A 50,693-nucleotide genomic window follows, 5' to 3' on the forward strand; every position below is an offset into this window, starting at 1 on the left:
GCGATGATGTCGCCCTCGATCAGCACATCGGCGCGAAACGCGCGGTCGGCGTTGACGACGGTACCGCCACGTATCAGTGTAGTCATCTTGTCTCCTTCAGTGATTACGACTGCGGCGCCTGCTGCACGTGCGCCACGGCCTTGCCCTTCATCATGGCGCCGTACACGACGGCGGCGATGGCCACGCCCACGAACCAGGCGTAGGTGTAGATGGTTTTGAAGCCTTCGGCCACGCCGGGAAACGCCGCGGGAAAGGCCGCATTCAAAAAGCCGGGGATGTTCGGCAGCACGGCGATGACAAAGGCAATCAGCGCCGCCATGTTCCAGCCATTGCCGTACGAGTAGACGCCGTCGTCGCGGTACAGCTGCTTCACATCAAGCTGCGTCTTGCGCACAAAATAATAGTCGACGATGAGGATGCCGGCGATGGGTCCCAGCAGAGCCGAGTAGCCGATCAGCCACGTGAAGATATAGCCCTGCGTCGACTCGAGCACCTTCCACGGCATCATGACGATGGCGATGAAGGCCGTGATGTAGCCACCCATCTTGTACGAAATCTGCTTCGGCGCCAGCGAGGAAAAGTCGTACGCCGGGCCCACCAGATTGGCCGCCAGGTTGACGCTGACCGTATCGATCAAAAGGATGATCAGGGCGATCAGCACGGCGGCGCCCGTCATGCGGCTGGCCAGGTCGACTGGATCCCAGATGGCCTTGCCGTACATGACGACGGAACCTGCCGTGACGATCACGGCCAGCATGGCCAGGAGACCCATGGGCACGGGCAAGCCGATCGACTGGCCGATCACCTGGTCGCGCTGCGTCTTGGCGAAGCGCGTGAAATCGGGGATGTTCAATGCCAGGGTGGCCCAGAAACCCACCATGGCCGTCAAGGATGGCCAGAAGACGCTCCAGAACTGGCCCGCCTTTTTGCCGCCGGGGATGAACTGCGATGGCTGGTCCAGCAGGCTGGCCACGCCGCCGGCCTTGCTGTGCACCCAGTACAGCAGCACGAAGCAGATGAGGATTTTCAGCGGCGCCGTATAGGTTTCGAGCTTGCGGATCGATTCCATGCCATGCAGGATGTAATAGAACTGGATGGCCCAGAAAGCCAAAAAGCACAGCAGCTGGCTGCCATTGATGCCCAGGCCCGCGATCTTTTCGCCGCCCAGTTCATGGCCCACCAGTACGCCCATCAGGGTGTAGATCATCTGCCCGCCGAACCAGGTCTGGATGCCGTACCAGCCGCAGGCGACGATGGCGCGCATCAGGGCCGGCAAGCGCGCGCCCATGGTGCCGAACGAGGCGCGCGCCAGCACGGCATACGGGATGCCGTACTTGGTGCCGGCATGGCCGATCAGCAGCATGGGCAGGAGCACGATGGCGTTGGCGAGAAATACCGTGAGCACGGCCTGGTAACCGGACATGCCGCTGTCGATCAAACTGGCCGACAGGGTGTAGGCGGGAATGCACATCACCATGCCCACCCACAGCGCGGCAAAGTGATACCAGCGCCAGGTGCGCTGCGCCGCCGTGGTGGGCGCCAGGTCTTCATTCCAGAGTTGCGTGTTGCCTGAATAGTCGTGGTTCACAGGTATGCTCCATCGGTTGGGAGGGGATCGGTTTTATAGAAACGGCGCGACCTTTAAGTCAATCTAGCTTACCGCAAAGGCCGGCCGCTGTTTACAAATAAAACGCACGCAATAAGCGTGCCCTATGCCGACTCCGCCAATGCCCGAGGGTTGCGCGGATCCTGCGTCCAGTTCATGTATGGCTTGCCCGTGATCTGCGGCACCATCGTGATGCAGCCCTGCACCGGACAGGTGATTTCGCACAGGTTGCAGCCCACGCATTCATCCTTGATCACCTCATAGGTGCGCGTGCCGGCGGCGTCGATCAGCTGCGCAATCGACTGGTGCGACGTGTCTTCGCAAGCCACGTAGCACTTGCCGCATTTGATGCAGTCGTCCTGGTTGATCTGCGCGATGACCTGGTAATTCATGTCCAGGTATTTCCAGTCCGTCGTGTTGGCCACGGCCTTGCCGGAAAAGTCGCTGATGCGTTCATAACCCTTTTCATCCATCCAGCGCGACAGGCCATCCTTCATCTCTTCGACGATGCGGAAACCATGCAGCATGGCGGCCGTGCACACCTGCACGCAGCCGGCGCCCAGGGCGATGAATTCGGCCGCGTCGCGCCAGTTGCCGATGCCGCCCATACCGGATATGGGCAAGCCGCGCGTCTGCGGATCGCGGGCGATTTCCGCCACCATGTTCAGTGCGATCGGTTTGACGGCAGAGCCGCAATAACCGCCGTGCGTGCTGGCGCCACCCACGATGGGCAGGGCCACCATGCGGTCCAGGTCCAGCGAGGTAATCGAGTTGATGGTGTTGATCAGCGAGACGGCATCCGCGCCGCCCGCCTTGGCCGCGCGCGCCGGCATGCGCACGTCCGTGATGTTGGGCGTGAGCTTGACGATGACGGGCAAGCGGCTGTGCTTTTTGCACCAGGCGGTGACCATCTGCACGTACTCGGGCACCTGGCCCACGGCCGCGCCCATGCCCCGCTCCGGCATGCCGTGTGGGCAGCCGAAATTGAGTTCGATGCCGTCCGCCCCCGTCGCCTCGACCTTGGGCAGGATGTCGGCCCAGTAGTGTTCTTCGCAAGGCAGCATCAGCGAGACGATCATGGCACGGTCGGGCCAGTCCTTTTTCACCTGCGTGATTTCGCGCAGGTTGATCTCCAGCGAGCGGTCGGTGATCAGCTCGATATTGTTGAAGCCGACCACTTCGCGGTTCTTGCCGTACAGGGCGGAATAACGCGACGAGACGTTGACGGCGGCCGGGTCTTCGCCCAGGGTTTTCCACACGACGCCGCCCCACCCTGCTTCGAACGCGCGCACCACGTTGTAGGCCTTGTCGGTCGGCGGTGCGGACGCCAGCCAGAAGGGATTCGGCGCCTTGATGCCGCAAAATTCGATGCTGAGATCAGCCATTATGCAGCCTCCACTTTATTGAACAAATCGGAATGGATGGCCAGTGCGGCCAGCTTGCCATGCTGGACGGCTTGCACCGTCAAGTCCTGCCCCGGCGCCACGCAATCGCCGCCCGCGTAAATCCCCGGCAGCACCGTGCGACAACCCGCATCAACGGCGATCTTGTCGCCTTCGCGTTTCAGCAGCGACGCCATCGGGTCATGCAGTACTTCCGTGTCGAGGCTCTGGCCGATGGCCTTGAAGATGGCGCCGGCCGCCACGTCGAACGTTTCCCCCGTTCCCGCCAGACGCGTGCCCTGCATGACCGTTTTTTCGAAACGCATGCCGGCCACCTTGCCGCCAGCGTCGAGCAGCACTTGCTGCGGCTGGGCCCACGTCAGCATGCGCACCTGGTTCGCCTTGGCGATTTCCTGTTCATGGTGGGTGGCCGTCATGGCGTCGAAACCGCGCCGGTAGACGAGCGTGACTTCCTCGGCGCCCAAGCGCTGGATCTGCACGGCCATGTCGATGGCCGTATTGCCGGCGCCGATCACAATCGCCCGTTTCGGCACGGGCAGCGCGGCCAGGTCGTCCGCCTGGCGCAGCGCGGCGATGTAATCGACGGCGGCCAGCAAGCCCGGCGCATCCTCGCCCGTCAGCCCCAGCTTGCGGCTGGCGCCCAGGCCCAGGCCCAGGAAGACGGCGTCGTACTGCGCGTGCAAATCGCGCAGCTGCACGTTCTCGCCCAGCGCCTGGCGACATCGGATCTCGATGCCCCCGATGTCGAGCAGGAAGTCGATTTCCTTTTGCGCAAAGTCGTCCGTCAGCTTGTACTTGGCGATGCCGTATTCATTGAGGCCACCTGCCTTGCCTTCCTTTTCAAAGATCACCACGTCGTGGCCCAGCATGGCCAGGCGGTGCGCACACGACAGGCCGGCAGGGCCCGCGCCGACAATGGCAACGGTCTTGCCCGTGGCGGCCGCCCGCTTGAAAGGGTGCTGTGCAAAATGCATGTGGTCGACGGCGTAGCGCTGCAAGAGGCCGATCTTGACGGGCTGGCCTTCCGCGTCGTGGTTGCGCACGCAGACGTCTTCGCAGAGGATTTCCGTCGGGCAGACCCTGGCGCAGCTGCCACCCAGGATGTTCTGTTTCAGGATGCCGGCGGCGGCGCCGTTGATGTTCTTGTCGTGGATATTGCGGATGAAGCTGGCCACGTCGATTTCCGACGGACAGATGCGGCTGCACGGCGCATCGTAGCAATACAGGCAGCGGGCGCTTTCGATGGCGGCCTGGCGTGCCGTGAGCGGCGGCGTCAGGTCCGTGAAATGGCCCGCCAGTTCCTCGTTGGACAGGGCGGGATGCGGCAAATAGTTCAAAGACTCGATCATCGCGTATTCCTCTTGTTATGTGCGGCCGGCTTGTGATTTGAAACCCTTACTTCATCTGGGGAAAAGCAAATTCCACACCAGCGCTTGCCGTGTTCGGCCAGCGCTGCATCACGGCCTTGTGGCGCGTGTAGAAACGCACGCCTTCGGGGCCATACGCGTGGTGGTCGCCGAACATGCTGCGCTTCCAGCCGCCGAAACTGTTGAAGGCCATCGGCACGGGCAAGGGAATGTTGACGCCCACCATGCCGACCTGGATCTGGCGCACGAATTCGCGCGCCACGCCGCCATCGCGCGTATAGATGGCCACGCCGTTGCCATACTCGTTGGCGTTGATCAGTTCCACCGCGTGCACCACGTCAGGACAGCGCAGCACGCACAGCACGGGGCCGAAAATTTCTTCCTTGTAGATGCTCATGTCGCGCGTGACGTGGTCGAACAAAGTACCGCCGACAAAGAAGCCGTTCTCGCGGCCCGGCACCACATGGTTGCGGCCATCGACGACCAGAGTCGCACCCTGCTCCACACCCGAGGCGATGAGTTTTTCGATGCGCTGCTTGGCGACCAGGGACACGACCGGTCCCATTTCCGCACCATCCTCCATGCCGTCGCGCACTTTCAGTGCGGCCGTGCGCGTTGCCAGTGCATCGATCAATTTGTCGCCCGCGTCGCCCACGGCCACCACCACGGAGATGGCCATGCAGCGCTCGCCCGCCGAACCGTAGGCCGCACCGATCAGCGCATCGACCGTCATGTCCATGTCCGCGTCGGGCATCACCACCATGTGATTCTTCGCGCCGCCCAACGCTTGTACGCGCTTGCCGCTGGCGCTGCCGCGCGCATAGATGTATTCGGCGATTGGCGTGGAGCCGACAAAGCTGATCGCCTGCACGACAGGGTGATCAAGCAGGGCGTCGACCGTCACTTTATCTCCCTGTACCACGTTGAAGACACCATCGGGCAAGCCCGCCTCTTTCAGCAGTTTCGCGTGCAGCAGGGACGCCGACGGATCGCGCTCCGACGGTTTCAAGACGAAGGTATTGCCGCAGGCGATAGCGACGGGGAACATCCACATCGGCACCATCACGGGGAAATTGAATGGCGTGATGCCGGCCACCACGCCGAGCGCCTGGCGCATGGACCAGGCGTCGATGCCGCGCGAAATCTGGTCCGTGAATTCGCCTTTCAGCAGCTGCGGAATACCGACGGCAAATTCCACCATCTCGATGCCGCGCGCCACTTCGCCCTGCGCATCGGCAAAGGTCTTGCCATGCTCGCGCGTGAGCATGGCGGCAAAGTCGTCCGTGTGCTGCTGGCACAGCTGCAGATAGCGGAACAGGACACGCGCACGCGTCAATGGCGGCGTGGCCGACCACGAGGGAAAGGCGGCGGCGGCCGCCTGCACTGCCGCGTCCACGTCTTCCACGGTGCCCAGCGCTACCCTGGCCACGGGTTCGCCGAGGGCGGGGTTGTAGACGTCGCCATAGCGGCCACTTTGGGTGTCGACTTTGGCGCCGTTGATGTAGTGGGTAATCGTGTCGAGATCGTTCATGGTGTTCCTTTTTAACCCCAAGGGCAGAGGCTGGGGTCAGACCCGGCGGGTCTGACCCCGGATGTTGTTTTGGGTTTGCCGTTCAATCGAGATTTTTGAGTACCTTGGCCAGCTTGCCAAACAGCTCATCGATATGCTGTTTTTCCATCACCAGCGGTGGCGACAGGGCGATGATGTCGCCTGTCGTGCGTATCAACACGCCGTCGGCGAAGGCCTGTTTGAAGGCGTTGAAGGCGCGCGTGCCGGGTTTGCCGGCGATGGGATCGAGCTCGATGCCGGCGATCAGGCCGATGCTGCGCAAGTCGATCACGTGCGGCAAGCCTTTCAGGGAATGCACGGCGTCGCTCCAATACGCCTGCATCGCTTTGGCGTGGCCGAGGATGTCCTGTTCCTCGAACACTTGCAGGGTCGCCAGCGAAGCGGCGCAGGCGAGCGGATGGCCCGAATACGTGTAGCCGTGGAATAGTTCGATGCCGGCTGGCGCGTCCATGAAGGCGTCGTGGATGTATTTTTTGCTGAACACGGCGCCCATCGGCACCATGCCGTTGGTCAGGCCCTTGGCCGTCGTCATCAGGTCCGGCTCGACGTCGAAATAATCAGCCGCGAACGGTGTCGTCATGCGGCCGAAGCCCGTGATGACTTCATCGAAGATGAGCAGGATGCCGTGCTTGGTGCATAGTTCGCGCAAGCGTTTCAGATAGCCTTTCGGCGGGATCAGCACGCCCGTGGAACCAGCCACCGGTTCGACGATGACGGCGGCGATCGTCGACGCGTCGTGCAGGGCGACGATGCGTTCCAGTTCATCAGCCAGGTGGGTGCCATATTCGGGCTCGCCCACCGTGTAGGCATTCTTGTCCAGGTTATGCGTGTGCGGCAGGTGGTCCACGCCGGGCAGCAGGGGGCCGAAGGTCTTGCGGTTGCCTGCGATGCCGCCCACGGAAATGCCGCCGAAACCCACGCCGTGATAACCGCGTTCGCGGCCGATCAATCGGGTGCGTGCACCCTCGCCGCGCGCCCTGTGGTAGGCCAGCGCGATCTTCAACGCCGTGTCGACGGCCTCGGAACCGGAGTTGGTGTAGAAGACGTGGCCAAATTTATGCCCCGTGTAATCCATCAGTTTTTCCGCCAGGTCGAAGGCGGCCGGATGGCCCATCTGGAAGGTGGGCGCGAAGTCCAGCTGGCCCACCATCTCGCGGATGGCGCCGACGATTTTCGGCTGCGCATGGCCGCACGGCACGCACCACAGGCCGGCCGTCCCATCGAGGATGGCGTTGCCATCGACGTCCTTGTAGTACATGCCTTCGGCCGACACGAGCAAGCGCGGGTTGGCCTTGAAATCACGGTTATTCGTAAACGGCATCCAGAATGCCGACATCGATTCCGGCCTTGTTTCATTCATGACCTTCTCCTTGGGATGGGCTGGCGCGGGGCCAGGATCGTTTTTGACGATGCGTAAAATAATTTACCAGTTGGCAAAAAGCTGATGTAATAATAGACAGGCCATCCTCAATGGCACAGATACACAAACGGCAAAGTATCCCAACCGTACAGGTCGAAAAACCACTACAGTTTTGTGCAAGGCAGCAAAGGAGCCACCGGTGACGCACAACGTGAAGCAGGACGAGGGCGAAGGTAACGCCAGTGGCTGGCCCGTGCTCGACATCGACCGCCAGAAGAAGGGCGGCCTGGTCGAGCAGATCGTCATCGCCATCAGCGTCATGGTGGGCAGCCGCGCCCTGCGCATCGGCACGCGCATGCCGTCCGTGCGCCAGTTCGCCCGCTGCAATGGCGTGTCGACGTTTACCGTCGTCGAATCGTACGACCGCCTGGTCAACCTCGGCTTGCTGTCGTCGCGCCGCGGTTCCGGCTATTTCGTCGCGCGCCACGATATCGCCGCCTCGCCGCAGGCCGCCGTGCACGCTAGCCCCACCGCCATCGACGCCCTCACGCCCGATCTGTATTCGGGCGTGTCCGATGCCCTGCCCGTGGGCGCGGGTTGGCTGCCGCCCGAAATGTATGGCGAGGCGACCGTGCTCGATGCCGTGCGCCAGGCCATGCGCATTCCAGCCAGCAGGCTGCGCGGCTATGGCCACCCGCTCGGTTTTCCCTCGCTGCGCCAGCACCTGGCCAGCAGCCTGTCGGAAGAGCTGTTCCAGGTGGAACCGGACCAGGTCTTGCTGACGCATGGCGCCACGCATGCCTTCGATCTGATCCTGCGCAGCCTGACCAAGCCGGGCGACACGGTGCTGGTGGAAGACCCCGGCTACAGCAATCTGCAGTCGCTGATACGCCACCACGGCTGCATCCCCGTGGGCATTGCACGCGGCGAGGCGGGCCTCGACCTCGATACGCTGGCCAGCGAGGCGGCGCGCACGCAGCCGAAACTCATGTTCGTCAACACGGTGCTGCAAAATCCGCTCGGCACTTCGCTCAGCCAGGCGCAGACGCACCGTCTGCTGGCACTGGCCGAGCAATTCGATTTCTGGCTGGTGGAAGATGATATCTACCGCGAACTGGCGGCACGCGGCGAAGCGTCGCTGGCGGCCATGGATGGCTTGCGCCGCGTGATCCGCGTGGGCAGTTTTTCCAAGACACTCTCGCCCGTGCTGCGCGTGGGATCGATTTGCGCCTCGCCGTCGCTGGTGGCGGAACTGGTGCGCGTGAAGATGCTGGCGGGGTTGACGACGTCGGAAATCAACGAGCGCGCCGTCTACCACGCCGTGTCCGCGCGGCCCTACAAGCGCATGGTGGAGCGGCTGGTGGCGCAGCTCGATGCGGCCCGCGAGCGCAGCATCGACTGCCTGGCGCAGGCGGGCATGGCGCCCGTGGCGCGTCCGCGCGGCGGCATGTTCGTCAGCGCCGGCTGGCCCGACGTGCAGACGCCGGAATGGAATGGCAAGATCATCGCCGACATGGCCTTGAAGGCGGGCATCCTGCTGTCGCCGAACGAATTTTTCATGCTGCGCGCGCCCGAGACGGTGTGGTTCCGCTTCAACGTGGCCTACACCGATACACCCGTGCTGCAGGCATTCCTGCAATCGATACGCCCACGCTAAAGAACCCGCCATGGCCAGCGACAAATCCCCTGCCCTTCTCGTGAAAAATGCCGGCGGCCGGCGCCTGCAAAACCGCGACCGCCTGGAAGCGGATATCCTCGAGCAAGCCGTGCGCGCGTTTGCGGAAAGCGGCTATGAAGGCGCGTCGATCGCCACGATCGCCGAGCGGGCCGGCCTGTCGAAGCAGAACCTCATGTATTACTTCCCGTCCAAGCAGCTGCTGTACCAGCGCGTGCTCGACGACGTGCTCGACGACTGGCTGGCGCGCATGGACATGCTGGCCAATGCACACGACGAACCGCGCGACGTGCTGCGCGCCTACATCGGCGCCAAGCTGCGTTTTTCGCGCGAACAGCCATGGGCTTCGCGCGTGTATGCGCTGGAAGTAATCAATGGCGCGCCCCTGTACGGCGCGCAGATACGCGACCGGGTCGTGCCCCTGCTGCGCAAGGATATCGCCGTCTTCGAAGCGTGGATCGCGGCCGGCAGGATCGCGCCCGTCAACGCCACGCACCTGATGTTCGCCATCTGGGCCATGACGCAATCGTATGCGGATTTTTCGGCGCAGATGGCCCTGGTGCTGGAACGCAGGCAGCTCACGCGCAAGGATTACGAGGATGCGGAAATCCTGATCGCGCACATGGTGCTGGCGGCCGTGTCCATGCCGCCGGCAGGCGAAAAAAAACCGCCTTGAAGGCGGTTTCCCGAACAGCGCGAACGTTACGCTGCCGTCTTGCTCTTGCGGCGGCGCGCCATGAAGCCAACCAGGCCCAGGCCTGCCAGCAGCATCGCATAGGTTTCCGGTTCCGGCACGGCCGAGACATAACCGGCCACGTTGGTGGCGTTGAAAGAGTGGCTGGCGTTGACCTGGATGTTCGAAGCCCAGTTACCCACGACCACGTCGCCGTTGATCTGGCCGTTACCACCGGCCATGGTCGCCAGCGGCGCCAGGACGCTGCCGTACAGGCCCACGCCGTTCAGGGTGATCGTCTGCGCTTCATAGAAGTTGTACAGCACATTGTATTTGCTGAAATCGCCGTAGCCGCCGGACAGGTTCACGTTCGTGCCGCTGATATTGAGGATCAGGGTGTCGTTCGTGTGCAGGTTGCTGAACTTGAAGTTGTTCACCGAGCCCAGCGCCGCGGAAGTCAGGTCGAACACTTGCACGCCGCCCGTGCCGCCCTTCAGGGTCATGCCGCCGTAGGCCACGGAGCTGCTGCCCGTGGATGCCACGTTCGCCAGCGAGGCCGAGGTATTTTTCAGCTGGGCCGAGGTCGATGCAAACGATACGGGCGACGCCATCGTCTTGGTCGCCGTGTTCAGGCCCACGCTGCTCGTCGTCGTGCTGCCGCCCACAAAGTAATTGCCGTTCTTGATAGAACCGGAGCTGTAGTTCAGGTTGCCGCCAACGACCAGCGCATAGCCGGTATTACCGTGCGTGACGTAGGCGTCCTTGTTCTTGTCATTGACGGAATAGTTCGATGCCGTCAGATTACCGGCCACCAGCACGCCGCCTTCGACATCGCTGCCGGACGCGCTGAAGTTGCTCAGGGAATATAAATTGGCGCCACCGATGCCCAAATCGACAACACCGGCTTGCGCGGCGCTGGCGGCAAACACGGTCGACAGAACGAGTACGAATGATGATTTAGGCATGATTGACATTTTATTTCCAAAAAGAAAATTAACTTGACGCCAGAATATCATATCCATTGACTTTGATATGTCGCAAACCAACAATTTTTGTAACAATAATGCAAACACAGTTGCACAATGAGAATCATTCTCCTATCGCTGCCCGGAGAACGCGTTAGCCGTCCCGATGACGCTTTGAACAGACGGGCAAACAGCCGCCTGTTCTGCACTTTCAATATTGCTTAGAAGCGCAGCCAACTTGGTGATACGATCGCGGCAGCGCCAGACCAGGCCGGCCCACAGAGTACGAAATCATAAGGATGAAGCACGCATGAAACGATTGTCCCTAGGCGCACTGATGCTGGCATATGCCTGCGGCGCGCACGCCGATGTGTTTAACATGATCGACAACCAGCCGCTCAGCGAAACCTGGCTCAACGCGGGCTTTTACTCATATCACTTTCAGCGCGACAAGAACCTGAACGACAGCAATCCGGGCCTGGGCGCCGAATACCGCTTTTCCACGGTCGCGTCGGTCACAGCTGGCCGCTTCTACAATAGCGACCGCGCCTACTCGAATTACCTGGGCGTGTACTACCAGCCGATCAAGGTGGGCCCGCTGCGCATCGGCGCCGTCGTTGGCGGCTTCAGCGGCTATCCGAAGATGCGCGATGGCGGCTGGTTCCCCGCCCTCGTCCCCACCATCAGCTATGAATACCAGCGCGTGGGCGTGAATATCGCCATCGTGCCGTCCTACAAGGACCGCCTGTATGGCGCGCTCAGTTTCCAGCTGAAACTCAAGGTATTCGAATAGCCGTTTGTCCCTGCCTGTCGCCGTTCGCTCCGCCATTCCTGCCATTCGTCGCATACGCGATGCTCGGCAGCAAGGTTTTGCCTATAGTGGATTCATTGCCAGCATGCATACGGCAGCGGCACCCACACGACAGGAGAACGGCATGAAAGACATCAATTCGGCACCGGGCAGCACTTCCTTCAGCGCTTTCTGGAACGAGCTGTGCGCTTACACGCGCCAGGGCATGGCAGCCTTGCGCGCCATGCCCTGGCCCATGCTGCTGGTATGCTGCCTGGGCCTGGCGTTCCTGATCACCATCTTGCCGCTGGCCATCATGCTGTTTGCCCTCGTCATGCTGCTGAAATGGGCAAGCAACAGCGACGATGCCGGCGCAGACGAAAAAGTACCGGGCTCGCAGCAGTCGCCGCAATAAAAATTTGTGTCGTGGCAAGAGGACAATGATTGTTCTATGGCACTATGGATGGGCGCAGCACTGACGGGCGTCAAGCCCATCCCCATGGATGGCAGGGATATGGAACGCCACGCAGGATCCATGATCGAAGCTACTCCCCCACAGCCATAGGAGTTTTCTGATGACCACGACAGCAAAAGCGACAGCAGCGACGACCATTCCCTGCCTGCGCTACCGCGATGCGCCCGCCGCCATCGAATGGCTGTGCAAGGCGCTCGGCTTTGAAAAACAATTGATCGTGCCTGACGGCAACGGTGGCGTCGCCCATGCGCAACTGAGCTTTGGCAATGGCATGGTCATGGTGGCGCCCGCCATCGACAGCGACTATGGCCGCCTGATGAAACTGCCCGGCGACATCGGCGGCGCCAACACGCAAAGCTGCTACCTGGTCGTCAGCGATGCCGACGCCGTCTACCGCAGCGCGCGCGAAGCGGGCGCCGAAATCGTGCTCGACATCAAGGATGAAGATTACGGCGGACGGGGCTTTACCTGCCGCGACCCGGAAGGCCACATCTGGAGCCTGGGCACCTACGATCCATGGTAAAACGGAGAACAATGATTATCAGTAGCCTCACCGCCGCCAGCCTTGCGCTGATCGGCGGTTTCCTGTCCGCTCCCGTCCTCGTCGACGAACATCTCAACCGCGTCCATCCCCCGTCCGGCAAGGCGCCATCGGCAGCCACTGTAACCCTGCACGAGAGCCTGTGGATCGCCGATCTGCACGCCGACAGCCTGCTGTGGCAACGCAATCTGAACCGCGACAGCCAGCGCGGGCATGTCGACTTCCCCCGCCTGCAGCGCGCCAACGTAGCGCTGCAAGCGTTTTCCGTCGTCACCAAGACGCCGCGCAAGATGAATATCGAACGCAATGGCAGCGACACGGACAACATCACGGCGCTCGTGGTGGCGCAAGGCTTGCCGCCCGCCACCTGGAACAGCCTGCTGGCGCGCGCCACTTACCAGGCCGATGAGCTGCGCCAGCAAGCGGCCAAGAGCGATGGCAAGGTCCGGGTCATCGGCAGCCGCGCCCAGTTGCGCAGCTTCATCGCCGCGCGCGAAAAAGACCCCGCCCTGCTGGCCGGCTGGCTGACCCTGGAAGGCGCGCATGCGCTGGAAGGCAAGCTGGACAACCTCGACACCCTGTACCGGGCCGGCTACCGCATGGCCGCGCCCACGCATTTCTTCGATACGGAACTGTCCGGCTCCCAGCATGGTTTGAAGAAAGACGGCCTGACGCCGCTGGGCAAGCAATGGCTGCGCGCCATGGAGCAGCGCAAGATGATCGTCGACCTGGCGCACGCCTCGCCGGCCACCATCGACGACGTGTTGACGATGGCGAAACGCCCCGTGATGGTGTCGCACACGGGCGTGCGCGGCACTTGCGCCAACGGCCGCAACCTCAGCGACGCACAGTTGAAACGCATCGCCGCCCAGGGTGGCCTGGTGGGTATCGGCTTCTGGAATACGGCCGTCTGCGGCAAGGACGTGGCGTCCATCGCGCGCGCCATCAAGTACACGGTAAAACTGATCGGCGCCGAACATGTGGCCTATGGCTCGGACTTCGACGGCGCCGTCACTACGGCCATCGATGCGACGGGCTTGCCGCGCTTGACGCAGGCGCTGCTCGACGCAGGCCTGTCGGAAGCGCAAGTGCGCCGCGTGGCCGGTGAAAACGTGCGCGACTTCTTGCTGAAAAACCTGCCGGACGATGACACCTAGGCCAGTGCGCTGATCAAGTCCTCGCTCGCCACCTGGCGCGGCCGGATGCGTATCAGCTTGCGGTACAGCGGCGGCATCGACTCGCACAGCGCCAGCAGCGCGTCCTCCCCCATGGCCGGGCGCACGTACTGGAATTGCGCGGGATTATTCTCCGGCAGCGCCCCTTCCATGGTGGAGCCGTAGGCGCCCAGGGTCATGAAACTGGCGGCGCTGTCGTCCGGGCCGATGGCCAGCACGAAGGTGCCGTGCTTGGGGTGGCCCAGGTAGCTTTTGATGTCTTCCTGCAGCGCAGGATCCGCGCTTGCCATCAACTCAAAGCGCAGCTGGGCGTACTGGCGCGTGCATTCCATGAACGGCGTGCGGATGACCGATTGCGACAATTTTCCCGGCATGCATAGCAGCAGGTTGCCGAAGGAGTCGAGCAAGGCGGCAGCGTCGCCCTGCCCGCCATCGCGCACATCCTGCTCCATGGCCGCCTGCAGGAAGGGCGCCAGGCCCGCATCGGGCGCATGCGGTTCACAACGGTAAGTCAGGGCGTCCGGATAGCGGCGGCGCAAGGCGCGCACCACGGCATGCTCGGATGGCAAGGTGGCCGGATCGCGCAGGGACACGTCGTCGCCCGCGTTCAGCAGCTGCATCACCTGCGCCGATGTCGACTCGAACACGAGCGAGCACAGTGCCTGCGTCGCCTCGTGGATGCTCTTGCCGATGAAAAAAGATTTGGGCGCGGCGCCGGACGGCGCGCGGGCGTATTCGGTGGCGCCGCGCACGGCCGGATAGCAAAAGCTGCGTCCCGCCTGCGCCTGCAGCGGCGCCGGCAAGGCCGTGAACATGGCGCTGCCATCGTAATTGATGCCCGCCTTGACGTCGGGCGCGGCTACCACCACGTTGAAACCGGCCGCCAGAATCGCCCCCGTACACATGCAGCACGGGTCGAGCGAGGTGACGATGGTCAGTTCCCCCGGCGGCGGCAAGGTCACGCCCTTGGCCCGCTCGGCGAAATACCAATCGACCAGCTGGCGCTCGCCATGCGCCGTGGGGTCAAATACCAGCCCCTGGCGCACGACGTTGTTGTGCATCGATTGCAGCACGTTGCCGGCGCCGTCGAGCAGCACGCCACCCACGCCGAACGTGCCCTGCGTCTTCGCTGCCATGGCTTCGGCCGCGGCAATCGCCACGGCGGCCTGGATGTCTATCGTCTTGTTCAAGCGGATCCTGTTACTTCATGTCCAGGTCGGAATTGCCGAAGCCGTGCGGCAGCAGCCAGCCGGCCGTCACTTCCATGACATCGTTTTTCAGGTTCGTCAGGATCACCGGCAAGTCGGCGCCGCCCATCTCGAAGATCACCTGGCGGCAGGCGCCGCATGGCGAGATCGGTTCGGCCGTGTCACCCGTGACGGCCAGCTTGGCAAAGTCGCCCGGCTTGCAGCCATGCGCGATGGCGCTGAAAAACGCCGTGCGCTCGGCGCAGTTGCACAAGCCATAGGCGGCGTTTTCCACATTACAGCCACGGAAGACGCGGCCATCCTTGCACAGCAGAGCCGCGCCTACCTTGAAACGCGAGTATGGCGCGTAGGCCAGTTCACGGCCGGCATTGGCTTCGGCGATCAGTTCTTGGTTGTTCATTTGATTATCTATCTGTAAAACCCGCGAAAGGCCGGGGTCAGACCCTCAGGGTCTGACCCCAGATTTTGCCTCTAGGGTTAAGTTATGGTCGAATGGTACGGTAAATCACGGGATTGCCCGTCAACGCCACCGCGCTGATGGCATACGCTTCCTGGATTTCCCTGACGGCTTGCTGCGCCGCCGCTGCCGTGCGCGCGTGCACCATGGCCAGCGGCTGGCCCACGGACACTGGCTCGCCCAGGCCCACGAGGTCCGTCAGGCCGACGGCGAAATCGATGCTGTCCGTCGGGCGGCGGCGGCCACCACCGAGGGCCACGACGGCCAGGCCGATGGCGCGGCAATCGCGCACGTTGGCAAAGCCGGCCGACAGCGCCGGTGCCGGCACGATGAACGGCGCCTGTTCCAGGTGCTTGTCCGGATGTTCGACCAGATCGGCCGGGCCGCCCAGGGCCGACACCATGCGCGCGAAGCGCTCGGCCGCTTCACCCGAATCGAGTGCCGCCATCAATTTCACGCGCGCCTCCTCTTCGGTGGCGGCAAGGCCGCCCAGCACCAGCATCTCGGCGCACAGCGCCAATGTCACTTCGTGCAGGCGCGCGGGACGCGAACGGCCCGTCAGGTAATCCATGGCGCCGCGCACTTCCAGCGCATTGCCCGCGTACGGCGCCAGCGACTCGTTCATGTCCGTCAGAATGGCCGACGTCTGCATGCCCGCGCCATTGCCGACGGCGACAATGCTCTCGGCCAGCTCCACCGACTTGTCGTACGTCGGCATGAAGGCGCCCGAACCCACTTTCACGTCCATCACCAGCGCGTCCAGGCCGGCCGAGAGTTTCTTCGACAGGATGGAGCCGGTGATCATGGCCACCGATTCCACCGTGGCGGTGACGTCGCGGATGCTGTAGAAGCGCTTGTCGGCCGGCGCCAGCTGCGCCGTCTGGCCGATGATGGCCACGCCGATATCCTGCACCACCTTGCGGAACAGTGCATTGTCCGGCACCGTGCAATAGCCTGGAATGGCGTCGAACTTGTCCAAGGTACCGCCCGTGTGGCCCAGGCCGCGGCCCGAGATCATCGGCACGTAGCCGCCGCATGCAGCGACCATGGGACCCAGCAGCAGCGAGACCACATCGCCCACGCCGCCCGTCGAATGCTTGTCGACGATGGGGCCAGGCAGGTTCAGCGAACGCCAGTCCAGCACGTGGCCGGAATCGCGCATGGCCAGGGTGAACGCCACGCGCTCGTCCATGTTCATGTCGTTGAAATAGACAGCCATGCCCAGCGCCGCGATCTGCCCTTCGCTGACGCTGCCGTCAGTGATGCCGCGCACGAAAAACTGGATTTCCTCGGCGCTCAATACGCCCTTGTCGCGCTTCTTGCGAATAATTTCCTGAGTTAGAAACATGATAGCTCCCGATGTCCTATTCAAATGCTGATGTCGATCCAGCGGCCTTGTCGGATTACGCCCTGCGGGCTAATCCGACCTACACGCCTTGCTGGCGAAAGCAACTTGGGGCCGGCGCCCCGGCGCATCGCTGCGCGGAAGAACCGGCCCCACTATCCTGCTTTACAAACTTAGACGCCGTAAGGAATCCACACGTTTTTCACTTGCGACGCATGCGCCAGCACGGCGCGGCCGCCGCTTTGGGCAGCGCTGTACCAGTCGCGGCCCTTGGCGCCGCCGACCCAGGTGCGTTTCAGGGTGCCGGCCGACAGGCGCTCGACTTCAGCGCAACCGTCAGCGGATCCGTCATGGCGCCAGACGGCGTCGATGTCGGCGTGCGTGGCCAGGGTGCGCGCCAGTTCATCGGCGTTGCCGCTGATGATGTTGACGACGCCGCCCGGCAGGTCGGACGTATCGAAGACCTGGTACAGGTCCAGCGCGGAGAGCGGATGCGCTTCCGACGGCACCACCACCACGCGGTTGCCCAGCGCGATGGCCGGCGCCACCAGCGAAATGAAGCCGAGTAACGGCGCTTCATTCGGGCAGACGATGCCGATCACGCCAACCGCTTCGTTCAGCGCCACGGTGATGCCCTTGGTTGGCGGCTGGTGCGCCAGGCCGTCGTACTTGTCGGCCCAGGCGGCGTAGTAGAACAGGCGTTCGATCGATGCCTGCACTTCCTTCTCGGGATTTTTACTGCCCGTCATGGCGGCGATGCGGACGGCGAATTCGTCGGCGCGCGCTGCCAGGTTTTCGGCGATGTAGTACAGCACTTGCGCGCGGTTGTGCGCCGTGGCGCTGGTCCAGCCGGACGCTTTATGGGCCGCTTCGACGGCGTTGCGGATATCCTTGCGGCTGCCCACGCCCACTTCGGCCAGCAGGGCGCCGTTTGCGCCGAAGACGGGTGCGCTGTAGGCGCTGTCAGGGCGCGCCTGCTTGCCGCCGATGTACATCTTGGCCGTGCGGTCGATGGCAAACGGATCGGCTGCCGCCGGCTTCACGTTGGCCTTGGCTTTCGCCTCCACCACCGGCAAGGCCGGACGCGCATCTTCGGCCAGGGCCGTCATGTATTCCAGCATGCCTTCGCGGCCGCCTTCACGGCCGAAGCCCGATTCGCGGTAGCCGCCGAAGCCGCACGCCGCATCGAACTGGTTGGCGCTGTTGATCCACACCACGCCAGCCTTGATGGCGGGAGCGATATCGAGGGCCAGGCTGATCGACTCGGTCCACACGCTGGCGGCCAGGCCGTACACCGTGTTGTTCGCCAGCTGCACCGCTTCGGGCGGCGTGCGGAAGCTCATGGCCACCAGCACGGGGCCGAAGATTTCAGCCTGCGCCACGGCGGCCGAGGTCGACGCGCCCGTGATCAGGGTCGGCGGGAACCACGAACCGTCAGCCGGCAGTTCGCACGCCGGTTGCCACACGTCGCAGCCTTCGGCGCGGGCCGAATCGACCAGCGCGGCGATGCGCTGGCGCTGCACCGGATCGACCAGCGCGCCCACGTCCATCGATTTGTCCAGGGGCGAGCCGAGGCGCAGGTTTTCCATGCGGGCGCGTACCTTGTTCAGGAAGCGTTCCTGGACCGATTCCTGCACCAGCAGGCGCGAACCGGCGCAGCACACTTGTCCCTGGTTGAACCAGATCGAATCGACCAGGCCTTCCACGGCGCCATCGAGGTCCGCGTCTTCAAAGACGATGAACGGCGACTTGCCGCCAAGTTCCAGCGACAGCTTCTTGCCGCTGCCGGCCGTCGCCTCGCGAATGAGGCGGCCCACTTCCGTGGAACCCGTAAACGCGATCTTGTCGACGCCAGGATGGTTGACGATGGCCGAGCCCACGCGGCCGTCGCCGGTGACGATGTTGACGACGCCGGCCGGCACGCCCGCCTGCAAACACAGTTCGGCGAACAGCATGGCGGTCAGCGACGTGAATTCCGCCGGCTTGAAGACGACCGTGTTACCGGCCGCCAGGGCCGGAGCGATTTTCCACGACAGCATCAGCAGGGGGAAATTCCACGGCACGATCTGACCTACCACGCCCACGGCGCGGTAGTCGGCGAACTCTTCCGACTGCAGCTGCGCCCAGCCGGCGTGATGGTAGAAATGGCGCGCGGCCAGCGGCAGATCGATATCGCGCGTTTCGCGGATGGTCTTGCCGTTGTCCAGGGTTTCCAGCACGGCGAACAGGCGCGAATGCTTTTGCAGCAAACGGGCCAGTGCGTACATGACTTTCGCGCGGCCGTGGCCGCCCATGCCCTGCCATACGGGCAGCGCGCGGCGCGCCGCGTCGACGGCGCGTTCCACGTCGGCGTCGGTCGCTTGCGTCAGTTCGGCCAGCTGCGTGCCGTCGGCAGGATTGGTCGAGGCGAACAGTTCCGCCGGCGCGCTCCAGGCATTGTCGATGAACAAACCGAATGTGCGCTGGTGGCCATCGAGCCACGCCTGCGCTTCTTTTTGACTTTCGGGAGCAGGGCCGTAGTCCATAGTATTGAGAATCTCGTTAATTGTTGGCATGACGATTGTTCTTTAAGGTTGTGCGTGACGATGATTGGCCGAGTAGCTGCCGGTGACGTAGTGCTCGAGCTGGCGCTCGATGTCGGTCAGCAGGCTGGAAGCGCCGATGCGGAACAGGTGCGGCTGCAGCCATTCGTTGCCCAGCTCTTCCTTCATCAGGGTCAGGTATTGCAGCGCACTCTTGGCCGAGCTGACGCCGCCGGCCGGCTTGAAGCCCACCTGGAAGCCCGTCTGCTCGTGGTATTCGCGGATCGTGCGCACCATCGTCAGGGCCACGGGAATGGTGGCGTTCACGCCCTCTTTACCGGTGGAAGTCTTGATGAAATCGGCGCCGGCCATCATGCAGACCCACGACGCCTTGGCCACGTTTTCCATGGTCAGCAAGTCGCCCGTGGCGAGAATCGCCTTCACGTGCGCTTCGCCGCACGCCTGGCGGTAAGCGAGCATTTCGTCGTACAGCACTTGCCAGTTGCCGTTCAGGACGTGCTGGCGCGTGATGACGATATCGATCTCGGAAGCGCCTGCGGCGACCGACAGCTCGATCTCGCGCAGCTTCGTTTCCATGCTCGTCAGGCCGGCCGGGAAACCCGTCGATACGGCGGCGATGGGCAAGCGGCCCTGGATGACTTTCACGGCCGGCTGGATCATCTCGTGGTACACGCACACGGCGCCGGTACTCAAGTCGGTCAGGCCCAGCGCGTCCATCAGGTCGGCGCGCAGCGGGCGCATGGCCTTCATGCACAGGCGTTCCACTCGGCCCGGCGTATCGTCGCCGCCCAGGGTGGTCAGGTCGATCATCTGGATGGCTTTCACCAGCCAGGCGGCCTGGTATTCCTTTTTCACGGTACGGCGGTTTGCCAGGCTGGCCGCGCGGCGGTCTGTCGCGGCGCGGTTGACGCGGATCTGGTTGATCCAGCCCAGGTCGAGACCAACGGCCTCGTTACGCTTGAATTCGGGATGCATGAGTGTCATAACAAGCTGGTTCCATTAGCAAGTGGTGGTACGCCAAGGTGTTTGGCGAGGGTTTGGCCAATATCGGAGAAGGTCTCGGAAATGCCCAGTGCGCGCGGGGCGACGCCGGGGCCGAAGAAGATCATCGGTATGTGTTCGCGGGTGTGGTCGGAGCCGTGCCAGGTGGGGTCGCAGCCATGGTCGGCGGTGATCACGACCAGGTCGCCTTTCTTGAGCTTGGCCATGAATTCCGGCAGGCGCGCATCCATTTCGCGCAGCGCGTCGGCATAGCCCTCGACGTTGCGGCGGTGGCCGAACGCCTGGTCGAAATCGACGAAGTTCACAAAGGTGAGCGACTTGTCCTGCACTTCATCGGCCGTCTTCAACAGCGCTTCGAACAGCGCCATATTGTCGACGCCCTTGACGACTCTGGAGATGCCCTGGGTAGCGAAAATGTCGCTGATCTTGCCCAGGCCGACGACTTCGCCTCCCGCATTCTTGACGTGGTCGAGCAGGGTCGGCGCGGGTGGCGCGACGGCGTAGTCGTGACGGTTGGAGGTGCGCGTGTAGTTGCCATTGCTGCCCGTGAACGGACGGGCGATGACGCGGCCGATGTTGTACGGCTCGACCAGTTTGAAGGCCATTTCGCACACTGCGTACAGGCGCTCGAGGCCGAACGATTCTTCGTGCGCGGCGATCTGCATCACCGAGTCGCCCGACGTATAGATAATCAGCTTGCCGGTGGCGACGTGCTCGTCGCCATGCTTGTTGATGATGTCCGTGCCCGAGGCATGGCAGTCGCCGAGGAAGCCGGGAACGCCGGACAAGGCCTTCAGCTTGTCGGTCAGGTCGGCCGGGAACGATGGCGTGGTACGGGGAAAATATCCCCAGTCGAATTCGACGGGCACGCCGGCGATTTCCCAGTGGCCGCTCTGCGTGTCCTTGCCGGTGGAGCGCTCGCGCGCCGCGCCGTAGGCACCGGTAAAACCGTCGCGCTGGTCGAAGCCCATGGCCCATTCGCCGCTGGCCAGGTGCGCCGCAGCGCCCAGGCCCAGGCGTTCCATGTTCGGGAGTTTCAAGGTCTTGCCGCTTTTGGCGACAGTGCTGGCAATGTGGCCAAAGGTATTGGCACCTGCGTCGCCATACTTGGCGGCGTCTGGCGTCGCGCCAAGGCCGAAGGAATCAAGCAGGAGGATAAATGCGCGTGACATGATAAGGCTCGCTTTATGGAGTGATGCGAAGATGATGCAAACAGTGTAGGCCGGATTTTCCCGGCCTGCCGCGCGGCAGCGCCGCTAAGTGGCGCGCCGCTACTGCGTCAAGAAAAGTGCTTAGGCTTGCGGTTTGGCGGCCACGGTGGCCAGGAAAGCCAGGATCAGCTTGACCAGGTCTTTCGCGCCGATGGCCGCGTATTTCAGGGTCTGCTCGTGCGACAGGGCGAATGGCGACATGCCTTCGGCCAGGTTGGTAATCACCGATACGCCCACCACTTTCAGGTCGCAATGACGGGCCGACACCACTTCCGGCACCACCGACATGCCGACCGTGTCGGCGCCCAGGCGGGCCATCATGCGGATTTCGGCGGCCGTCTCGAAGTTCGGGCCAGGGTAGGCGACGAACACGCCTTCGTGCAGGGTGATGCCGTTCGCGGCAGCCGTGTCCTTGACCAGATTGCGCAGGTCCGCATCGTAGGCGTTGGCCATGCTGAAGAAGCGCGGGCCGAAGCGGTCGTCGTTCGGGCCGACCATCGGCGTGCCTGGCAGCAGGTTGATGTGGTCGCTGATGGCCACCAGGCTGCCGGCGTCCACTTCAGGGCGCAGGGAACCGGCCGCGTTGGTGACGAACAGCATTTCGCAGCCCAGCAGTTTCAGGGTGCGGATGGCGCTCGTCATCACGCCCATGCCATAACCTTCGTAGAAGTGGCCACGGCCCTTCATGCAGACGACGGCGACGCCCGACAGGGTGCCGATCACCAGTTCGCCGGCATGGCCGTGCACGGTGCTGATCGGGAAGCCCGGCAATTCGTCAAAGCTGATGCTGACGGCGTCCGTCATCTGCTCGGCCAACACACCCAGGCCGGAGCCGAGGATCATCGCCACGCGCGGCTTGAAATTTTCAGGAGCGCGGGCACGGATGATTTCGGCGGCGTGGAAAGGGGTGTTGTTCGACATGGTTATCCTCTGATTGACTATTGATGATGGGTTGCTGCCTGCGCGACGGTATAGGCAAAATATCGCGCCCAGGTATCGGGTATGTATGGGTGTTACTGGACTATCCAGATGCGTATTGCCACTATTTGCCGCCACTATGCATCAAACGGAATATGTATGGCAAATACCATTTTTCTTGCCCATTTATACAATTCAAATATAAATGGCCGACATTATAGTCGAGGCTAGCCCCTGCCTGCCATCCCCGGAAAATGCATGCATACAAGCTCCATACGAAGGTTTTTCATGCACACTTGACACGAGCTTGACACTGACAGGACAAATGTTTACAGTTCCAGACAAATGTTTAAACCCCAGCGAAAACCCCTGTGACCGATACCAATAAAAAAGACCAGCTGTACACGCTGATCCGTAACAACCCCTTCATCTCGCAGCAAGACCTGGCGAGCGAACTGGGCTTGTCGCGCTCGGCCGTCGCCGGCCACATCGCCGGATTGATCCGCGAGCGGCGCCTGCTGGGACGCGCCTATGTACTGCCCGACAGCCGTCCCGTGCTGTGCATCGGCGCCGCCAACCTCGACCGCAAGATGCGCACCCTGGCGACCCTGCAGATGGGCACCTCGAATCCCGTGCGCTCGGAAGAAGTGTTTGGCGGCGTGGGCCGCAACATCGCGGAAAACCTGGCCCGCTTGTCGATCCCCGTGGCCCTGCTGACGGCGCTGGGCGACGATGCGGCCGGCCACGCCCTGCAGACGCACGCGGAAGACGCGGGCATCGACATGCGCGGCAGCTTGCATCTGAGCAATACCAGCAGCGGCACCTACACGGCCGTGCTCGACGAACATGGCGAAATGCTGCTGGCGATGGCCAACATGCAACTGTATGAACAGCTGACGCCCGCCTTTTTGCATAGCCGCCAGCCGCAGCGCGCCGCCGCCGCCCTCACCGTCTGCGACCTGAACCTGGGCCACGACAGCGTGCAGGCCCTGCTGGCCGATGCCCGCCAGGATGGGGCTCACGCGACGCCGCTCGTCATCGTCGCCGTCTCGAAGCCGAAGATGGCGCACTTGCCGCAAGACCTGTCGGGCTTGCACTTGCTGATACTCAACCGTGGCGAACTGGAAACGCGCGTGGCGCGGGCCTTGCCCACGGCAACCGATCTGCGCGCCGCCTGCCGCGAAGTGCAGCGCCAGGGCGCGCGCCAGGTGATCGTCACCTGCGGCAGCGAAGGCGTGTATTTCACGGATGGCGACAGCCTGGACGCGCCTATCGTCCACCTGGCCGCGCGCGAAGTGGACGCCGTCGACGTGACGGGCGCCGGCGACGCGTTTTCCGCCGCCGTCTGCTGGTCGCTGTACCACGACAGCAGCGATTTGAAACTGGCCTGCCGGCGCGGCCTGAAGCTGGCCGCCATGACCCTGGAATCGGCCGCCACCGTCTCGCCCCAGATTTCCGCTGGCGCACTCGACAACATTGACGACGCCGATCTGGCGCCGCCCCCACCTACCCTCTTTCAACAGGACTGACATGACCCAATTACAGAATTTCCTCTTGTTCTCGCAAGAAGTGCTCGACGCGCGCGCCGCCGGCAAGGCCATCGTGGCGCTGGAATCGACCATCATTTCGCACGGCATGCCGTATCCGCAAAACGTGGAAATGGCGCGCGAAGTGGAGCAGATCATCCGTGATGGCGGCGCAGTGCCGGCCACCATCGCCATCATCGGCGGCAAGATCTGCGTGGGCCTGTCGCCCGACCAGCTGGAATTGCTGGGCACCTCGCCCGACGCCATGAAGGTCAGCCGCCGCGACCTGCCGTTCGTCCTGTCGCAAGGCAAGCTGGGCGCCACCACCGTTGCCGCCACCATGATCTGCGCGGAACTGGCCGGTATTTCCGTGTTCGTCACGGGTGGCATCGGCGGCGTGCACCGCGGCGCGGAAACGAGCTTCGATATTTCCGCCGACTTGCAGGAACTGGCACAAACGTCGGTGGCCGTCGTCTGCGCGGGCGTCAAATCCATCCTCGACATCGGCCTGACCCTGGAATACCTGGAAACGCATGGCGTGCCCGTCATCAGCGTGGGCCAGGAAGGTTTTCCTGCCTTCTTTACGCGCGAAAGCGGCTTCAAGGCCGATTTCCGCCTCGATACGGCCGCCGAACAAGCCGCGTTCATCGGCACCAAGTGGCAGCTGGGCTTGACAGGCGGCGTGGTCGTCAGCAACCCCGTGCCGGCCGCGCAAGCGATGCCCAAGGAAGAGATCGATGCCATCACCGCGCAAGCGCTGCAGGAAGCGGATGCAGGCGGCGTAAAGGGCAAGCAAGTCACGCCATTCCTGCTCTCGCGCATCAAGCAGCTGACGGATGGCCGCAGCCTGGCGACGAATATCGCGCTGGTCAAGCACAATGCGCAAGTCGGCACGGCACTGGCCATTGCCATGCAGGCGGTCGTGGCACGATAATAGGACTGCTGTAAAGAAAGCGCGCGCACCTTCACGGGTCCGCGCGCCGTTCCATCGCCTAGCAACACGCAACGCCAAGGAAAGCATGTCCATCGATCTGAAACAGTTAAAGTATTTTCTTGCCGTTGCCGAGGAGAAAAGCTTCAGCCGCGCCGCCGAGCGCCTGCATATCTCGCAGCCGCCCCTGAGCCAGCAGATCATGAAACTGGAAAGCGAACTGGGCGTACGCCTGTTTGCGCGCACCACGCGCACCTTCGAGCTGACCGTGGCGGGCAAGGCGCTGATGAACGAAGCGGCCGACCTGCTGGCCAAGATGCGCATGACCATCGACACGATCCGCCAGATCGACCGCGGCGAAGTGGGCCGCTTGCGCGTGGGCATCGTCGGCTCGGCCATGTGGGGCCCTATCCCCAGCCTGCTGGAAGAATTCCAGACCAAATTTCCCCGCGTCACCTGGACCATCCATGAGTTTGGTCCCACAGTGCAATACGAAGCCTTGCGCGCCAAGCAGATCGACGTGGGTTTCTGGCGCGAACCCAAACTCAATGACGACGATTTGCGTCACGACAATCTGCGCCAGGAACTGTGCTTCCGCGAAAACGTCTGCGTGGCCGTCAATGAACACCATCCGCTGGCGAAAAACACGTCCATCGAGCTGATCGACATCGCCGAAGAACCGATGCTGACCCTGAACCTCGACAAATCCGCGTTTCCCCGCTACCTGGTGCAATGCTGCATCAATGCCGGTTTTGAACCCGTGATTTTCCAGGAAGCGAGCGAACCGCAAACCCTGCTGGCCATGGTGGGCGCGGGCCTGGGCGTGACCCTGGTGCCGGAAACGACAAGCCGCATCGGCTGGCCCGGCGTCGTGTTTCTGCCGATCAAGACGAATCCGCCCTCAGCGAATCTGTACATCAGCTACACGACACTCGACGACGCTCCCGTCGTGCGGGCCTTCCTGAATATCCTCAATCCCCCGGCTGCCTGAGAACGCGAACAAAACCTACTGCGCGTCGCGATTTGCGGCCTCCGATGCTCACTGTGCATTCGCACAGCTCCGCTTCTCGACCACAACTCACTGCCGCTCGCTACGGTTTTGTTATGCGTTCTTAAAACCTATTTATACGCAGTGCATATAAATACATAAACAAAAACGTATTTGTCATACATATCTGGCATGATGCATAGTGATTCGGACGCCCATCGCGGCGCCGGTCTCGTGCTTGCCCTGCCCGTCATCTGACGGCGCATCCCAGCCCGCTCCGGCAGCCCCATTCGATGTTGTACCTATAAAAGAGACGGGGCGCGACTGTTGCATGAGCATCACACTGACGACATGAAAGCAGACGAGGTCAGCAATGATCTTGTGCAATACAGTGCAATGTTGATAAGGAATTATCACCTCGTGCATCAAAAACAGGCTAAATCGGCCCCAAATTATATGTTTCACCTATAAAAAATATACAATATCGATCTTCCAGGAGCCAATTCATGAAACTTACACAATTTAGTTTGACGATCGCAGCCGTATTTCTGACTGCTCAAGCGTCCGCGGCTACCCCAAAACTGGGTGTCGTGTATGACGCGGGCGGCAAGTTCGACAAGTCGTTCAACCAATCCGCTTTCGAAGGCGCATCGCGCTTCAAAAAAGACACGGGCATTTCCTTCATCGAAGTGCAGGCATCGAGCGATACGCAAGCCGAGCAAGTCATGCGTGGCCTGGCCCGCAAGAAACTCGACATGATCGCCGCCATCGGCTTTGCGCAAACGCAAGCCGTGCAAAAGGTCGCCAAGGAATTTCCGAACGTAAAATTCGTGCTGATCGATGGCCAGGCCGCCGGCAGCAACGTCAATTCCGTCGTCTTCAAGGAAGAAGAAGGCTCCTACCTGGTGGGTGTGGCGGCAGCCATGGCCAGCAAGAGCAAGAAAGTCGGCTTCATCGGCGGCATCGATATTCCATTGATCCGCAACTTCGCCTGCGGCTACGCGCAAGGCGCGAAGGCCGTCAATCCGAAGATGGAAATCACGCAAAACATGGTCGGCACCACGTCCGGCGCCTGGAATGACCCGGCCAAGGGTGGCGAACTGGCCCGCTCGCAATTCGAGCGCGGCGTCGATGTCGTCTTCGCCGTCGCTGGCGGCAGCGGCATGGGTACCCTGCAAATGGCCAAGGAAAAAGGCAAGCTGGCCATCGGCGTTGATTCGAACCAGAATCATCTGTATCCAGGCAGTATCCTGACCTCGATGGTCAAGCGCGTCGACAACACGGTCTACGACAGCTTCATGCAAGTCAAGAACGGCACCTGGAAGGGCGGCGTCAGCTATAAAGGCTTGAAAGAAGGCGGCGTGGATTGGGCGCTCGACGCAAACAACCGCAAGCTGATTACGCCGGAAATCGAAAAGCGCGTGTTGGGTGCGCGTAAGGACATTATCGATGGCAAGATCAAAGTGATCGATTACCGCGTCGGCAGCAGCTGCCCGGTTTAATTTTTCTCCGTATCTTTTAGCGCGCCGCCGGGGCCAGTCTCCGCGCGGCGCGTTTCCATGAAACTATCCAGTTATGAACCTATGCAGCCAGCAGTAGAATTTCGCAGCATTTCCAAGCATTTTGGACATGTGAAGGCGAACGCCGACGTCAGCTTCTCCATCGCCAAGGGCAGTATCCATGGCCTGGTGGGGGAAAATGGCGCCGGCAAATCGACCTTGATGAGCATCCTGTACGGGTATTACCGTGCCGACGGCGGGGAAATCCTGCTCGACGGAAAAGTACAGCCTATCCGCAACAGCCAGGAAGCGATCAACCTCGGCATCGGCATGGTGCACCAGCACTTCATGCTGGTCGAGAACTTCACCGTCCTCGACAATATCATGCTGGGCACGGAAGGCGGCTTTCGCCTGGCCAGCCACCGCACGGAAGCGGAAGCGAAATTGCGCGAGATCTGCGCGCGCTACCGCCTCGACGTCGACCCGCTGGCGAAGATCGAAGACTTGTCCGTCGGCGCGCAGCAGCGCGTGGAAATCCTCAAGCAGATTTACCGCAGCGCCAATATCCTGATCCTCGACGAGCCGACGGCTGTGCTGACGGCCCAGGAAACGGCGTCGCTGTTTGAAATCCTGCGCCTGTTCAAGGAGCAGGGCAAGACCATCATCCTGATCACGCACAAGCTGCAAGAGATCCTGGAAATCACCGACAACGTCACCGTCATGCGCGGCGGCACGGTGGTGGGCGCCGTGGCGACCGCCGGCACCTCGAAAGAGGAACTGGCCAACATGATGGTGGGCCGCCCCATCCAGAGCCACTTGCCCCGTGCACCGTACAATCCGGGCGCCACGGTGCTGGAAGTGGACGGTCTGCAACTGACCGACGATCAGCAAGTCAAATTGCTGGCCGACATAGGCTTCAACTTGCGCGCCGGCGAAATCGTCGCCATCGCGGGGGTCTCTGGCAATGGCCAGAGCGAGTTGCTGGAAATTCTGTCCGGCATGCGTTTGCCGACGTCGGGCAAGCTGCGTTTTCTCGACAAGGACTTGCCGTTTGCCAAGCGCCACGATGCCGACGGCTTGCCGCTGGCCTTCCGCGACCTGGGCATCGCCCACATTCCGGAAGACCGCTTGCGCGACGGCGTGGTAAAGAATTTCTCCGTCATGCAAAACACCATCCTCGGTTACCAGGACCACCTGAAAAACCGCTGGGGCCTGTTCAACTTCAAGGCCATCGGCGCCCGCTGCGCGGAACTGCTGAAGACGTTCGACGTGCGTCCGGCCAATCCGGACCTGCGCATCGGCTTGCTGTCGGGCGGTAACCAGCAAAAGGTGGTGATCGCGCGCGAAGTGCTGGCCAAGCCGAAACTGATGCTGGTGGGCCAGCCCACGCGCGGCGTCGACATCGGCACCATCGAAAGCATCCATACGCAATTGCTGGCCCTGCGCGACGCAGGCGTGGCGATCCTGCTGGTGTCCGTCGAACTGGAAGAAGTGCGGGCGCTGGCCGACCGTATCCTCGTCATGTGCGGCGGACGCATCACCGGCGAACTGAAAATTGAAGAATTCGATACCACCCGCATCGGCCTGTTGATGGGGGGAATGCATAAATCATGAATAACGACTTGCCACGCTGGGCGACAGCCTTTGTCATGCCCATGTTAAACCTGCTGTCGGCCTTGCTGGTCGCAGCCCTGGTGATTTATATGCTGGGCGAGGATCCGGCCGAATCGCTGTCCATCCTCGTCCACAGCGCCATCCTCAATCCGGAAGGCTTGAGCTACACCCTGTTCTACGCCAGCACCTTCATTTTCACGGGCCTGTCCGTGTCCGTGGCGATGCAGGCCGGGCTGTTCAATATCGGTTCCGAAGGCCAGATGTATATCGGCGGCCTGGGCCTTACTGTCGCCATGCTGGCCTTCGACCAGACCCTGCCCGCCTGGCTATTGATACCGGCCGCCATGATCGGTGCGGCCCTGTTCGGCGCGCTGTGGGGTTTCCTGCCCGGCTACCTGCAAGCCAAGCGCGGCAGCCACATCGTCGTGACCACCATCATGTTCAACTTCATCGCCGCCAGCCTGATGAACTTCATTATCGTGAAGTATCTGATTCCGCCAGGCGAGCAGAACACGGCCAGCCGCGTGTTTGCGGAAAGTGGCGAAATGCCGCGCCTCTCCACCTGGTTCCCATCCTTGGGCGACACGCCGCTGAACATCAGTTTTATTTTGGCGATCGCCGCGCTGGTGATCTATGGCGTGATGGTGTGGCGCTCGTCGTGGGGCTTCAAGCTGCGCGCCACGGGCTTGAACAAGCATGCGGCCCACTATGCGGGCGTGTCGATCAGCAAGATGATCATCATCGTCATGCTGATTTCGGGCGCGCTGGCGGGCCTCGGTTCCGTCAATTCCATCATGGGTTCGACGCATTATCTGTCGCTCAATTTCGTCGGCGGCGCCGGTTTCATCGGCATCGCCATCGCCCTGATGGGCCGCCAGCATCCGGTCGGCATCTTCCTGTCGGCCGTGCTGTTCGGCGCGCTGATCCAGGGTGGTTTCGACCTGTCGCTGGAAAAACCGAATATTCCGACCGAAACCTTCATTTTCATCCAGGGCTTGATCATCCTGTTCTGCGGCGCCATGGAAAATTTCTACGCACCGGCCATTTCCGCCCTGCTCAAGCGCACCAAAGGCTAACACCATGACACTCGACGACTTTCAATTCGCCAGCATCCTGGTATCGACCGTGCGCAATGCGCCCGTCCTGATCTTTGCCGCCATGGCCGGCCTGTTTGCCGAACGCAGCGGCATGATCGACATCGGCCTGGAAGGCAAGATCCTGGCCAGCGCCTTCGCTTCCGCCGCCGTGGCCTACACGACGCAAAATCCGTATTACGGCATGGCTGCCGGCATGCTCGTCTGCGTCGCCCTGGCCCTGCTGCAGGCCTACGTCAGCATCACGCAAAAGGGCAACCAGCTGGTGGCCGGCATGGCGATCAATATCGCCATGAGCGGACTGACGTTTGTGCTGGCGCAGTTCTTCTTCCAGCAAGGCGGTCGCACGCCCGACCTCGGTTCGGCGCGTCTGTTCGACGTCGTCTTGCCGGGCACGCAGTACGTGGAGCACATCCCGTTCATCGGCTGGGTCTACGCCCACCTGATCGGCGGCCATTCCATCCTCGTCTACGTGGCGTTCCTGTTGATCCCGCTCGTGCACTGGCTGCTGTACCACACGCGCTTCGGCCTGCGCTTGCGCGCCTGCGGCGAAAACCCGCATGCGGCCGACTCGGCCGGCGTGAGCGTGGAAGCGACGCGCTACCTGGCCATGCTGGTGGCCGGCATCCTGTGCTCGTTCTCGGGCGCGTACCTGGCCATCGTGCAAAGCGGCTTCTTCCTGCGCGACATGTCGGCCGGTGCCGGCTACCTGGCCCTGACGGCCATGGTGTTCGGCAACTGGCGTCCCGTCTACACCTTCCTCGGCTGCCTGATGTTCGGCTTCTTCGCCGCCATCCAGATCCAGATCGAAGGCGTGGACTTGCCGGTCGTGGGCCGCATCCCGGGCTCCTTGATCCAGATGGTGCCGTACGTCGTCACCGTGATCGTGCTGGCGGGCTTGATGGCGAAATCCATCGCACCAAAAGCAATTGGTATCCCGTTCGTGAAATCGCGCTAAGTTTCAGCCTGCGCCAACGAAAAGCGAAGCCTCAGGGCTTCGCTTTTTTTACGCCTGAGCAATCTCGTCCAGCGAGAAAAACACGGACAGACCCTGGCTGCGTGCCACCGCCACCATCTGGTCGGCGCCCTGGGACGCCCCGCCAATGCGCAGCACGGCATCGCAATGGCTCAATAAGCGCGTCGCATGCGCGTGGAACAGCTGCTCATACACGGCGTCACCCACCCGGCTTGAGCCGGCCAGCGCCAGCATGGGCAAGGCCAGCCATTCACCGAGCACGGGTATGTGTCCCTTGGCATACAAGGGCAGGCAGACGGCTTCCATGGCCGCCACATTCGCCGCCATCAGGGCGGGATCGTCGCCCGTGCCGGAGCGATACGGGCCGGCAACGAGGATCTGCATACCTTGTTTGACCGGCATCAGTTGCAGCTGCGCATGCTGCAGCAACATGATGGTCTTGCCGTCGCAGATGCGGCCGTCGGCCACCATCCGCATCGCCTGCGCCAGGGCCAGTTCCAGAACTTCAATATCTTCGCCTTCGTGCGCCAGGCCGCCGCCGTCGCCGATACGGCTGGCCGGGTCGTATTCGGCGACAAAGAAATGCAGGCGCTCCGTCACGGAGCCGGGACTCATGAAGGCCTGGAATATCTTGTGCACCTGCCCCACCCGGTAGCCGGTTTCCTCTTCCACCTCGGAGCGGATGCGCTGCTCCGCGCTGGCCTCCTCCAGCAAGCCGGCCGCTGATTCGATCAGGAAACCATCGTGGCCTTCGCGGTAGGTGGGAAAACGGAACTGGCGGATCAGGATCACCGTGCGCTTGATTTTGTTGTAGAGCAGGATGGTGGCGCCATCGCCGCGGTCATAGGTTTCCCGCGTCTGCGTCTGCCATTGGCCATCGCGGCGCAGATAGTCGAACGTGGTCTTTTGCAGCAGATACCAGTCGTGCGACAGGGTTTGCACGCCCTGGATACGGACCCGTTCCTGCTTGCTATTTTCTTCGCGCATAGTGTCTCCTTGTGCTTGCACGGATCGACTTTATCATGCAAACTCGTGCAATATCAAGAAAATACAAGAAAAATCATGCTCACACATCAACGCAAACAATATCTGCTGGACTTGCTCCAGCGCGAAGGTCAGATCGTCGCCAAGGCCGTCAGCGATAGCCTGGGCTTGTCGGAAGACACGATACGGCGCGACCTGCGCGAGCTGGCAAAGGAAGGGTTATTGGAGCGCGTGCACGGCGGCGCCCTGCCCTTGCTGCCAAGTTCGCCCGCGCTGGCGCCGTTTGCGGCCCGCGAACAGATTTCACCGGAAGCCAAGCCCGCCATCGGCCGCGCGGCGGGCGCCATGATACAAACGGGACAAGTGGTGTTTCTCGACGGCGGCACGACCGCCGTGCAACTGGCGCGCCAGCTGCCGCGCGACTTGCGCGCCACCATCGTCACGCACAGTCCGTCGGTTGCCGTCGAACTGGTGAATCATCCTGGCATCGAAGTGCTGATGCTGGGCGGGCGCCTGTACAAGCACTCGATCGTGGGCGTCGGCGCGGCTACCGTGGAAGCCATCGGCCGCATCCGCGCCGACCTGTACTTCATGGGCGTGTCCAGCCTGCATCCGCAAGCGGGCATCACCACCGGGGATTATGAAGAAGCGTGCGTGAAGCGTGCCCTGAGCGACGCGTCTGCCCGCACCGTCGTGCTGGCCTCGCCGGAAAAATTCAATACGGCTTCGCCGTTCCAAATCGCGCCCTTGAGCCAGGTCAACGATATCATCGTGCACCGCGACGTGGCAGACGCCCTGGTCGCGCCCTACCGCGAGATGGGCATCGCCATCACCCTGGCGTAAAAAAAGCGGCCCGCAGGCCGCTTTCGAATGACGTCTTTACCGCGGCCAGATCGCCTGCAGCACGGCCGCCAGGTGATAGCCGCTCTCGATCAGCTGCTGCTTGGCCAGCGCCGAGCTGGGCACGGGATAATTGTCCGGCACCGTCAAGCTCCAGACGTTGTAGACCTCGCCCTTGCGGCTGGTCTGCTGCGTGGCCGGGCCAGCCACCACATCCGTGAAAGCAATCTTCGACGCCGCCAGCGAGGCATCGGCCCATTGATACGGCCAGGTGGCAGGGTCGCCGGTGTTGCTGCTCACTTGTGGCGCGCTGGCGATCACGGAGCGCGCAAACTGCGGCGGCGTGCGCGTGCTCAGGCGGCGCATGGCGTAATCGACCACGGTCGTGTCCCAGTAGGAATGCAAGGGCTTGGTGGGCGACTTCGGATAGCTGCTTGCCGGCTTGGCCGCCCCATCGTCGGCCGGCAGCGGCGCGGGAATCACGGCGTCCGACAGCGCCGTCATCTTCGCATCGTCGAGCAGCAAGTCATTGCCGCCGCGTGCATTGAAAATGGCGACGTCATCGATCTGTGCCTGCGTGGCGGGCACGAAAAACTGGCCATCCTTGCCGAGAAACGCATTGCCCACATGCAAAGGCTGGTGGATATCGCCTACCAGATGCGTGATCAGGATCAGGGCTTCGCGCTGGCTGAAGCCGTGCGGATTGCTGGCCGCATCAGCCTTGCCTTGCAATACCAGGATCGCCTGCTTGAGCGTCTGCACGATATCGTCGTCGGCCGTGCCCACGCCATGGTCGTGGTAGTGCGCGCTCTGGAACGGCACGTTCGTGTAGTGGTATTCGCCATGCTTGGGGTTGGCCGCTACATAGGTCAGCATTTCCGGCGATTGCGGACCGCAATACGTGCCTTTCACGCAATCGGGCCAGTTGGCGATCTTTTCCAGGCTTTCGCCAGGCAACAGCAACTTGGCCACTTGCGCCTGGGCAGCGCTACCCTTGAGCAATTGATCGGCGATGGCGCCCACGGCGCGGTGGCCGTCGTTGCCCCACGCCAGCACATTACCGGAAGCAAAAGCGGCGCCAAGCGCCAGCACACTCAGCAGTTTTTGCATGTTCACCATTACTCCTTGCCTTGCGGCGTGGCCTTGGCCGGCTTCGGATACTGCTTGTTGATGTCGATCGGCTGCGCATACGCCGAGCTCCACGTCTGCTCATGCAGCGCGGCAATGCGTTGCGCCATCTGTTCATTGCGCAGCACCACTTCCAGGTTGCGCGACAAGTCGAAATAGCCGCCCGCCCAGTTGCTGGTGCCGACCCAGGCCAGCTTGCCGTCGATGGTCATGGTCTTGCTATGAATCACGCGTGCGAACGGAATGAAACCGGTCGACGCCGCAGGAATCGTCACGATGCGGATGTCTACGTTCGGCACCAGGGCCAGGCTTTTCAGGTAGGCGATGGCCGGTGCTTCCGTGTTCCAGCTTGATACCATCAGCTTGATCTTCACGCCGCGCTGGGCGGCCGCGCGCACGGCGTTGTCGATCACGGCGTAGTACGGCCGCGTGCGGTTCGGGCCGTAGGACAGCGGTGCGTAATCGAGCAGCTGGATGCGCACTTCGCTTTGCGCTTGCGCCAGCAAGGCGGGCAAGCCAGTTTCCGAGTCGCCCACGCCAGCCGGGTTGTAGGCGTTCGGGCTGGCCAGCAGGAAAGCGTTTTGCGCGTAGTTGGCGGGTACTACCTTGCTGTTGAGCACTGTGACGCGGCTGCCTTGCGACGTCAATGCCTGGGCTTGCCAATCCTGTTCGAAGATGGCTTGCACCTGGCTCACCATGGCGGGCTCCGTGATTCTCAAGCCCGTTTCATGGATGTGCTCGAACGAACGCCAGTCGAAATTCTGGCTGCCGATGTACGCCACCTGGCCATCGACGGCCAGGTATTTTGCATGCACGATGCCGTTGCCCGTGATTTTATTGAAGTCGATCAGGCGCAAGTCCAGGTTCGGAATCGCCTTGATCTGGGCGATGGTGGCCGCTTCCGACAAGCCCACGCCCTTCTGGTCCAGCAGGAAGCGGATTTTTATACCGCGCTGGCCGGCAGCCGTCAGGCTGGCCAACACCTTTTCAAAGGCCGTGCCCGGTTTGCTGACGGCGTAGAACTGGGCGATGACGATCTCTTTTTTTGCCGAATCGAACAATTCGGTCCACACGGCGACGGGCTCGCGCAGGTCGGGATTCGTCAAGCTCGTTTCCACGGGCGACGTGTGCACGAGCTCAAAGCCGGGAATGGTGAAGTCCGCGTGGGCCGTGCCCGCGAACAGACTGGAAATAACGACAGAAACAAATAAGCGACGCATGGTTTTTTCCTGGTAAAGATTATTTGACGCGCACGATGCGGCCGGCCGCCGTGGCGCTGCCAGCGGGCTTGCCGGCGCGCGCGCGGGCGGTCAGGTAATTGCTGAAGGCGTCGATGTCGCGCACGCCCGTGTCGAGCCGGCGCGTGCCGGCCGCCAGCACGGTGAAGCGGTCGCCGCCGCCGGCAAGGAAACTGTTGGCGGCGACACGGTATTGTTGATTGTCTTCAAGAGGAATGCCATTGAGCATGATGCTGCCCGACAGCACGCGCTGGCCTTGCGGCTGCGTGCTGTCCCAACGGTAGCTAAACCCTTCGGACACTTGCAGCAGGTTGCCCTCTTCCGCCTCGGCACCCGGCCATTGCTGCTCGAGCAAAGTGCGGATTTGCGCGCCGGACAGGCTGACGACGATCAAGGTATTGCCGAACGGGACCACAGCCTGATTCTGGCCCACGTTCGTCATCAGGTCGGCGCCCGCTTCCAGGTCCTTGCGGATGCCGCCATTGTTCATCAGGCCGATTTGTGCCCCAGCAGCGCGTGCGCCGAACAGGGTGCTGTCGGCCACCAGGTCGCCCAGCGCGGAAGCGCCACCGCCCTTGGTGCTGCGGCCCACGGTGGGCACGGCGATGGCGGCCACGGGACGCGACAACTCGGCCGCGCTGCGCTGCTTGACCGATGCCAGATAGGCTGCCACGGCCGGGTCCGGCTCATACATGCCTGGCAACATGACGACGTTTTGTGCGCTGGCATCGATCAGCGCATTCTTGACGGGATCGACCTGGAGCTTGATGCGCGTGAGCATATGCCCGCCCATCTGCGCCTGCGTCACCAGCCGGCCATCGACACGGCACAGGTAACCCTGGTGCGAATGACCGCTGATGACCAGCTGGATCGCGGGGTCGAGGCGCTTCACCACGTCGACCACTTCGCCCTTCAGGTGGCTGCAATCGGGCTGGTCGACGGCTTCCTTCGTCTCGCCGCCCTGATGCAGCAGCACGACGAACACGCCCACGCCCTGCGCGCGCAGTTGCGGCAAGGTGGCGTTGATGGCATCCGCCTCATCGCCGAACTGCAGGCCGGCAATGCCGGCGGCCGTTACCACGGACGGCGTATCTTTCAGCACGGCGCCGATCAGGCCCACCTTGACGCCATGCGCCTCTTCGATCCGGTAGGCGGGCAGCAGGGACTTGCCCGTTTGCGTGTCGATCACATTGGCCGCCATATAGGTATAACTGGCGCCCTTGAAGTCGGGCGTGAACTTGCAGGCCTTGTCGGCGCGCGACGACTCGCAGCCGCCGCGCTGCTGGCGCAGCAATTCCGCCTTGCCCTGGTCAAATTCATGGTTACCGACGGAACTGGCCCTCATGCCCAGCATGTTCATGGCGACGATGCTCGGTTCGTCCGCCCACAGCGCCGACATGGCGGGGCTGGCGCCGACCAGGTCGCCATTGCCGACAAAAATCAGTTGCGCATCTTCTCGCCGCCACGCCGTCAGGGCGCCGGACAAGGTATCGATGCCGCCGGCCTGCACCGTCTTGCGCTCGGCGTCGGCGACGCTCGTGTAGCTGAATTTGCTGCGGTCGAGGTTGCCGTGAAAATCGTTGAGGGCGACCAGGCTCACTTCAATCGGGCCGCTCGGAGCAGGCGCCAAGTTGCTGCAGCCAGACAGGATGAGGATCAGGGCCGCGGCAGCGACCGGAGTGCGTAAGAAGTGAGCCATGGAATGATATTTATTGAAAAAGGGAAAGAGTAAACCATCTTGTGTATAAAAAAAAACGGCTGGTGTCGCCACCAGCCGTTTTTTAATTTGCCAAGCTACGGGGCAAGCACGAGATTAGAATTCGTACTTGACCGTTGCTTGCAGCGCCCATTGCGATTCGCCTTTGACTTGACGCGTTTCCAGGCTTTCCACCACAGGACGGGTGTTGTACACATACTTGCCGTTTTGCATACCGGCATAGTCAACGAAGCTGCGCACCTGGCCACCGGCGCCCTGGAAGCCCACTTCATTGATGCGGCCCCATTTGCGGTTCAGCAGGTTACCGACGTTCAGGATATCGAAGGTAATGATACCTTTGTTACCCTTGAAGAAGCCCGGTACTTCCTGGCTCATGCGCACGTCGAAGCTGTTGGTCCATGGAGAAAAGCTCTCGTTACGGCCGATTACGCCACCTTTGGCTTTACGCAGATCACCATTGGCGTTGACCACTTTCCAGAACGCTGCCTCGTTGGCGGCGCGCGCTGCTGGCGTCGCACCGGAGAACACCACTTCGCCCGAACCTGGCGCGCTAGGGATGTACATCAGGTCGTTGCCAGCCAGGCCGTCACCGTTCAAGTCATTGTTGACGGTCCAGCTGTATGGCTTGCCGCTACGGCCCTCATAGAACAGACCGAACGTGGTCTTGTATTCGCCGAAGAAACGTTTTTGCCAATTGACGTTGGCGGTAAAGCGATCCTTGACCAGATAGTTCGAGTTCGACGCAACATTCTCGTTCGGATTGAAGACGGCACGACCGCCCCAGTTCGAGCTCGAGGTCGACGACGTCAGCGGCGATACTTCAGTGCCATCGGTATAGGTGTACGACGAGCCCCACGACAGGCCATCACGAGTCGGGCTGCGCACCGACAGGGTCAGCACGTTCGACTCGCCCTTGTCGGTATTTTTAGCCATCAGCACCTGGCCGAAGGCGGCATTGCTGCCAGCCTTGGTCAAGGCGCTGCAATTGGCGCCGCCGATCAGGGCGCCATTTGCATTCCAGCAAGCCGTATTGTAGGCGTTAGGACCATAGTACATTGGACGGCCATCGCTACCGGTTGCCGTTGGCGCGCCCATGTTCAGCTCTTCGTAGTAAATCGCGCTCTTGGTCTGGAAACGCAGGTATTCCGCGCTGACAATCAGGCCCATCCATGGCAGCTCATGTTCGATGGCCAGGTTGGCTTTCCATACCGATGGTTGCGCCAGGTTCGGGCTCAGGGCATCGACCTTCATTGCCGGGATAACCGCTGGCACGCTCGTTGGCTGCTTGGTTGGATCGGGATTGAAGAAGCCATCGGTGGTCGGGCAAGTGCCGGCCGACGAGGCGCAGGTAATGTTCTGGGTTGCCATACCGGTGTTCTGGTATGGATTGCCCAGCCAGACGCTCATCGCCGCGCCCTGGAACAAGCCGAAGCCGCCGCGAATTTGCGTCGGACGCGCCGATTCCAGCTTGTAGTTGAAGCCAAAACGTGGCTGATACAGGTTTTCGCCGTCGATGGTATGCGAGTTATCGATACCGAAACCGCCGGTCTGACGACCGTTAGGCGTAGTACGAGCGACAGTTGCCTGTGCTGCACGCGCATTGTAGATCGGCTTTTCGCCGATGCGGGTGCCGTCGATGCGCAGGCCGGCAGTCAACGTCAGCTGCTTGTTGACTTCCCAGGTATCTTGCAGGAACAGGCCGATGTTTTTCAGCGAGAACGTCGCCACGGCATCGTCCAGCGTACGGCCTGCTTGTGGCACCTGATAGGTGTACGAGCTAGGACGGCCACGGCTGAAGTTTTCCAGCACGGCTGCCTGCAATTGCGCTGCCGTGGCAGAACCGCAGTTGATGGCGCCGAACGAATAGGCAAACGTGGCACTGCTGTTAATACAGCCGAAGGTGTAGTTACCGTTGACGTTTTGCAGGAACGCATTATAGATGTCGTTCTTGCTGTAGTCGGAGCCGAACTTGACTTCATGGTCGCCCAGCGACCACGTACCGGCTGCGTAGAAATCCTTGGTTTTGGTGCCAAGAATGTTACGCTGACGGCTCAGTTCAGTACCAAAGTTCAGGAAGCGGTTGCCGGTAGCCAGGTTCGAAGGTGCGCCAGCTGGCAGCGCGCCGCTGAACTGCAGGCCGATTGCCGGCAGATAAGCGTTGTTGCGCGGTACGCTGTCGTAGTCGCGCGACGACACTTTGACTTCGGTCGAGAAGGTCGGGGTCCACTCGGCGGTCCATTGAGCAACCAGGGTTTCCAGGCTCTTGTTCTGGTCATACCAGTACGAGCTCAGCGACAGGCCGGTGCCGGAAAAACCGGTATAAATCGGCTCGGACTGTTCGGTCTTGGTGTAGCGCAGCATCATGCGCTGGGTGTCGGTCAGGTTCCAGTCCAGCTTGAGCAACTTTTCCGTCGCCGTGAATTCGGAACCCGCAGGAACTGCCGAAGTACCAGCATCGATACCATATTTATCCTTGGCAATAGCAATCGCGCTATCGATGGCGCCTTGGGTAATGGCAACGTTGGTCTGTGCGCTGCCGACAGGACCGAATGCTGGCGCGCCGCGCGAGCTGGTGGTTTTTTCGTAGTTGGCAAACAGGAACAGCTTGTCTTCGATCAGCGGGCCACCGAGGGTAATACCCTTGGTGGTGTCTTTCGATTTTGGCGGTGCGTAGTAAGTATCGTCGGTGCTGTTGTAACGGTCGCCCGACATGGTGTCGTTACGGAAAGCGTAGTAGACACTACCCTTGACCTTGTTGGTGCCCGATTTGGTCACGGCGTTGACGTTCGCGCCGGTGTAGCCTTTTTGAGTGACGTCATAGTTGGCAACGTTAACCTGCACCGACTGGATCGCTTCGATCGAGATCGGCTGCTTGCCGGTCGCGGTACCAGACGCTTCCAGGCCGAACGTGTCGTTCACGGCCACGCCGTCAATCGTCATCGAGTTGTAACGCGAGTTTTGACCGGCAACGGAGATTTCACCGCGCTCTTTGTCGGTTTGCGACAGGCGTGGGTCGGCGCGGGCATAGTCTTGCAGGCTGCGCGAGATCGATGCCTGGGTAGCCAGTTCGGTCGGGCCGATATTGGTGCCGGCGCCCATGTTGTTGCGGTTGAAAACCTGATTACGAATGGCATTGGTGCTGACTTTCACCACTTGCATGTCGGCGCCCAGCGTGGCGTCGACGTTGGCCGTTTCGGCCAGGGCGATATACACGCCTTCGCGTTTTTCAACCACGCCATTCTTGGTAATGGTGATCGTGTAAGGACCACCTGCGCGCAGGCCGCGTGCGACATAACGGCCTTCTGCATCGGTGGTCACGTTGCTGGCCGAACCGGACTCAACGTGAACGATATTGACTTGCGCGCCAGCTGCCGGCTTGCCGTCAGTGGCCGAGATACGGCCGCCAATGGAAGACGTAGTGTTCTGTGCGAACGATGGTGCCGCTGCCAGTGCAATAGACAGGCTTAACGCGATTTGCGTCAGCCGAAGTCGCTTGTGATTGATCATCTTTAACCCCAGAAAAGACTATTATTTTTTGAAAATCCTGGATTGCCCCACCGTCCGGCTGCGCCGCACAGCAACACAAACACAACATTTCCTCTTTACGATGCTGCAACTGTTACGCCGGCGGGACTGGCTGCGGTCCTGACAAGACCATCACAAAACGCCGCTCCACACATCACAACTATTCATATCCAGACAATAACGGCGGAAGAAAACTGCGACCGATCCGTACGACCCAGGGCGCTAGCACCTGTGTCATTCATCCCACATGCTTACCCGGCTAACATGGCAAGCCGCGAGTGTAATTGTTAAATATTTCAAGACTGTGACACGGAGGCAAAATACAGAAGAATGTCGTCATTTAGCTGTGCGACTGTTTGTTTCACTCTGCATCTCACCTTTATTTACTGCAAATACCCATCTTCATACGATATCGCCCAGATGAATTGTGACTTTTTAATATCATCTTCATCTCACTATGCATCATCAAAAAATGGATGACAAATACGATTTTTTTTACATATTTATATATTTAAAATATAAATAGCATGGGGTAACTAGCTGGATTGATATCGTGCTGACAGCGTCCGGGCTTATGGCGCGTGATTATAAATGAGCAATATGTACTTGAAATTGATTCATCCATGAAATCAGATAAAGTCGTGTATCTACTGTTAATTGTGTCGCATGGCCGCCACAAAATTAACAAAATAACAGCGCGACATTTAAGATGAGGAATAAAAAATGGCCGGAAGATCCGGCCATTTGAGAGTATCAGTTCTGAACGTCGCGCAACTTACGGTTTTCCACCCTTGCCTGCCTTGTCGGCTGCGGCAATTTGCGCTTCAAAACGGGTGAAACGGGCATCGAGCGCTTTCAGCAAACGCTGCTTGTCCGCTTCCGCCAGGAAGGAATAGCGCAGGCTGTTGTACGACAGCTTTTTGATTTCCGCATAATCGGTCTTGTACTGGCTGGCAAACAGTACGTATTCATTCGACAGGGTATTGCGCGACACGCCAGCATCGTCCGTCGAGATCACGAACGGCACACCATACTTGCGGTACAGGGTAATCGGATGGGCCTGCCCCTTGATACCGAGTATGTAATCGTTGCTGGTCAGATTCACTTCCACGGGGATGCCCCGTTCGCGCATCTTTTGCATGGTTGCCAGCGCGTTGTTTTCGTACGCGATATCCATGCCGTGGCCGATACGGTCGGCGCCCGCCACATCGACGGCTTCGGCGATATGGAAGGCCATGCCTTCCGGCGGCACCATGCCCAGCGCCAGCTCGCCCGCGTGCAGGGCGATCTTCACGTTCGGATATTTGGCCTTGAGGAACTTGAACATTTCCATGTGCAGGCTGTAGTCGCGCATGGACACGTTCACGCTTTCCTGGCCCACGATGTTCACGCCGACCAGCAGCGGATTCACGCTCGCCGCCTTGAACGCGGCCACCATGGACGAGAACACTTGCGATGGCGACAGGAAACGCAATACATACGCCTGGTAGCGCATGGTGAAGTTCGCGTCATCGATGCCGGCGCTGCTGGCGTTGACGTTGTCGTTGTAGGCGGTGATGCTTTTCTGGAAGCCGGCATCCTGCTCCAGGTTCTGCGACCAGTTGGCCAGCACGGCTTGCAACGCTGCCGGCTGCAAGCCCGGCGCCAGCACCTGCTGGTCGAACTGCGCGTTTTGCACGAATGGCGACAGCTCGAAAATCGTCTCGATGTAGCTGAGGTTTTCCGCGATGGCGCGCTGCTTCAGGGTTTTCAGGCCATCGGCCGTGTTGCTCGACGCGACGGGACCGAAGTAGCCGAAGGTATCAAAAAAGGTGCGGTCCGGTGGCGTCTGGATGGCACCGTGGTTATAAAAATCCTTGGTCGACCAGCGCTGCAGCAATTCCGCATACAAGCCCGCATCGGCAAACACTTCCGTGGACGACAGGCAGGCACGCTGCGCGGCCGGCTTGGCGCGCTCGGCCGCCACAACGTCCTTATTGCTTTCGATGCGGTAAGTTGTCTTGTTGACGCAATAGTTTTCCTTGTCTACCCAGTCGAGGAATTGCTCGGCGTAAATGGCGCCCGAGTAATGATGATGCAGATCACCGCCCTTGGGCATCATGGAAAAGAACAGGCTCAACTCGGCTGTCTTCGGCTGCGCACCGGCAACCAGAGCGGCAAAATGGCGCGCGGTGGCCGCCTCGTTGGAAGACGGGGCGGCCTTGGCGGCCTGCGCCGTTCCGGTCAATGCCAGCGCGGCGCCAAGCGCCAGGCCAGTGAGTTTCTTGTGCATTCGCGTTCTCGCTCAGGATAATTCGTGTTGAACAACGGGTAGGTCAGCCCTGCCCCCGCACATGCACGCATTGCCCGCCTGAATAGGTGGCGGCCACGGCACGGTCGTCGCCCAGCAGCGCAAAGGCAAACAGCAATTCCTCCAGGCTTTGACAGCCGGCCGTGCGGCGCTCGAGCAGCGGCGTCGACTGCTTGTCGAGCACGATGAAGTCCGCTTCCGTGCCAGCCGTGAAATTGCCCAGGGTGCCTTCCAGTTGCATGGCGCGCGCCGCGCCCAGGGTCGCCAGGTAAAACATGCGCAAGGCGGGCAGATAGCTGCCTTTCAAGCGTGCTACTTTATAGGCTTCGTTCATTGTTTGCAACATCGAGAACGAGGTGCCGCCGCCCACATCGGTGGCCAGCGACAGCAGCACTTTCGCCGCATCGGCCCGCTCGAAATCGAACAGGCCGCTGCCGAGGAACAGGTTGGACGTAGGGCAAATGGCGGCCGCCGAGGACGTTTCCGCCATGCGCGCGCGGTCGCGCTCGTCGAGCCAGATGCAATGGCCGAACATGGCGCGCGGGCGCAGCATGCCGTACTGGTCATACACGTCGAGGTAGCTGCGCGCCTGCGGGTGCAGTGCGCGCACCCAGCGGCATTCATCTTCGTTTTCCGACACGTGCGTCTGCAAATACGTATCCGGGTAGGCGCGCGCCAGCTCGCCCGCCAGATGCATCTGTTCATTGGTCGAGGTCGGCACGAAACGGGGCGTGAGCGCGTACAGCGAACGGCCGTGCTTGTGCCAGCGCCGGATCAGCTCTTCGCTTTCGCGCGCGCCCGACTCGGCCGTATCGCGCAGGAACTCGGGACAGTTGCGATCCATCATGACCTTGCCCGCCACCATGCGCAAGCCGCGCGCCTCGCTGGCGCCAAAGAAGGCATCGACCGATTGCGGATGCACGCTGCCATACACCATGGCCGTGGTGGTGCCGCAGCGCAGCAGTTCGTCGAGGAAAAACTCGGCCACGTTGCGCGCATGCTCGGGATTCTCAAACGCGCGCTCGGTCGGAAAGGTGTACGTTTCCAGCCACGGCAGCAAACCGGGTGCGGGCGAGGCGATCATTTCCGTCTGCGGGAAGTGCAGATGCGTATCGATGAAACCGGGCACGATCAGCTTGCCGCGATAATCGACGATCTGCGTGCCGGGTGGCAAAGTCGCTTGCAACTGCGCATAATCGCCGGCGGCCACGACCTTGCCATCGGCCACGATCAGCAAGCCGTCCGCATGCCAGGCGTGCGCCTCCTCGCTAAAGGCGGGATCGGCGTGGAAGTGCAGCAAGCTGGCTCGGTAAGCTTGCAATGTGGCAGGAACAATCGGCATGACTTCTTTCTATAACGGGTGAATGGCGGCGCATGTCCGGCGTCGCGGTGGCGCGCTGGCAGAGGCCAGCCGCAGCGGTGCGGCCAGGACGGCAGCGGCCGCCTCTTCCCACACCATCAGTAATTGACAGGCAACGGAGGCGGCGATCACGGCCGGCGCCTTGTTGCGGATGCCGGGCATGCCGATCGGACACACCATGGCGGCGATGCGCTCGTCCGGCACGCCGCGCGCCCGCAGGCGGTGCTCGAACTGCTTGCGTTTCGTGTGCGAACCGATCAAGCCGAACCAGCCAGCATCCTCGCGCTCCATGATGGCTTGCGTCAAGCGTTGATCGAGCGCATGGCTATGCGTCATGACGAGAAAACTGCCGCCGGGCGGCGCCATGGCGACAAATTCCTCGGGCGTGTCGGTGGCGGCGATGCGGACATTATCAGGTAGTTGCGTGGGAAACATGTCTTCGCGCTCATCGACCCAGGTGATATTGCAGGGCAAGTGGGCCAGCGCGCGCACGATGGCGGCGCCCACGTGGCCGGCGCCAAACAAGGTCAGGTGGGCGCGCGGCGCCAGGCAGGGATCGACCAGCCAGCGCCGCCCTTCGCTGCCCTGCGCAACATGGGTAACGCGTTCGCGCGCGAACGTATCGGGCGCCTGTGCGCCTGTGCCTACAATCAAGCTACCGGCGGCATCAAACAGCGCCGAGGCAGGTTCACCGTCGAGCGCCGTCAAACGCCAGCTGTCTTGCTGGCGGCGTTCGCGCAAGGCGACCAGCAACGCATTCAGGCTGGCATCGACATACTCGAAAGCCAGGTGGACGACGCCACCGCAGCATTGCCCCAGGCTGGGGCCCAGCGCAAAACGTTCGAGCCGCGCATGGGTATCGCCCGTGGCCAGCATGGTCTTGGCGATTTCCACGACGCACAATTCCAGATGGCCGCCACCGATGGTATCCATTTGATCATCGAGGCTGACGCGCATCTTCGCACCCACCTCGCGCGGACCGGAACCTTCCACCAGGGCAACCGTCACCAGCACGGATGCCTGCGCGTCATTCTCGATTGCTGTCAGCCAGTCGCTCATCGTCAGCCCCTATGCGCCGGCATGCGCCGCTTGCACGGCCATCACAGCCTTGAGGATTTCCTCGCTGGTGGCGGGCGCATTCAGTGGTGGTTGCACGGCATGATGGCCCACGCTGGAAATGGCATCGCGGATGGCAAAGAACACGGAAAACGGCAACAACAATGGTGGTTCACCCACGGCTTTGGAATGGTGAATGCTGTCTTCCACGTTGCGGTTCTGGAACAGCTGGACGCGAAAATCTTCCGGGCAATCGGAAATGCCGGGGATCTTGTACGTCGATGGTGCATGCGTCATCAGCTTGCCCGCCGCATTCCACCACAGCTGCTCCGTCGTCAGCCAGCCCATGCCCTGAATAAATGCGCCTTCCACCTGACCCAGATCAATTGCAGGATTCAATGACTGGCCCGCATCGTACAAGGCATCGGCACGCAGCAGTTTCCATTCACCGGTCAGGGTATCGACCACCACTTCGGCCACGGCCGCGCCATACGCGTAATACGAAAACGGATGGCCCGTCATCGTCTTCGCATCCCACGACAGGCCAGGCGTGGCATAAAAACCGTCCGACCACAGTTGTACACGGGCCAGATACGCCTTCTGCACCAGCTCGGCAAACGGCACGGCGTGACCATTCACGAGGATATGATTGTCGAAGAAACGAACAGCGTCCGTCTCGCCACCGTACAGTTTGACCGCGTAATCGGCCAGGCGTTCACGGATCTGGCGCGCCGCATCCTGCGCCGCCTTGCCGTTCAGGTCGGCACCGGTGGAGGCCGCCGTGGCCGAGGTGTTAGCTACCTTGCTGGTATCCGTGGCCGTGGCCCGTACCTTGTCCAAGTCCAGGCCCAGTTCGTGCGCCACCACTTGCATGACCTTGGTATTGATGCCCTGCCCCATTTCCGTGCCGCCATGGTTGACCAGTACGGAGCCATCCACGTACACGTGCACGAGCGCGCCTGCCTGGTTCAGATGCGTGACGTTGAAGGCGATGCCGAATTTCAAGGGCGTGAATGCCAGCCCCTTCTTCAGGATCGGGCTGGCCTCGTTGAACGCATCGATGGCCAGGCGGCGCGCGCGGTAATCGCTGCTCGCTTCCAGTTCCGCGACGAGTTCATGAATGACGTTGTCGACGATTTTCTGCCCGTACGGCGTGACGTTGCGTCCCTCGACATCGTTGCGGCCATAGAAATTGAGCAGGCGGATATCGAGCGCATCGCGTTGCAGATGGCGGGCGATTTCATCGATGACGTACTCGATGGCAATGGCGCCCTGCGGTCCGCCAAAGCCCCGGAAAGCCGTGTTCGACTGCGTATTCGTCTTGCCGCAAGCGGCGCGGATGTCCACGTCGGACAGGTAATATGTGTTGTCGAAGTGGCAGACGGCGCGCGTGGCAACAGGGCCGGACAAGTCGGCCGAGTATCCAGCGCGCGTGGTCATGTCGACCTTGGCGGCAAGGATCTTGCCCTCATCGTCATAGCCCACTTCGTATTCATAATAAAAACAGTGGCGCTTGCCCGTCACCAGCATGTCGTCGTCGCGGTCGGCGCGCAATTTGACGGGACGCTTCAATTTCGCCGCCGCAATCGATGCGGCCGCCGCCCACAGGGCCGACTGCGATTCCTTGCCACCAAAACCGCCGCCCATGCGCCGGCATTCGACGGTGATGTTGTGCGAATGCACGCCCAGCGCATGCGCCACCACGTGCTGCATCTCGCTCGGATGCTGGGTCGAACACAGCACCAGCATGCCCTGCGCTTCCTTCGGAATCGCGTAGGAAATCTGTCCTTCCAGATAAAACTGTTCCTGCCCGCCCACATACAGCTGGCCCTTGACCACGTGCGGCGCCCCCTCGAACGCGGCCTGGTAGTTGCCGCGTGTCAGCCGCATCGGCGGCAGCACGTACGATTGCGCGGCCTTGGCCGCTTGCGGCGTCATGATCGCGGGCAATTCCTCATACGACACTTGGGCCAGGCGGGCCGCGCGGCGCGCATGGTCATGCGTATCGGCCACCACGATGAAGATGGGCTGGCCCACGTATTGCACCAGTTCCGCAGCCAGGATGGGATCGTCATGGAGGATGGGGCCGCAGTCATTGGTGCCGGGAATGTCGTGTGCCGTGTAGACGGCGACAACACCCGTAGCGGCGCGCACTGCCGACAAATCCATGGCCGTGATGCGCGCATGGGGCTTTTGCGACAGACCCAGCGCCGCGTGCAAGGTGCCTTGCAGCTCGGCGATATCGTCCGTGTACGTGGCTTGCCCCAACACATGCAATTGCGCCGATTCATGCGGACTGGGCTTGCCCACGGCGGCCCAGGCGGCCGCTTGCAGTTCGGGCGTGGCAGGATGGTTCATGCTGGTCCTTTCAGGCGCGGCAAGCGTAGGCGTTGATGGCAGTGCGCAGCAAAGGCGCACCGGGGCGTGTTTCCAGCCAGAAGCGGCGCAGCAGGTTTTGCGCCGTCGTCATGCGGTAAGTATTCGAGGCACGCATGTCCGACAGCGGCGCGTAATCGTCGGCCAGCAGGCGCATGGCGATGAGCAAGTTCTCTTCCGTCCACGCCTGTCCACGCAAGAATGCCTCCGTTTGCGCGGCGCGCTGCGGCGTGGCCGCCATGCCGCCAAAGGCAATACGCGCGTCAACAATACGCTCGCCATCGAGCTCAAAGGCAAACGCGGCACACACGGCCGAGATATCCTGGTCGAAACGCTTGGCCAATTTATACGTGCGGAAATGCACGTCGGCACGTGGCAAAGGTACGCGCACGGCTTCGACGAATTCGCCTGGCTGCAGATCCTTCTTTTGATAGCCAAGATAAAAACCTTCCAGCGGCATGCTGCGCTGGCCGGCAGGACCGCGCAGCACGATTTCGCTGCCCAGCGCAATCAGCCACGGCATCGAGTCGCCGATCGGCGAACCATTGGCCACATTGCCGCCCAAGGTACCGGCGTTGCGGATCGGCAAGGAAGCAAAGCGCTGCCACAGTTCAGACAGCTCATCGGGATAATGTTCGCACAGCGCCGCATAGGCATCGTTGAGGCTGGCGCCGGCGCCGATATGCAGCTTGTCATCGTTCACGGCGATGGTTTTCAGCGCCGCGACATTACCGAGATAAATGATGTCGCCCAGGTCGCGCAATTGCTTGGTCACCCACAGGCCAATATCGGTGGAGCCGGCCAGCAGGCAGGCTTGCGGCTTTGCCGCGCGCAGCACCACCAGTTCCTCAAGGGTGCGCGGCGCGTGGAAGTGCTGGCCGCCGTGTTCATAGGTAGTCAGGCTGCCGCGCTGCAGCGCCTGCAATTGCACGCGCAACGCATCGCGGTCGAATGCCACATGTGGCAATTCACCCATGCGTCTGGCTGCATCGATGATGGGCCGGTAGCCCGTGCAGCGGCACAGATTGCCTGACAGGGTGTCGTCGATTTCGCAGCGCGTGGGCGTCTCGCCATTCTTCTCCAGATACATGCCCCACAAGGACATGACAAATCCGGGCGTGCAAAAACCGCACTGGGAACCGTGGCACTCAACCATCGCTTGCTGCACCGGGTGCAAGGCACCGTCGGGCTGCTGCAAATCTTCCACGGAAAACAGGGCCTTGCCATCGAGGGTGGGCGTGAGCTGAATGCAGGCATTGACGGCTTTCATCTCGACCTGGTCGTCCACCAGGCTGCCGATGACCACCGTGCAGGCGCCGCAATCGCCTTCGGCGCAGCCTTCCTTGGTGCCCGTGCAATGCAAATCCTCGCGCAGGTGCTGCAACACAGTCTGCGTAGGGGCGGCGTCGCGTACTTCCTGTACGGCACCACGGTAGTAAAAGCGGATCGGTTCTGACATGCTGGCCTCGGTATAGTCCCAGTATAGGAGATTAACACCGGCATACGGGACAACTATATGCAAAGACTGATTTTACTTATCATTCCATCTCAATAGAACTCACTCCTGGAACGGATGCGTCGCATGCCAGTGTTCGGCAATATCGATGCGGCGCGTGATCCACACTTGCTCATGACCCTGTACATAGTCGAGGAAGCGCGCCAGTGCGGCCGCGCGGCCAGGCCGCCCCACCAGACGGCAATGCAAGCCTACCGACAACATCTTCGGTTGATTCAAGCCGTTCGGATCGCCTTCCGCGTACAGCACATCAAAGGCATCTTTCAGATAGTCGAAAAATTGCGTGCCCGAATTAAAGCCCTGCATGGCGGCAAAGCGCATGTCGTTCGTGTCCAGGGTGTAGGGCACGATCAGTTGCGGCTGTACGGCCGGCATGCCAGCGGCATCCGTGTATGCCACCTTGTCCCAGAATGGCAGGTCGTCGCCATAATAATCGGCGTCGTAGCGGAAACCGCCATGCTCGACCACCAGTTTGCGCGTATTCGGGGAATCGCGCCCCGTGTACCAGCCTTGCGGGGCGGAACCCGTCAATTCGCGGATGATTTGCACGGCTTCACGCATGTGTTCGCGTTCCGTTGCTTCATCCATGTTTTGATAGGAAATCCAGCGCAAACCGTGGCAGGCAATCTCGTGACCCAGTTGCTGGAAGGCTGCCACCGCCTCCGGATTGCGTTTCAAGGCCATCGAAACGCCAAACACCGTCAGCGGCAGGCGCCGCTCCTCGAACATGCGCAGCAAGCGCCATAGCCCGGCGCGCGAACCGTATTCGTAAATCGACTCCATGCTCAGGTGGCGCGCAGGAAAAGCGGCCGCACCGATCATTTCCGATAAAAACGTTTCCGATGCAGGATCGCCATGCAACACGCTGTTTTCCGCCCCTTCCTCGTAATTGAGGACGAATTGCAGGGCGATACGGGCCTTGCCCGGCCATTGCGGATGGGGTGGCGTGCGGCCATAGCCGATCAAGTCGCGAGGATAATGTTCGTAATTGTTCATGCGGAGGCGCGCCTATAGGAGGACAATGTTGGCTATATGCCCAATCATATAGCCCGGCGCAGCCACCGGTATATGATTTGCACGATAAGCACATTCACTCACCCTATATACAGGATAGCAAATGGGAAAACTCAGCACGCATGTACTCGATATCGCCCACGGCAAACCGGGAGCCGGCGTCAAGGTCGCCCTGTTTTCAGTCGCGCCGGAAGGAAAAGTGTTATTGAAGATGGATATGACGAACAGCGATGGCCGCTGCAGTTCTCCCTTGCTGGAAGGCGACAGCATGAAAGCAGGGCAATATGAACTGGTGTTCAATGTCGGCGACTATTTCGCCGCCCAAGGAGTGGAATTGCCCTCGCCCCGCTTCATCGACCTGGTCACCCTGTCCTTCGGCATCGCGCATACGGATGAGAACTATCACGTGCCGCTGGTGGTATCGCCCTGGTCGTATTCCACTTACCGCGGTAGCTGATGCCACGAGGCCAACAATGTTGTCGGATTACGCTACGCTAATCCGACCTACCGGACTTTACATGAGCGTAGGTCGGATTAGGCCGCAGGCCGTAATCCGACAGCACCAAACAAAACCCCCAGACGAAAAAAAACCCGCCAATTGCTTGACGGGTTTTTCTCTTACTACTAATAACAAGCCTGACGATAACCTACTTTCACACTGGTTGCAGCACTATCATCGGCGCAAAGTTGTTTCACGGTCCTGTTCGGGATGGGAAGGGGTGGGACCAACTTGCTAT

Annotated in this window: 40 protein-coding genes and 1 rRNA gene (1 of these 41 running past the window's edge); 15 read left to right on the forward strand and 26 right to left on the reverse strand. The window is 61.5% G+C overall.

Annotation, left to right across the window (positions count from 1 at the left end):
• From hydA to KO538_RS25710, 6 genes are all read right to left on the reverse strand, one after another.
• A protein-coding gene (gene hydA, locus KO538_RS25685; RefSeq protein ID WP_219330071.1) for a dihydropyrimidinase crosses the window boundary here: on the reverse strand, nucleotides 1–86 show its 5' end (the start). 1,306 nt of this gene lie to the left of the window's left edge; 86 of the gene's 1,392 nt are visible here — the first part of the coding sequence; its start codon is at nucleotides 84–86; its stop codon lies beyond the left edge, outside the window.
• A gap of 17 nt (nucleotides 87–103) precedes the next feature.
• Nucleotides 104–1,588, reverse strand: a complete 1,485-nt coding sequence (locus KO538_RS25690; RefSeq protein WP_034754573.1) for an NCS1 family nucleobase:cation symporter-1 — start codon at nucleotides 1,586–1,588, stop codon at nucleotides 104–106.
• Nucleotides 1,589–1,710: 122 nt separating this feature from the next.
• Nucleotides 1,711–2,991 (reverse strand): NAD-dependent dihydropyrimidine dehydrogenase subunit PreA, encoded by a 1,281-nt coding sequence (preA, locus tag KO538_RS25695; RefSeq protein WP_219330072.1) that lies wholly within the window; start codon nucleotides 2,989–2,991, stop codon nucleotides 1,711–1,713.
• Nucleotides 2,991–4,358: an NAD(P)-dependent oxidoreductase gene (locus KO538_RS25700; RefSeq protein ID WP_219330073.1), complete on the reverse strand. Its 1,368-nt coding sequence runs from the start codon at nucleotides 4,356–4,358 to the stop codon at nucleotides 2,991–2,993. Before KO538_RS25700 ends, preA begins: the two co-directional genes overlap by 1 nt.
• A gap of 46 nt (nucleotides 4,359–4,404) precedes the next feature.
• Entirely contained in the window at nucleotides 4,405–5,907 is a 1,503-nt protein-coding gene (locus KO538_RS25705) for a CoA-acylating methylmalonate-semialdehyde dehydrogenase (protein ID WP_219330074.1), read from the reverse strand.
• A gap of 82 nt (nucleotides 5,908–5,989) precedes the next feature.
• Nucleotides 5,990–7,306 carry an aspartate aminotransferase family protein gene (locus KO538_RS25710; RefSeq protein ID WP_219330075.1) on the reverse strand — a complete coding sequence of 439 codons (1,317 nt, stop codon included), beginning with the start codon at nucleotides 7,304–7,306 and terminating at the stop codon, nucleotides 5,990–5,992.
• 199 nt (nucleotides 7,307–7,505) lie between these two features.
• Here KO538_RS25710 and KO538_RS25715 point away from each other — a divergent pair, with 199 nt between their 5' ends.
• Both KO538_RS25715 and KO538_RS25720 read left to right on the forward strand, forming a co-directional pair.
• The gene (locus KO538_RS25715) at nucleotides 7,506–8,963 is read left to right on the forward strand and encodes a PLP-dependent aminotransferase family protein (RefSeq protein WP_219330076.1); all 1,458 of its coding nucleotides are present in this window, start codon (nucleotides 7,506–7,508) and stop codon (nucleotides 8,961–8,963) included.
• A gap of 10 nt (nucleotides 8,964–8,973) precedes the next feature.
• Nucleotides 8,974–9,657 carry a TetR/AcrR family transcriptional regulator gene (locus KO538_RS25720; protein ID WP_219330077.1) on the forward strand — a complete coding sequence of 228 codons (684 nt, stop codon included), beginning with the start codon at nucleotides 8,974–8,976 and terminating at the stop codon, nucleotides 9,655–9,657.
• A gap of 26 nt (nucleotides 9,658–9,683) precedes the next feature.
• Here KO538_RS25720 and KO538_RS25725 read toward each other — a convergent pair whose 3' ends face one another.
• The gene (locus tag KO538_RS25725; RefSeq protein WP_219330078.1) at nucleotides 9,684–10,619 is read right to left on the reverse strand and encodes a choice-of-anchor A family protein; all 936 of its coding nucleotides are present in this window, start codon (nucleotides 10,617–10,619) and stop codon (nucleotides 9,684–9,686) included.
• A gap of 310 nt (nucleotides 10,620–10,929) precedes the next feature.
• On the opposite strand from KO538_RS25725, the gene KO538_RS25730 reads away from it, so the two are divergent.
• From KO538_RS25730 to KO538_RS25745, 4 genes are all read left to right on the forward strand, one after another.
• Nucleotides 10,930–11,412 (forward strand): hypothetical protein, encoded by a 483-nt coding sequence (locus KO538_RS25730; protein WP_034754565.1) that lies wholly within the window; start codon nucleotides 10,930–10,932, stop codon nucleotides 11,410–11,412.
• A gap of 142 nt (nucleotides 11,413–11,554) precedes the next feature.
• Entirely contained in the window at nucleotides 11,555–11,824 is a 270-nt protein-coding gene (locus tag KO538_RS25735) for a hypothetical protein (protein WP_070303416.1), read from the forward strand.
• A 160-nt stretch (nucleotides 11,825–11,984) separates the two neighbouring features.
• On the forward strand, nucleotides 11,985–12,407 hold the full coding sequence (locus KO538_RS25740; RefSeq protein WP_034754561.1) for a VOC family protein: 423 nt from the start codon (nucleotides 11,985–11,987) through the stop codon (nucleotides 12,405–12,407).
• 11 nt (nucleotides 12,408–12,418) lie between these two features.
• Nucleotides 12,419–13,582, forward strand: a complete 1,164-nt coding sequence (locus tag KO538_RS25745; protein ID WP_219330079.1) for a dipeptidase — start codon at nucleotides 12,419–12,421, stop codon at nucleotides 13,580–13,582.
• Here KO538_RS25745 and KO538_RS25750 read toward each other — a convergent pair.
• From KO538_RS25750 to xapA, 7 genes are all read right to left on the reverse strand, one after another.
• Nucleotides 13,579–14,790 carry a nucleoside deaminase gene (locus KO538_RS25750; protein ID WP_257620584.1) on the reverse strand — a complete coding sequence of 404 codons (1,212 nt, stop codon included), beginning with the start codon at nucleotides 14,788–14,790 and terminating at the stop codon, nucleotides 13,579–13,581. The two genes, KO538_RS25745 and KO538_RS25750, sit on opposite strands and share 4 nt — an antisense overlap.
• A gap of 10 nt (nucleotides 14,791–14,800) precedes the next feature.
• Complete coding sequence (locus KO538_RS25755; protein ID WP_034754695.1) at nucleotides 14,801–15,208, reverse strand: cytidine deaminase; 408 nt, start codon at nucleotides 15,206–15,208, stop codon at nucleotides 14,801–14,803.
• A gap of 82 nt (nucleotides 15,209–15,290) precedes the next feature.
• Nucleotides 15,291–16,613 carry a thymidine phosphorylase gene (gene deoA / locus KO538_RS25760; protein ID WP_219330080.1) on the reverse strand — a complete coding sequence of 441 codons (1,323 nt, stop codon included), beginning with the start codon at nucleotides 16,611–16,613 and terminating at the stop codon, nucleotides 15,291–15,293.
• A 170-nt stretch (nucleotides 16,614–16,783) separates the two neighbouring features.
• Nucleotides 16,784–19,165 (reverse strand): aldehyde dehydrogenase family protein, encoded by a 2,382-nt coding sequence (locus KO538_RS25765; RefSeq protein ID WP_374106888.1) that lies wholly within the window; start codon nucleotides 19,163–19,165, stop codon nucleotides 16,784–16,786.
• 12 nt (nucleotides 19,166–19,177) lie between these two features.
• Nucleotides 19,178–20,137, reverse strand: a complete 960-nt coding sequence (gene deoC / locus KO538_RS25770; protein ID WP_219330081.1) for a deoxyribose-phosphate aldolase — start codon at nucleotides 20,135–20,137, stop codon at nucleotides 19,178–19,180.
• Nucleotides 20,134–21,327, reverse strand: a complete 1,194-nt coding sequence (locus tag KO538_RS25775) for a phosphopentomutase (RefSeq protein ID WP_219330082.1) — start codon at nucleotides 21,325–21,327, stop codon at nucleotides 20,134–20,136. Before KO538_RS25775 ends, deoC begins: the two co-directional genes overlap by 4 nt.
• A 120-nt stretch (nucleotides 21,328–21,447) precedes the next feature.
• The gene (gene xapA, locus KO538_RS25780; RefSeq protein ID WP_058050228.1) at nucleotides 21,448–22,287 is read right to left on the reverse strand and encodes a xanthosine phosphorylase; all 840 of its coding nucleotides are present in this window, start codon (nucleotides 22,285–22,287) and stop codon (nucleotides 21,448–21,450) included.
• Nucleotides 22,288–22,655: 368 nt separating this feature from the next.
• Here xapA and KO538_RS25785 point away from each other — a divergent pair, with 368 nt between their 5' ends.
• From KO538_RS25785 to KO538_RS25815, 7 genes are all read left to right on the forward strand, one after another.
• Nucleotides 22,656–23,813: a carbohydrate kinase gene (locus KO538_RS25785; RefSeq protein ID WP_219330083.1), complete on the forward strand. Its 1,158-nt coding sequence runs from the start codon at nucleotides 22,656–22,658 to the stop codon at nucleotides 23,811–23,813.
• A gap of 1 nt (nucleotide 23,814) precedes the next feature.
• Entirely contained in the window at nucleotides 23,815–24,744 is a 930-nt protein-coding gene (locus tag KO538_RS25790) for a pseudouridine-5'-phosphate glycosidase (RefSeq protein WP_034754540.1), read from the forward strand.
• An 85-nt stretch (nucleotides 24,745–24,829) separates the two neighbouring features.
• On the forward strand, nucleotides 24,830–25,732 hold the full coding sequence (locus KO538_RS25795; RefSeq protein ID WP_034754538.1) for a LysR family transcriptional regulator: 903 nt from the start codon (nucleotides 24,830–24,832) through the stop codon (nucleotides 25,730–25,732).
• Between the two features lie 503 nt (nucleotides 25,733–26,235).
• Complete coding sequence (locus KO538_RS25800) at nucleotides 26,236–27,231, forward strand: BMP family protein (RefSeq protein WP_034754523.1); 996 nt, start codon at nucleotides 26,236–26,238, stop codon at nucleotides 27,229–27,231.
• A gap of 81 nt (nucleotides 27,232–27,312) precedes the next feature.
• Nucleotides 27,313–28,842, forward strand: coding sequence for an ABC transporter ATP-binding protein (locus tag KO538_RS25805; RefSeq protein ID WP_219330084.1), 1,530 nt, complete (start codon nucleotides 27,313–27,315; stop codon nucleotides 28,840–28,842).
• Nucleotides 28,839–29,918: an ABC transporter permease gene (locus tag KO538_RS25810; RefSeq protein WP_034754518.1), complete on the forward strand. Its 1,080-nt coding sequence runs from the start codon at nucleotides 28,839–28,841 to the stop codon at nucleotides 29,916–29,918. Before KO538_RS25805 ends, KO538_RS25810 begins: the two co-directional genes overlap by 4 nt.
• Before the next feature lie 4 nt (nucleotides 29,919–29,922).
• Nucleotides 29,923–30,894 (forward strand): ABC transporter permease, encoded by a 972-nt coding sequence (locus KO538_RS25815; protein ID WP_034754516.1) that lies wholly within the window; start codon nucleotides 29,923–29,925, stop codon nucleotides 30,892–30,894.
• 48 nt (nucleotides 30,895–30,942) lie between these two features.
• Here KO538_RS25815 and KO538_RS29775 read toward each other — a convergent pair whose 3' ends face one another.
• Complete coding sequence (locus KO538_RS29775; protein ID WP_219330085.1) at nucleotides 30,943–31,899, reverse strand: NUDIX domain-containing protein; 957 nt, start codon at nucleotides 31,897–31,899, stop codon at nucleotides 30,943–30,945.
• 75 nt (nucleotides 31,900–31,974) lie between these two features.
• On the opposite strand from KO538_RS29775, the gene KO538_RS25825 reads away from it, so the two are divergent.
• A complete protein-coding gene (locus tag KO538_RS25825) occupies nucleotides 31,975–32,739 on the forward strand; it encodes a DeoR/GlpR family DNA-binding transcription regulator (protein WP_219330086.1) in 765 nt (254 codons plus the stop codon).
• Nucleotides 32,740–32,775: 36 nt separating this feature from the next.
• Here KO538_RS25825 and KO538_RS25830 read toward each other — a convergent pair whose 3' ends face one another.
• From KO538_RS25830 to puuE, 10 genes are all read right to left on the reverse strand, one after another.
• Nucleotides 32,776–33,846 (reverse strand): S1/P1 nuclease, encoded by a 1,071-nt coding sequence (locus KO538_RS25830; protein WP_219330087.1) that lies wholly within the window; start codon nucleotides 33,844–33,846, stop codon nucleotides 32,776–32,778.
• An 8-nt stretch (nucleotides 33,847–33,854) separates the two neighbouring features.
• Nucleotides 33,855–35,084 carry a phospholipase D-like domain-containing protein gene (locus tag KO538_RS25835; RefSeq protein ID WP_219330088.1) on the reverse strand — a complete coding sequence of 410 codons (1,230 nt, stop codon included), beginning with the start codon at nucleotides 35,082–35,084 and terminating at the stop codon, nucleotides 33,855–33,857.
• Between the two features lie 19 nt (nucleotides 35,085–35,103).
• On the reverse strand, nucleotides 35,104–36,801 hold the full coding sequence (locus KO538_RS25840) for a bifunctional UDP-sugar hydrolase/5'-nucleotidase (RefSeq protein ID WP_257620587.1): 1,698 nt from the start codon (nucleotides 36,799–36,801) through the stop codon (nucleotides 35,104–35,106).
• Between the two features lie 114 nt (nucleotides 36,802–36,915).
• Nucleotides 36,916–40,326, reverse strand: a complete 3,411-nt coding sequence (locus KO538_RS25845) for a TonB-dependent receptor (protein WP_219330089.1) — start codon at nucleotides 40,324–40,326, stop codon at nucleotides 36,916–36,918.
• 793 nt (nucleotides 40,327–41,119) lie between these two features.
• Nucleotides 41,120–42,616: an adenosine deaminase gene (locus tag KO538_RS25850; protein WP_219330090.1), complete on the reverse strand. Its 1,497-nt coding sequence runs from the start codon at nucleotides 42,614–42,616 to the stop codon at nucleotides 41,120–41,122.
• A gap of 43 nt (nucleotides 42,617–42,659) precedes the next feature.
• Nucleotides 42,660–43,976: a guanine deaminase gene (gene guaD / locus KO538_RS25855; RefSeq protein WP_219330091.1), complete on the reverse strand. Its 1,317-nt coding sequence runs from the start codon at nucleotides 43,974–43,976 to the stop codon at nucleotides 42,660–42,662.
• Between the two features lie 9 nt (nucleotides 43,977–43,985).
• Nucleotides 43,986–45,053 (reverse strand): xanthine dehydrogenase accessory protein XdhC, encoded by a 1,068-nt coding sequence (xdhC, locus tag KO538_RS25860; RefSeq protein WP_219330092.1) that lies wholly within the window; start codon nucleotides 45,051–45,053, stop codon nucleotides 43,986–43,988.
• Nucleotides 45,054–45,062: 9 nt separating this feature from the next.
• Nucleotides 45,063–47,408, reverse strand: coding sequence for a xanthine dehydrogenase molybdopterin binding subunit (gene xdhB / locus KO538_RS25865; protein WP_219330093.1), 2,346 nt, complete (start codon nucleotides 47,406–47,408; stop codon nucleotides 45,063–45,065).
• Between the two features lie 10 nt (nucleotides 47,409–47,418).
• On the reverse strand, nucleotides 47,419–48,885 hold the full coding sequence (gene xdhA / locus KO538_RS25870; protein ID WP_219330094.1) for a xanthine dehydrogenase small subunit: 1,467 nt from the start codon (nucleotides 48,883–48,885) through the stop codon (nucleotides 47,419–47,421).
• A gap of 99 nt (nucleotides 48,886–48,984) precedes the next feature.
• A complete protein-coding gene (gene puuE / locus KO538_RS25875) occupies nucleotides 48,985–49,938 on the reverse strand; it encodes an allantoinase PuuE (RefSeq protein WP_219330095.1) in 954 nt (317 codons plus the stop codon).
• Nucleotides 49,939–50,059: 121 nt separating this feature from the next.
• Here puuE and uraH point away from each other — a divergent pair, with 121 nt between their 5' ends.
• Entirely contained in the window at nucleotides 50,060–50,413 is a 354-nt protein-coding gene (gene uraH, locus KO538_RS25880; RefSeq protein WP_219330096.1) for a hydroxyisourate hydrolase, read from the forward strand.
• Between the two features lie 177 nt (nucleotides 50,414–50,590).
• Here uraH and rrf read toward each other — a convergent pair.
• A 5S ribosomal RNA gene (gene rrf, locus KO538_RS25885) occupies nucleotides 50,591–50,693 on the reverse strand; the annotation flags it as partial.

The sequence above is a fragment of the Janthinobacterium sp. NKUCC08_JDC genome, assembly GCF_019345575.1.
In the GTDB taxonomy this organism is placed as follows: domain Bacteria; phylum Pseudomonadota; class Gammaproteobacteria; order Burkholderiales; family Burkholderiaceae_D; genus Janthinobacterium; species Janthinobacterium aestuarii.

What these genes read in the sequence shown, in the direction of transcription:
- preA (WP_219330072.1), bottom strand. Translation starts at nt 2,991, where the DNA reads ATGGCTGATCTCAGCATCGAATTTTGCGGCATCAAGGCGCCGAATCCC.
- KO538_RS25700 (WP_219330073.1), bottom strand. Translation starts at nt 4,358, where the DNA reads ATGATCGAGTCTTTGAACTATTTGCCGCATCCCGCCCTGTCCAACGAG.
- KO538_RS25705 (WP_219330074.1), bottom strand. Translation starts at nt 5,907, where the DNA reads ATGAACGATCTCGACACGATTACCCACTACATCAACGGCGCCAAAGTC.
- KO538_RS25710 (WP_219330075.1), bottom strand. Translation starts at nt 7,306, where the DNA reads ATGAATGAAACAAGGCCGGAATCGATGTCGGCATTCTGGATGCCGTTT.
- KO538_RS25720 (WP_219330077.1), top strand. Translation starts at nt 8,974, where the DNA reads ATGGCCAGCGACAAATCCCCTGCCCTTCTCGTGAAAAATGCCGGCGGC.
- KO538_RS25725 (WP_219330078.1), bottom strand. Translation starts at nt 10,619, where the DNA reads ATGCCTAAATCATCATTCGTACTCGTTCTGTCGACCGTGTTTGCCGCC.
- KO538_RS25730 (WP_034754565.1), top strand. Translation starts at nt 10,930, where the DNA reads ATGAAACGATTGTCCCTAGGCGCACTGATGCTGGCATATGCCTGCGGC.
- KO538_RS25735 (WP_070303416.1), top strand. Translation starts at nt 11,555, where the DNA reads ATGAAAGACATCAATTCGGCACCGGGCAGCACTTCCTTCAGCGCTTTC.
- KO538_RS25740 (WP_034754561.1), top strand. Translation starts at nt 11,985, where the DNA reads ATGACCACGACAGCAAAAGCGACAGCAGCGACGACCATTCCCTGCCTG.
- KO538_RS25745 (WP_219330079.1), top strand. Translation starts at nt 12,419, where the DNA reads ATGATTATCAGTAGCCTCACCGCCGCCAGCCTTGCGCTGATCGGCGGT.
- KO538_RS25755 (WP_034754695.1), bottom strand. Translation starts at nt 15,208, where the DNA reads ATGAACAACCAAGAACTGATCGCCGAAGCCAATGCCGGCCGTGAACTG.
- deoA (WP_219330080.1), bottom strand. Translation starts at nt 16,613, where the DNA reads ATGTTTCTAACTCAGGAAATTATTCGCAAGAAGCGCGACAAGGGCGTA.
- KO538_RS25765 (WP_374106888.1), bottom strand. Translation starts at nt 19,165, where the DNA reads ATGCCAACAATTAACGAGATTCTCAATACTATGGACTACGGCCCTGCT.
- deoC (WP_219330081.1), bottom strand. Translation starts at nt 20,137, where the DNA reads ATGACACTCATGCATCCCGAATTCAAGCGTAACGAGGCCGTTGGTCTC.
- KO538_RS25775 (WP_219330082.1), bottom strand. Translation starts at nt 21,327, where the DNA reads ATGTCACGCGCATTTATCCTCCTGCTTGATTCCTTCGGCCTTGGCGCG.
- xapA (WP_058050228.1), bottom strand. Translation starts at nt 22,287, where the DNA reads ATGTCGAACAACACCCCTTTCCACGCCGCCGAAATCATCCGTGCCCGC.
- KO538_RS25790 (WP_034754540.1), top strand. Translation starts at nt 23,815, where the DNA reads ATGACCCAATTACAGAATTTCCTCTTGTTCTCGCAAGAAGTGCTCGAC.
- KO538_RS25795 (WP_034754538.1), top strand. Translation starts at nt 24,830, where the DNA reads ATGTCCATCGATCTGAAACAGTTAAAGTATTTTCTTGCCGTTGCCGAG.
- KO538_RS25800 (WP_034754523.1), top strand. Translation starts at nt 26,236, where the DNA reads ATGAAACTTACACAATTTAGTTTGACGATCGCAGCCGTATTTCTGACT.
- KO538_RS25805 (WP_219330084.1), top strand. Translation starts at nt 27,313, where the DNA reads ATGCAGCCAGCAGTAGAATTTCGCAGCATTTCCAAGCATTTTGGACAT.
- KO538_RS25810 (WP_034754518.1), top strand. Translation starts at nt 28,839, where the DNA reads ATGAATAACGACTTGCCACGCTGGGCGACAGCCTTTGTCATGCCCATG.
- KO538_RS25815 (WP_034754516.1), top strand. Translation starts at nt 29,923, where the DNA reads ATGACACTCGACGACTTTCAATTCGCCAGCATCCTGGTATCGACCGTG.
- KO538_RS29775 (WP_219330085.1), bottom strand. Translation starts at nt 31,899, where the DNA reads ATGCGCGAAGAAAATAGCAAGCAGGAACGGGTCCGTATCCAGGGCGTG.
- KO538_RS25825 (WP_219330086.1), top strand. Translation starts at nt 31,975, where the DNA reads ATGCTCACACATCAACGCAAACAATATCTGCTGGACTTGCTCCAGCGC.
- KO538_RS25830 (WP_219330087.1), bottom strand. Translation starts at nt 33,846, where the DNA reads ATGCAAAAACTGCTGAGTGTGCTGGCGCTTGGCGCCGCTTTTGCTTCC.
- KO538_RS25835 (WP_219330088.1), bottom strand. Translation starts at nt 35,084, where the DNA reads ATGCGTCGCTTATTTGTTTCTGTCGTTATTTCCAGTCTGTTCGCGGGC.
- KO538_RS25840 (WP_257620587.1), bottom strand. Translation starts at nt 36,801, where the DNA reads ATGGCTCACTTCTTACGCACTCCGGTCGCTGCCGCGGCCCTGATCCTC.
- KO538_RS25845 (WP_219330089.1), bottom strand. Translation starts at nt 40,326, where the DNA reads ATGATCAATCACAAGCGACTTCGGCTGACGCAAATCGCGTTAAGCCTG.
- KO538_RS25850 (WP_219330090.1), bottom strand. Translation starts at nt 42,616, where the DNA reads ATGCACAAGAAACTCACTGGCCTGGCGCTTGGCGCCGCGCTGGCATTG.
- guaD (WP_219330091.1), bottom strand. Translation starts at nt 43,976, where the DNA reads ATGCCGATTGTTCCTGCCACATTGCAAGCTTACCGAGCCAGCTTGCTG.
- xdhC (WP_219330092.1), bottom strand. Translation starts at nt 45,053, where the DNA reads ATGAGCGACTGGCTGACAGCAATCGAGAATGACGCGCAGGCATCCGTG.
- xdhB (WP_219330093.1), bottom strand. Translation starts at nt 47,408, where the DNA reads ATGAACCATCCTGCCACGCCCGAACTGCAAGCGGCCGCCTGGGCCGCC.
- xdhA (WP_219330094.1), bottom strand. Translation starts at nt 48,885, where the DNA reads ATGTCAGAACCGATCCGCTTTTACTACCGTGGTGCCGTACAGGAAGTA.
- puuE (WP_219330095.1), bottom strand. Translation starts at nt 49,938, where the DNA reads ATGAACAATTACGAACATTATCCTCGCGACTTGATCGGCTATGGCCGC.
- uraH (WP_219330096.1), top strand. Translation starts at nt 50,060, where the DNA reads ATGGGAAAACTCAGCACGCATGTACTCGATATCGCCCACGGCAAACCG.